57 protein-coding genes are annotated in these 57,671 nt (G+C 37.5%); 20 read left to right on the top strand and 37 right to left on the bottom strand.

What is annotated here, in order from left to right; genetic code table 11:
• The first annotated feature begins 146 nt into the window (after positions 1–146).
• Together H561_RS0100340 and H561_RS0100335 are read left to right on the top strand one after the other, a co-directional pair.
• Positions 147–725: a Crp/Fnr family transcriptional regulator gene (locus H561_RS0100340; protein WP_027385182.1), complete on the top strand. Its 579-nt coding sequence runs from the start codon at positions 147–149 to the stop codon at positions 723–725.
• Positions 726–836: 111 nt separating this feature from the next.
• The gene (locus tag H561_RS0100335) at positions 837–1,904 is read left to right on the top strand and encodes an SDR family oxidoreductase (protein WP_027385181.1); all 1,068 of its coding nucleotides are present in this window, start codon (positions 837–839) and stop codon (positions 1,902–1,904) included.
• Positions 1,905–2,095: 191 nt separating this feature from the next.
• Here H561_RS0100335 and H561_RS0100330 read toward each other — a convergent pair whose 3' ends face one another.
• Positions 2,096–3,808: a helix-turn-helix domain-containing protein gene (locus H561_RS0100330; RefSeq protein WP_081411611.1), complete on the bottom strand. Its 1,713-nt coding sequence runs from the start codon at positions 3,806–3,808 to the stop codon at positions 2,096–2,098.
• A 260-nt stretch (positions 3,809–4,068) separates the two neighbouring features.
• Between H561_RS0100330 and H561_RS0100325 the strand changes: the two genes are divergently transcribed.
• The 3 genes from H561_RS0100325 to H561_RS0100315 all read left to right on the top strand — a co-directional run bounded on the left by H561_RS0100325 (position 4,069) and on the right by H561_RS0100315 (position 6,300).
• Positions 4,069–4,338 (top strand): hypothetical protein, encoded by a 270-nt coding sequence (locus H561_RS0100325; RefSeq protein ID WP_155845706.1) that lies wholly within the window; start codon positions 4,069–4,071, stop codon positions 4,336–4,338.
• 160 nt (positions 4,339–4,498) lie between these two features.
• Positions 4,499–6,013 (top strand): MauE/DoxX family redox-associated membrane protein, encoded by a 1,515-nt coding sequence (locus H561_RS0100320; RefSeq protein WP_027385178.1) that lies wholly within the window; start codon positions 4,499–4,501, stop codon positions 6,011–6,013.
• A gap of 23 nt (positions 6,014–6,036) precedes the next feature.
• Positions 6,037–6,300, top strand: a complete 264-nt coding sequence (locus H561_RS0100315) for a DUF6520 family protein (RefSeq protein WP_027385177.1) — start codon at positions 6,037–6,039, stop codon at positions 6,298–6,300.
• A 122-nt stretch (positions 6,301–6,422) separates the two neighbouring features.
• Here the strand turns inward: H561_RS0100315 and H561_RS0100310 are convergent, their stop codons facing one another.
• From H561_RS0100310 to H561_RS23170, 6 genes are all read right to left on the bottom strand, one after another.
• On the bottom strand, positions 6,423–6,842 hold the full coding sequence (locus tag H561_RS0100310) for a pyridoxamine 5'-phosphate oxidase family protein (RefSeq protein WP_027385176.1): 420 nt from the start codon (positions 6,840–6,842) through the stop codon (positions 6,423–6,425).
• Positions 6,843–7,517: 675 nt separating this feature from the next.
• Positions 7,518–10,028, bottom strand: a complete 2,511-nt coding sequence (locus tag H561_RS0100305; RefSeq protein ID WP_027385175.1) for a S9 family peptidase — start codon at positions 10,026–10,028, stop codon at positions 7,518–7,520.
• Positions 10,028–11,410 (bottom strand): RagB/SusD family nutrient uptake outer membrane protein, encoded by a 1,383-nt coding sequence (locus tag H561_RS0100300; protein ID WP_027385174.1) that lies wholly within the window; start codon positions 11,408–11,410, stop codon positions 10,028–10,030. The genes H561_RS0100305 and H561_RS0100300 overlap by 1 nt, the downstream gene beginning before the upstream one ends.
• Positions 11,411–11,646: 236 nt before the next feature.
• Positions 11,647–14,646, bottom strand: coding sequence for a SusC/RagA family TonB-linked outer membrane protein (locus tag H561_RS0100295; protein WP_027385173.1), 3,000 nt, complete (start codon positions 14,644–14,646; stop codon positions 11,647–11,649).
• A 1,960-nt stretch (positions 14,647–16,606) separates the two neighbouring features.
• Positions 16,607–16,996, bottom strand: coding sequence for a hypothetical protein (locus H561_RS0100265; protein WP_155845705.1), 390 nt, complete (start codon positions 16,994–16,996; stop codon positions 16,607–16,609).
• Positions 16,997–17,251: 255 nt separating this feature from the next.
• A complete protein-coding gene (locus tag H561_RS23170) occupies positions 17,252–17,794 on the bottom strand; it encodes a hypothetical protein (RefSeq protein WP_155845704.1) in 543 nt (180 codons plus the stop codon).
• An 800-nt stretch (positions 17,795–18,594) separates the two neighbouring features.
• Between H561_RS23170 and H561_RS21835 the strand changes: the two genes are divergently transcribed.
• The 8 genes from H561_RS21835 (at position 18,595) to H561_RS21830 (ending at position 27,063) form a co-directional block, all read left to right on the top strand.
• Positions 18,595–18,942 carry a helix-turn-helix domain-containing protein gene (locus H561_RS21835; RefSeq protein WP_034761010.1) on the top strand — a complete coding sequence of 116 codons (348 nt, stop codon included), beginning with the start codon at positions 18,595–18,597 and terminating at the stop codon, positions 18,940–18,942.
• Between the two features lie 168 nt (positions 18,943–19,110).
• The gene (locus H561_RS0100245) at positions 19,111–20,220 is read left to right on the top strand and encodes a cysteine desulfurase family protein (protein ID WP_027385169.1); all 1,110 of its coding nucleotides are present in this window, start codon (positions 19,111–19,113) and stop codon (positions 20,218–20,220) included.
• Entirely contained in the window at positions 20,214–22,469 is a 2,256-nt protein-coding gene (locus tag H561_RS0100240) for a DEAD/DEAH box helicase family protein (RefSeq protein WP_027385168.1), read from the top strand. The genes H561_RS0100245 and H561_RS0100240 overlap by 7 nt, the downstream gene beginning before the upstream one ends.
• A 1-nt stretch (position 22,470) precedes the next feature.
• Entirely contained in the window at positions 22,471–22,686 is a 216-nt protein-coding gene (locus H561_RS0100235; RefSeq protein ID WP_027385167.1) for a hypothetical protein, read from the top strand.
• 3 nt (positions 22,687–22,689) lie between these two features.
• Positions 22,690–24,816: a hypothetical protein gene (locus tag H561_RS0100230; RefSeq protein ID WP_027385166.1), complete on the top strand. Its 2,127-nt coding sequence runs from the start codon at positions 22,690–22,692 to the stop codon at positions 24,814–24,816.
• The gene (locus H561_RS0100225) at positions 24,816–25,274 is read left to right on the top strand and encodes a hypothetical protein (protein ID WP_027385165.1); all 459 of its coding nucleotides are present in this window, start codon (positions 24,816–24,818) and stop codon (positions 25,272–25,274) included. The genes H561_RS0100230 and H561_RS0100225 overlap by 1 nt, the downstream gene beginning before the upstream one ends.
• 2 nt (positions 25,275–25,276) lie before the next feature.
• Positions 25,277–25,801 (top strand): GIY-YIG nuclease family protein, encoded by a 525-nt coding sequence (locus H561_RS0100220; protein WP_027385164.1) that lies wholly within the window; start codon positions 25,277–25,279, stop codon positions 25,799–25,801.
• Positions 25,802–25,803: 2 nt separating this feature from the next.
• A complete protein-coding gene (locus H561_RS21830) occupies positions 25,804–27,063 on the top strand; it encodes a DNA sulfur modification protein DndB (RefSeq protein ID WP_051349260.1) in 1,260 nt (419 codons plus the stop codon).
• A gap of 23 nt (positions 27,064–27,086) precedes the next feature.
• Here the strand turns inward: H561_RS21830 and H561_RS0100210 are convergent, their stop codons facing one another.
• The 11 genes from H561_RS0100210 to H561_RS0100155 all read right to left on the bottom strand — a co-directional run bounded on the left by H561_RS0100210 (position 27,087) and on the right by H561_RS0100155 (position 40,711).
• Entirely contained in the window at positions 27,087–27,620 is a 534-nt protein-coding gene (locus tag H561_RS0100210; RefSeq protein ID WP_027385163.1) for a 3'-5' exonuclease, read from the bottom strand.
• Positions 27,617–28,372, bottom strand: a complete 756-nt coding sequence (locus H561_RS0100205; protein WP_027385162.1) for a hypothetical protein — start codon at positions 28,370–28,372, stop codon at positions 27,617–27,619. The genes H561_RS0100210 and H561_RS0100205 overlap by 4 nt, the downstream gene beginning before the upstream one ends.
• Positions 28,373–28,382: 10 nt before the next feature.
• Positions 28,383–29,501, bottom strand: a complete 1,119-nt coding sequence (locus tag H561_RS0100200; RefSeq protein WP_027385161.1) for a phosphoadenosine phosphosulfate reductase family protein — start codon at positions 29,499–29,501, stop codon at positions 28,383–28,385.
• A 4-nt stretch (positions 29,502–29,505) separates the two neighbouring features.
• Complete coding sequence (locus tag H561_RS0100195) at positions 29,506–32,796, bottom strand: hypothetical protein (RefSeq protein ID WP_034761006.1); 3,291 nt, start codon at positions 32,794–32,796, stop codon at positions 29,506–29,508.
• Complete coding sequence (locus tag H561_RS0100190) at positions 32,711–33,577, bottom strand: DUF4007 family protein (protein ID WP_027385159.1); 867 nt, start codon at positions 33,575–33,577, stop codon at positions 32,711–32,713. Before H561_RS0100190 ends, H561_RS0100195 begins: the two co-directional genes overlap by 86 nt.
• A 1,109-nt stretch (positions 33,578–34,686) precedes the next feature.
• On the bottom strand, positions 34,687–34,959 hold the full coding sequence (locus tag H561_RS0100185; RefSeq protein WP_027385158.1) for a hypothetical protein: 273 nt from the start codon (positions 34,957–34,959) through the stop codon (positions 34,687–34,689).
• Positions 34,960–35,189: 230 nt separating this feature from the next.
• Positions 35,190–35,741 carry a hypothetical protein gene (locus H561_RS0100180; RefSeq protein ID WP_155845703.1) on the bottom strand — a complete coding sequence of 184 codons (552 nt, stop codon included), beginning with the start codon at positions 35,739–35,741 and terminating at the stop codon, positions 35,190–35,192.
• Between the two features lie 7 nt (positions 35,742–35,748).
• Positions 35,749–36,942, bottom strand: coding sequence for an RHS repeat-associated core domain-containing protein (locus tag H561_RS23165; protein WP_027385156.1), 1,194 nt, complete (start codon positions 36,940–36,942; stop codon positions 35,749–35,751).
• Positions 36,943–36,951: 9 nt separating this feature from the next.
• Positions 36,952–38,058, bottom strand: coding sequence for a hypothetical protein (locus H561_RS21820; RefSeq protein ID WP_051349259.1), 1,107 nt, complete (start codon positions 38,056–38,058; stop codon positions 36,952–36,954).
• A complete protein-coding gene (locus tag H561_RS0100165) occupies positions 38,058–39,524 on the bottom strand; it encodes a hypothetical protein (RefSeq protein ID WP_027385155.1) in 1,467 nt (488 codons plus the stop codon). Before H561_RS0100165 ends, H561_RS21820 begins: the two co-directional genes overlap by 1 nt.
• Positions 39,525–40,315: 791 nt before the next feature.
• Positions 40,316–40,711 carry a hypothetical protein gene (locus H561_RS0100155; RefSeq protein WP_027385153.1) on the bottom strand — a complete coding sequence of 132 codons (396 nt, stop codon included), beginning with the start codon at positions 40,709–40,711 and terminating at the stop codon, positions 40,316–40,318.
• A 231-nt stretch (positions 40,712–40,942) separates the two neighbouring features.
• Between H561_RS0100155 and H561_RS23810 the strand changes: the two genes are divergently transcribed.
• The gene (locus tag H561_RS23810) at positions 40,943–41,080 is read left to right on the top strand and encodes a hypothetical protein (protein ID WP_155845702.1); all 138 of its coding nucleotides are present in this window, start codon (positions 40,943–40,945) and stop codon (positions 41,078–41,080) included.
• Between the two features lie 94 nt (positions 41,081–41,174).
• On the opposite strand, the gene H561_RS23805 is transcribed toward H561_RS23810, so the two are convergent.
• On the bottom strand, positions 41,175–41,339 hold the full coding sequence (locus H561_RS23805; RefSeq protein WP_155845701.1) for a bacteriocin-like protein: 165 nt from the start codon (positions 41,337–41,339) through the stop codon (positions 41,175–41,177).
• Positions 41,340–41,506: 167 nt separating this feature from the next.
• The gene (locus H561_RS0100140; protein ID WP_027385152.1) at positions 41,507–41,857 is read right to left on the bottom strand and encodes a winged helix-turn-helix transcriptional regulator; all 351 of its coding nucleotides are present in this window, start codon (positions 41,855–41,857) and stop codon (positions 41,507–41,509) included.
• A 103-nt stretch (positions 41,858–41,960) separates the two neighbouring features.
• Here H561_RS0100140 and H561_RS0100135 point away from each other — a divergent pair, with 103 nt between their 5' ends.
• Complete coding sequence (locus H561_RS0100135) at positions 41,961–42,305, top strand: EthD domain-containing protein (protein WP_027385151.1); 345 nt, start codon at positions 41,961–41,963, stop codon at positions 42,303–42,305.
• A 133-nt stretch (positions 42,306–42,438) separates the two neighbouring features.
• Here the strand turns inward: H561_RS0100135 and H561_RS0100130 are convergent, their stop codons facing one another.
• Positions 42,439–43,254: an SDR family oxidoreductase gene (locus H561_RS0100130; protein WP_228372197.1), complete on the bottom strand. Its 816-nt coding sequence runs from the start codon at positions 43,252–43,254 to the stop codon at positions 42,439–42,441.
• Positions 43,255–43,330: 76 nt separating this feature from the next.
• Between H561_RS0100130 and H561_RS0100125 the strand changes: the two genes are divergently transcribed.
• Positions 43,331–43,666, top strand: a complete 336-nt coding sequence (locus H561_RS0100125) for a winged helix-turn-helix transcriptional regulator (protein ID WP_027385149.1) — start codon at positions 43,331–43,333, stop codon at positions 43,664–43,666.
• A gap of 586 nt (positions 43,667–44,252) precedes the next feature.
• Here H561_RS0100125 and H561_RS0100115 read toward each other — a convergent pair.
• The 9 genes from H561_RS0100115 to H561_RS0100075 all read right to left on the bottom strand — a co-directional run bounded on the left by H561_RS0100115 (position 44,253) and on the right by H561_RS0100075 (position 51,331).
• Entirely contained in the window at positions 44,253–44,519 is a 267-nt protein-coding gene (locus H561_RS0100115) for a hypothetical protein (protein WP_027385148.1), read from the bottom strand.
• Positions 44,520–44,750: 231 nt separating this feature from the next.
• Entirely contained in the window at positions 44,751–45,542 is a 792-nt protein-coding gene (locus tag H561_RS0100110; RefSeq protein WP_027385147.1) for a GLPGLI family protein, read from the bottom strand.
• A 245-nt stretch (positions 45,543–45,787) separates the two neighbouring features.
• Positions 45,788–46,666: a hypothetical protein gene (locus H561_RS0100105; RefSeq protein ID WP_034761001.1), complete on the bottom strand. Its 879-nt coding sequence runs from the start codon at positions 46,664–46,666 to the stop codon at positions 45,788–45,790.
• A gap of 191 nt (positions 46,667–46,857) precedes the next feature.
• Complete coding sequence (locus H561_RS0100100) at positions 46,858–47,682, bottom strand: GLPGLI family protein (protein WP_027385145.1); 825 nt, start codon at positions 47,680–47,682, stop codon at positions 46,858–46,860.
• A gap of 96 nt (positions 47,683–47,778) precedes the next feature.
• Positions 47,779–48,879, bottom strand: a complete 1,101-nt coding sequence (gene gwsS / locus H561_RS23160) for a grasp-with-spasm system SPASM domain peptide maturase (RefSeq protein ID WP_027385144.1) — start codon at positions 48,877–48,879, stop codon at positions 47,779–47,781.
• 4 nt (positions 48,880–48,883) lie between these two features.
• Positions 48,884–49,042: a hypothetical protein gene (locus H561_RS23800; protein ID WP_155845700.1), complete on the bottom strand. Its 159-nt coding sequence runs from the start codon at positions 49,040–49,042 to the stop codon at positions 48,884–48,886.
• Positions 49,039–49,965, bottom strand: a complete 927-nt coding sequence (locus H561_RS0100085; protein WP_027385143.1) for an ATP-grasp domain-containing protein — start codon at positions 49,963–49,965, stop codon at positions 49,039–49,041. The genes H561_RS23800 and H561_RS0100085 overlap by 4 nt, the downstream gene beginning before the upstream one ends.
• Positions 49,962–51,035, bottom strand: coding sequence for a hypothetical protein (locus tag H561_RS0100080; RefSeq protein ID WP_027385142.1), 1,074 nt, complete (start codon positions 51,033–51,035; stop codon positions 49,962–49,964). The genes H561_RS0100085 and H561_RS0100080 overlap by 4 nt, the downstream gene beginning before the upstream one ends.
• A 53-nt stretch (positions 51,036–51,088) precedes the next feature.
• Positions 51,089–51,331, bottom strand: a complete 243-nt coding sequence (locus H561_RS0100075; protein ID WP_027385141.1) for a hypothetical protein — start codon at positions 51,329–51,331, stop codon at positions 51,089–51,091.
• Positions 51,332–51,961: 630 nt separating this feature from the next.
• Here H561_RS0100075 and H561_RS24455 point away from each other — a divergent pair.
• Positions 51,962–52,255, top strand: a complete 294-nt coding sequence (locus H561_RS24455) for a DUF2726 domain-containing protein (RefSeq protein WP_081411609.1) — start codon at positions 51,962–51,964, stop codon at positions 52,253–52,255.
• Positions 52,256–52,416: 161 nt separating this feature from the next.
• Here the strand turns inward: H561_RS24455 and H561_RS0100065 are convergent, their stop codons facing one another.
• Positions 52,417–52,584, bottom strand: coding sequence for a hypothetical protein (locus H561_RS0100065; RefSeq protein ID WP_155845699.1), 168 nt, complete (start codon positions 52,582–52,584; stop codon positions 52,417–52,419).
• Between the two features lie 73 nt (positions 52,585–52,657).
• On the opposite strand from H561_RS0100065, the gene H561_RS21810 reads away from it, so the two are divergent.
• Positions 52,658–53,083 carry a DUF6266 family protein gene (locus H561_RS21810; protein WP_051349258.1) on the top strand — a complete coding sequence of 142 codons (426 nt, stop codon included), beginning with the start codon at positions 52,658–52,660 and terminating at the stop codon, positions 53,081–53,083.
• Between the two features lie 95 nt (positions 53,084–53,178).
• Here H561_RS21810 and H561_RS24100 read toward each other — a convergent pair whose 3' ends face one another.
• A complete protein-coding gene (locus H561_RS24100; protein WP_027385139.1) occupies positions 53,179–53,388 on the bottom strand; it encodes a hypothetical protein in 210 nt (69 codons plus the stop codon).
• Positions 53,389–54,106: 718 nt separating this feature from the next.
• On the opposite strand from H561_RS24100, the gene H561_RS24450 reads away from it, so the two are divergent.
• Positions 54,107–54,220, top strand: coding sequence for a transposase (locus H561_RS24450; RefSeq protein ID WP_162143016.1), 114 nt, complete (start codon positions 54,107–54,109; stop codon positions 54,218–54,220).
• A gap of 84 nt (positions 54,221–54,304) precedes the next feature.
• Positions 54,305–54,442, top strand: a complete 138-nt coding sequence (locus H561_RS23795) for a hypothetical protein (RefSeq protein ID WP_155845698.1) — start codon at positions 54,305–54,307, stop codon at positions 54,440–54,442.
• A 198-nt stretch (positions 54,443–54,640) separates the two neighbouring features.
• Here H561_RS23795 and H561_RS21805 read toward each other — a convergent pair whose 3' ends face one another.
• The 5 genes from H561_RS21805 to H561_RS21800 all read right to left on the bottom strand — a co-directional run.
• A complete protein-coding gene (locus H561_RS21805; RefSeq protein WP_051349257.1) occupies positions 54,641–55,108 on the bottom strand; it encodes a hypothetical protein in 468 nt (155 codons plus the stop codon).
• A 5-nt stretch (positions 55,109–55,113) separates the two neighbouring features.
• Entirely contained in the window at positions 55,114–55,950 is an 837-nt protein-coding gene (locus H561_RS24445; RefSeq protein WP_394330835.1) for an RHS repeat-associated core domain-containing protein, read from the bottom strand.
• 385 nt (positions 55,951–56,335) lie between these two features.
• Positions 56,336–56,740: a hypothetical protein gene (locus H561_RS0100020; protein ID WP_027385136.1), complete on the bottom strand. Its 405-nt coding sequence runs from the start codon at positions 56,738–56,740 to the stop codon at positions 56,336–56,338.
• A complete protein-coding gene (locus H561_RS0100015) occupies positions 56,737–57,093 on the bottom strand; it encodes a hypothetical protein (RefSeq protein WP_027385135.1) in 357 nt (118 codons plus the stop codon). Before H561_RS0100015 ends, H561_RS0100020 begins: the two co-directional genes overlap by 4 nt.
• Positions 57,094–57,364: 271 nt before the next feature.
• Positions 57,365–57,671 (bottom strand): integrase core domain-containing protein (locus H561_RS21800; RefSeq protein ID WP_034760997.1); only part of this gene is annotated, 307 nt, incomplete at its 5' end.

Below are 57,671 nucleotides of genomic sequence, written 5' to 3'. Positions count from 1 at the left end.
AAAAATAATCAATTCAATCGGGAATTCATGGGTAAATAATTAATCATACCAACTGTACCATCTAAAGACCCGTGTTAATGAAGTTGACTGTTATAATTAATATCGGTACATTAGCATTCTGCTGAATTTCAGTATTAAATTACTCTATGTTTGATGTCTTAATTTCCCATATCAAGGAAAAAGTTGATCTGAATAATGATCAAATAGAATTGTTAAAATCGTTTTTTATCGAGAAAAAGCTCCGTAAAAAACAGTTTTTATTGCGGCAGGATGAGCTGTGCAGGTATCTGTCATTTGTAAGCAAAGGCATTCTGAAATCCTATGTCCTGGATGAAAAAGGCCAGCAGCGGATCAGTTTATTTGCTTTTGAAGGCTGGTGGATCTCGGATTTCAACAGCTTTATCAATCAGGAAAAAGCAGTATTGAATATTGATGCCATTGAAGATTCAGACCTGTTACTGATCAGCTATGAGGATTATGAAAAACTGACCTTGCAGATTCCCGTGATGGACCGTTATTTCAGGATCCTGTACCAAAACAGCCTGGTGACGAAGGATCAGAGACTGATGGTTTCCAACAGCTTTACGGCCGAGGAAAAATACCTTCAGCTGGTAAAAAAGAATCCTGAAATGATGCAGAAAATTTCCCACCGCTTCATTGCTTCCTATCTTGGGTTGAGCCCTGAAACCGTCAGCAGGATCCGGAAAAAAATACGGCTCCGCTGATCTGCTTGGAAAACTCATGATCTACATCAAGTGTTTTTATCCTGAACCGCCTCTATCTTTGTTCTCTGGTCTTAAGAAGATCAGGTAATCAACTCATTAATAATTTATAGTATGGAAAATATTGCGTTAGTAGTCGGTTCTACCGGAATCACAGGCAGCAACCTTGCTCAGGAACTGATATCACAGGGCTGGACCACATATGGTCTGGCAAGAAACCCCAACCGCTCGGTTTCAGGACTGAATCCTGTAAAAGCTGACCTTTTGGATGAACACAGTCTGGCAGATGCTTTGGAAGGAATCTTCCCCACTCATATTTTCTTCACTACCTGGATGCGGAATGATACGGAAGAAGAGAATATCCGGATCAACAGTGCCCTGGTAAGAAATCTTCTCCAGGTCCTGTCTCCCAAAAAATCAGTGAAGCACGTGGCGCTGGTAACCGGTTTAAAACACTATTTAGGCCCGTTTGATGCGTATGCCAATTCCGGAACATTACCCGAGACGCCTTTGCGGGAAGAGCAGCCGCGCCTGGAACATCCCAATTTTTATTATGCGCAGGAAGATGCAGTGTATGAAGCCGCTGAAAGAGACGGTTTCACCTGGAGCATCCACAGGCCTCATACGGTTATCGGATATGCAATCGGCAATCTGATGAACATGGGGATTACATTAGCCGTGTATGCCAGTATCTGTAAAGAAACCGGGACAAAATTCATCTGGCCGGGATCAGCAGCCCAGTGGAACGGACTGTCTGATGTAACGGATGCCCGGGTTTTGGCTAAACAACTGGTCTGGGCCTCTGTTACCGAAGCCGCGAAAGACCAGGCCTTCAATGTGACCAACGGGGATGTATTCCGGTGGAAGTGGCTATGGAGCAGAATTGCAGATTATTTTAGGATAGAAGCCGAAGGCTTTGATGAATCTGTCAAACCTCTCGAAAAAGAGCTGGAAGGTAAGCAGGAAATCTGGAAACAGATTGCCGGACGTTATAATTTAAAAGAAAATGACCTCTCGAAATTAACTTCTGCCTGGCATACCGATCTTGACCTGGGAAGGCCTATCGAGGTCATGACCGACGTATCGAAAAGCAGAAAAGCAGGATTTGCCGTTTTTCAAAGCACGGAGGATTCTTTTCTTGATCTGTTTAAAAAATTGAAAGAAGAGAAAATCATTCCCTGAAACCTAAGGAACCGGCTAATAATAAATTCCAAACGGTTAAGCTTCACCTTAGCCGTTTTTTTATTTTTTTTAAAGGTGAATTATATTTTAAAACATCAATCCCCGTTTTAAATAATCAGTTATCAGGCAATCAAGTCTATCAAAGCATTTATTGACTTGTATGATGTAAAAGCCCGATTGAATATATGGCTCTAATTTTTTTCCAGCTGTTCCAGTCTTTTACGGATAAAATCAATGGGCCTCATTCCGGTTATTTCAAGAAAATGGGTTGAAAAAACCTGCCTGTTGGACATCCCGCATTTTTCCGCCAGGCCATCCATGGTAAAGTTCAGGTATTTTTTATCTTTCAGCATCAGTCCGGTTATATAGTTAATCCTTAACCTTTTCAGGTAGTCCGGAAAGGTAATCCCGAGATGGTCATTCAGGACGTATGATAATGTCGTACGGTTAGTCCCGATTAAAGCGGCCACATCCGGTAATTTCAGATTTTTCTTAAGGAATTGTTTCTTTTCTTCAAAAACTTTCAGCTTATTCTTAACTTCTTCAATCTGTTCCATGCTGTATGAACTCCTGGTAAAATCCCTGGCAGGTTTTATAGGTTCAGGAGTATCCTCCCCTTTCTTCTTATGCATGTTTTTGATCAGCTGGTCATACCGGGCCGTAAGCCGTTTTTCTTTCCGTCGGAACCGGCAGATTAAAAAAAAGATTAAACCTGCTGTCGAAAACAAAGACACAATCCACAGTACGTCTGATCGTTTCTGTTTTCTGACCAGCAGTTCTTTTTCATCAGTCAGCCGGTCGGTATCGTATTCATGCTTTATCTTTGAAGAAAGCCCGGCAAAATCAGCAGTGATAACCGAATCTGCCCGAAGTAACTGATTGGTATAGTACAGCTGGCCGGAATCGTTGTGATTTTGCTTGGCATCATTGATGAGGTATTCATAAGTGGATCTGATCTCAGGCGTGATCAACCGGTATTTGTTCGCTATAGAATCTACCTTTTTCAGATAGAACAGGGACCGCCTGCGGTTTCCGCTATGCCAATACAGCTTCCCTACATAAAAATCAACACTGGCCAGTGATGCAAAATCCTGTTTATGAATTAAAATATCCCTCGAAAGCATGAAATGCTTTAATGCTTCACTGGGCTGTTCCTGCCTGAGAAGCTGTATTCCCCTTCCCCTCTGGAAATACGCATATTCAATCGGGTGTTTATTGTCATTTACGATGAGGTTCAGTCCCAGGTCAATTAAAGAATCTTCCTTTTTATACATGCCCATATTGGAATAGGATGTACTGAGACGGTATATACTGTTAAAATAGCCTGATTCATGGTTTAGCCTGATGTTATCGTGGATACCCGGTGCCTTCATGTTTTTTTCAAAGAAGCCGGCAGTTTCAGTGAAATGCTGTACAGACTCGCTGTAATATCCCAGATAACATTTAACGATACCCAGATGGTAGACAATCTTGTTTCTTAAATAACCATCTTCGGAATGTTTGGAGTATCTGAAGGCAATCAGGTATTCTCCAAGTGCTTTTTTAATGTTTCCGGTATTGTAATAATAGATAATTCCCTTTCCCAGATAGGCTCTCGAAATCTGGTCCGGGTTTTTAGAGTGCAGGGCCACACGGATGGCACTGTCAGCATACAACAGTTTCCGCTGAGGATTGCTGCTGTAATAGATCGCTTCTTCATAGCCTGCAATTAATTTCAGAACATTCTTTTCTGATTTAGCTTTCCCGATATATTTATTCACGAATACCAATGCCCGCTCATCATTCTCATCATAAGAATTGAAAAGTGAAGAAAGTTTCCTGTAGGAGTTTTGCTTTTGCTGGCCTTGAGTGACGCTCAAAGGCAAAACAAACATAAGCAATAAAAGTGTAGTAATCGTTCGCATGTTATTAGGGTTATATCAAAATTAATTAAAATATGGCATCAAAACAGGCATATGGGAATCCGTCAGCCTAAAACAATATAAATTAATAATAATCAATACCATACACCGCAATTTAACAGGAACAAAAGATCAATTATTCCCACTAAATGGATATATCCATCCCGTATTTTCTTTCTTTAGGCTATGGAACATCCTAATTTCGGATCAGAATTCCAGTCAATCCGGCCGGCTTAACTTTTAATCAATACTAAAAACACATCATGAAAAAGTACATCTCAATTTGCGGCTTATTATCTGTATTTATAATAGGGTCATGCGAAAGACCCCACGATGAAATGATATCCGGACAGCAGGAAGAATTAAAAATGAAACCGATGAAAAACCCTGATCAGAACAACGGAACTTCTGCAAAAAATGAAGATCCGGTAATGTATGAAAGCCCGGATCCGAAAACTTCCGATACCGGTGACGACGATGAACCCAGAAGAGACAAACAGCATTGGAAGCCCGCTAAAGACAGCGTCTGGTAAAGTATCAAATGTATACACTGAAGATAGTCCATAGAAGGTCAGCGGATCATATAAAACGGCAGGTTTTATTTTTGCAGCAGTATGAGTATTTGCTCCGACGCAAGAAAAATTCCTTAATATCATAGTAAGAGACCTATGGCTTTCGTAAAAAACCGTAACCATGAAGACATTTAGATTAAGAATTATAAAGTGGGCAAGCTACTTTTTTATTTTACTGTTCTGCTATGCAGCCATCAGTAAGGCACTGGATTTCGAAAATTTCCAGGTTCAGATTGGTCAGTCCCCCTTATTGAGTGCGTATGCTTTTTATATATCCTATGCGGTCATTATTACTGAACTGATGATTGTCTTTCTTTTGGCATGGGTACGCACGCGGTTATTAGGTCTGTATGCATCAACCGCCATCATGTCAGCATTCACCGTTTATATTTATCTGATATTACATTACAGTGATTTTGTCCCCTGCTCCTGTGGTGGCATTCTTGAAAAGCTCGGATGGACCGAGCATTTAATTTTCAACTTGATCGGTGTCCTGCTGGGAATGACAGCGGTGGCAGCCGGTAGCAAAGCACAAAGGTACTCCACTAAAAGAATGATGATTACATTAATAGCGAGCAATGTATTGAGCTGCCTTTTCATTATTGCTCTGTTCTTCTCTTCAGAATATATCATCAAAAAAGATAATAATTTTACGCGCAGGTTCTTAATTCATCCTGTCATTCAGGATAAGATCTATGATCTGAAAGTGAACTCATTCTACTTTTCAGGTATGGATGATCAGAAAATTTACTTAGGAAATTACACTGCGCCTCTTGTACTTTCAGATATAGAATTTGACCTCACAGCGTTTAAGCAGAATAAAATAAAGCTCAGCGACAAGGATTATCCCTTCCGCAACCTTCAGGTCCGGATACTGAATAAAAACTTCTACCTCTATGACGGAACGGTACCGGTAATCTACCGGGGAAGCCTAAACGATTTCCGGGGCCGCCTCATCAGCCGTGGCGATGCGTATTTCAATCAGCTGGTCCCCTTAGATACCGCAAGGTTTGCCCTACGGACCCAAAACCGGGTCACCCGGTATTATACATTGGCTGATCTTGACCTGCACAGGATTCCAAAGATCAAACTCTCCGAAGGCATCCTGCAAAAGCAGATTGACGGGGTCTTTGATTCAGACGGCTTTCTCGTTAAGAAACAAAATAGCAAAGAGCTTATCTATGCCTACAGTTACCGTAATGAGTTTATGCTGATGGATGACCGTGTGCATTTAAAAGACCGTTTCCGTACCATCGATACCGTAACCACTGCACAGGTTAAGGTGACTGTTTTAAGTGACGGCAGGCGAAAGATGAGTGCACCGCCGGTTAAGATCAATAAGGCATGCACCGCCAACAGCAACCTAGTCTTTATCTCCTCTGCTTCAAAGGCGAGAAATGAGTCTGCCGAATCAGGGCAGGGAGTTTCCGTGGTGGATATGTATTTTACGGATAAACACGAATATGCAGGGAGCTTTTATATCAAAAACAGAAACGGAAACAAAATTTCTAAGATGACAGCCAATGATCATTACCTGTTTATTATAATGGGAAATGAATTGATCCGCTATCGTTTTACTAAACCTATTAAAGATTTATACCGGTCAGGGGAAGCCGAAAACCTGAACAAAGAGTAGGCACCAATTTACATATTTTTACTATGAAAAAACTTATGATTCCTGTGGTCCTGATTTTGATGGGCACAGGCGCAGCTTTTGCAACGAAAGCGAACAGCGATTCAAAAAAAGCCCTGCAGCCGGGCTATAGGATCGACATCGAAAGCGGTGAATGTATTGCAGCCAATCAGCAGTGCGAAACGGTAGGTGACCAACCCTGTGAATGGTCAGTGGATACCGATGTCCACCTGGTACAGGGATTTTCTGCAAATCCGACGATGTGCGGAGAAGAATTGTTTAAACCTTAATAAGAGGGGCGCCTGTCGGCGCCCTTTTCAATCTTAAATGTCATTTAGGAATCCTGAAGATAAAAGGAATTAATATGAAACACCTTATCCGCTGCATCCATATATTTTCAGAATCCTTATTTTCAGGATGGGGTATATTCGCCTTCCTCTTCCTTATGCCAGAAGGTTACCCGCTTTGCAGTAACTTTCAACAGGCAAATTCCGGGCGTATCAATGCCTTCGGGAAACCATTGTTCCAGCCCTTCAACCCATTTTTCTTTTAATATTTCTTTGTCGGTAACAATTGCTGCCGTACCGTGACAATCGATGAATAACATATCATCAGTCTGGTATATAAGGCTTATCCGGTGATCTGTCTGAATTTGTCGGACTTTATTGCTGTCCTCATAGGTGAAAAACCATGAGTCGCCGTCATATTCTACCTTGCCGTTATTGCTCATGGGCCTTGAGTAGGTAGCATGCCTTCCGTCATGAGTAATCATCATACAGAAGTCTAAATTTTTCATTTTTTGTGCAATTGTTTTCAGTGAAGCTTTTTTCATTGTAATGGTATTTTGATTGGGTGATGGATTACTTCTCATGGTTATAAGATCAGAGGTATTAATCTGATGCAAATTAACCTGTTGGTACCTGTGAGGTAATTCACTGATCTGTAACCAAAATGCATACCGTTTCAGCTTTGAAAACTTCGTTTGTATTTAAATTAAGACATCAATACACTCTTTATCTTTAGATTAGAACAATTTGAATTTTACCAGGAAATCGTATTGATAAAAGATACTTCAAAAGCCGACATCTTTTCCTTATTTTTTAGGCTTCACAATCAGGTATTACTTTCAAATACAGAAATGCGCTGCAGAATTTTTTACATTGATCGTATATGAATAAAACACTCCTGGATTATAATTATAAAAAAATACCACACAAATCACCATTCAATGATTTAAATACCTGTTTGGTATCAATTTTGAAATCAGTAATAGACAAGTAAATATTCTCATTTTCAAATCAATACAATACCTCTCATTGCTCCGGGAGGTATTGTTGGGTAATTATCGTGTCATTAAAACAGGCCCTGACGTAGATTATCTAAAAACACCCTGGATGAAACGGTAACATCATATCAGCTTCCTGTACTTTTACCATGTATTTTTTGTTCAATGCATTTAAAAAGGTTTTAAGATAATAGGGTATTCTATACATACGAACAAATGACGCTACAAAGCGTCCTTTTTCATCTGTCGGTCAATCCATGGGATATTCTTTTTATCTTTCAGGAAATAATCCCACCAGTCCAGCGCCTTGTAATAGAGATCATTTTTTTCAGGGCTTGACAGTCCGAGGGCATGCCCCTGGTCCGGGTAGAATAAGGCAACAACGTCTTTCTGATGCCGCTTCAGTCCTATATAGAATTCCATTACCTGGTCCCATGCAATGTTCTTGTCTTTTTTTCCTGCCCAAAGCAATATGGGAGCGTTGACCTTTTCGGAATAATGGATGGGATTATTCCTGAAATATAATTCTTTATCGGACGCAAAAGGCAGAGGCATCTCATACTGTCCGTCTTCAAACTGCCAGTAAAAAGGGCTGTGGAAATTGTAATTGTAAGAAAAATATGACCTTACGATATCGCTGTTTCCTGCTCCTGACAGGTAAGTCGCAAACCGATCGGAATGGGTAGCAATAAAATTGGTCTCATACCCTCCGTGTGAATGGCCGGTCAATCCTATTTTGGCGGGATTGATATAAGGCCTGTCCTGGATGGCATCCAATCCCCGGTGCACGCAATCCAGTGCAGAAAGCCCGGTCCCCTGCGGTCCGAAAACAATATCGGGAAGATAGACAAAATATCCATTCTCGACCAGGGCACGGAGATCGAAAGCAACCGGGTTATAATATCCCAGCACATGGTAATGATTCGAGGTATCACTCTGGACCTGGTAAATCCTTACCACCATCGGGTATTGCTTAGACGCATCAAAACCGGCGGGATAATACAAAATCCCTTTCAAAGGCCTGCCTTCCGAATTGGAATAGCGGATGATTTCCTGCTTAAAAGATTTTACTTTCACATCCCCGGTATAGCTCTGCAGGACAACAGGCAACTTCCCGGGACTGCTTTTCCGGAAGACCAGTTTTGGAGGCACCGTATAGTTCTCTTCCACAAAAACAGAAGCTGATGCATCTTCCGTTAATTCGATAGAGGAAATAAAGTTCGGATTGGCCGGAATCATTGTCCTGACTTTCCCTTTCTGCAGGGTATAATAAGCGGTCGTATTCTGATCTTCATCCCTTGACTCGAAAACCACGGGGCTTCCTTTCTTCAAGGTGATCCGGTACAGGTGTGAATTACCGGCAGGAAATCCTGTACGGTCCCTGTTGACCAGTTTCACCTTTTGGTTTTTGGTTTCGGGAATTATCTGCAAAGACTGTTTTCGCACTGAATAAACATACAGCCCCTGATCGCTTTCAAAATAGATTTCACCATCATCATCAGAAAATGCAGGATTCCGGAGTTTCTCCCTGCTTAGGGCTGTTTTATCCTTTCGGGTAAGGTCCGAGATGATCCATTGATTGTCCATGGACCGGTAGGCCAGCAGGCTCCCTTGGGACGAGAGATACAGGTCTCCGTTTTTAATCGTGTCCAGCTTCCTGAATGACCGGGTTTCCAAATCATAGAGGCTCATGTCGATATGCTCATTCAGCGTCCGGTAATCCTGGACGGCTCCGGCCCTGAAGGCCAGGAAATGCCGGTGGTCCCCGGTGGGAAGCATCTGCATTCCTTCTGACGGCAGCCTCTCAATTTTTCCAGACTTCATGTTCATGATCCAATAGGCAGAGACCATATCAGAACCGATTTCGTTCTTCTGGAGATTGCCGTCGTTCCCGTACCAGATCTCCACCATTTTATTTCGGGGGATGTGGTGCACCCCATGGATAAACAGGGAAGTTCCGTTTCCAAATTCGGTAAATGACGGAGCATCATCCTGGTGCATCCCGGGAATGATGGCCTGCATAAGTTGTCCTGTCGCAGTCCGGATGGCAATCAACTTCCTCGTCCCGGAAACAGGATCGTTCTCAACAGCCAGAAGGTAGGATTTTGAACGGCTCATCATGACGTGCTGCAGCGGATAAACTGAGGTGTATAATTTCTGAGGCATTGTTCCTGAAATATCATAAAGCTCATGCGCCGCCCCTACCCTTCTGTTCACGTACGTCCTGGCGGTTTCGTCCGTTATCTCGAAGCCTTCGATATCATTAATGCTGTATAACCGCTTGCCTGACAGATCATATACCGATATTTTGTTTTCCTGGTCCAGTACAGAATACATTCCCGTCGCAGGCAGGCCGGTCGCTCTTTTGATGTTATGGTAGGCCGTCTTACTTCCTGTTTTCAAATTCCGGTATTCTGCCTTGCCGCCGCCGGAAGACAGCACCGCTTCTTCTTTTAAAAAAACACGCGAGCCTTTCATCCTGATGATCGTTCCCGCTTCACTGCCCTTTCCGTGGGTACTGAATATAAACGTACTGTCGCTGCTGTGCCCGTATCTCTTTTCTGCCATCACCCAGCTGCCTTTGTTGGAAAAGCCCAGGATCTGCAGCTTATAATTTTTGCCCATCAGCCGTTCCAGGCTGTCTTTTTTCTGGGCAGAGAGCTCTGGGTGTGGAACAAGCAGCAGGAGCAGGCTTAGGAAGGCGGTGCATGTAATATTAAATCGTCTGTTCATCAGTATCCTGTATTTTGAGGCAGCAAATGAGGGTTTAACAAAAGTTCCTGCTGCGGCACCGGCCACAGCTGGTGCTCGGCTTTCCAGTTGGGTTTTACTGCCGTCAGCTGGCTGAGCTGCCCCGTTCTTTTAAGGTCAAAGAAACGCTTGCCCATTTCTGCAAAAAATTCTTTCCGGTCCTCATCCAGGATGGCCTCCAACAGGACGGGCTGTGAGAGGGGCGCAGGTACTGCCGCCAGTCCTGCACGAAGCCTTGTGGCGTTCAGAAAGGGCAGCGCTTCGGTCAGCTTGTTCTGCCTGGCCAGGCTTTCCGCCAGCAGCAGATAGGCTTCTTCCAGCCTGAAGACAATGGAGTATTCCGTGCTGTTGTTGGACCGGAGTTTATACTTGTCGGCTTTGTACCAGGTATTTGCGCCGACGGTGGTCGCGAGGATCCATTTCTGTCTGCGCTGGTCACCGGCGGCAAAGGACTGGTACAGCGCCGGGCTGAGTGAATAATTGGTCGGCGCGGCATTTCCGAAGAAATACACATTGGCCTCTATCGTAGGGTTTCCTGCCTGGGAAGGCTTCAGCTGCCAGAGGATATGTTTTCCCGATTTCAGGAATACCTTGGTCAGGTCCGTTTCCCAGGCATACTGTGAATCCTGGATAATGCCTTTCAAAACCGTTTCCGATTCTGCCCAACGGCCCTGGTCCATCAGCACTTTGGCCAGGAGCATTTCAGCGGTCTTCCTGTTGGCATAGATTCTCTCCGGGTTGGTATAGGGATCGCTTAACAATCCTGCTGATTCCCGGAGGTCCGATTCCAGCTTTTGCAGCACTTCCGCAGACGGTGTCCTGGCAATGGACTGATTGGTCTGGTAGCTGGTGGTCACCGGATAGGCGATACCGCCGAAGATCTGCTGGAGGTGGTAGAACATCAGTGACCGGAGAAACAGGGCTTCCCCTTTGATCCGGTTTTTATCTGCCGGAGGGAGCGATTCCGAAGAGTCAATGCCTTCGAGAATGGCATTCGCGGTATACACCTGTTTGTAATTGTACGACCATAGGGTATAAATAACAGAATTGCTCTCAATAAGCTGGTTGCGGTAGATATCGATAATCCCGTTGGCCGAAGTCAGCACATGGTTATCGAGATCATCGGTATAGGTTCCCATAATGGGCCCCAGCTGGTCACCGGAAACCGAAGACTGGTCACGGATGCCGGAATACAGTCCTGCCAGCGCGGCATTGGCGGTCTGTACATCGTTGAAGACCATTTCACGGTCGATCTGGTTTTCAGGCGTATCCACTTCGAGCATCTTTTCACAGGAGAAGCAGACGGTCATGGTCAGAACACTAAGCATCCCTGTCAGGGTTAATTTTTGTATCGTTGTTTTCATTTTTTTTTGTTTTATTGTTTTATTGTTTCAGGATTGAGATGGCGGATCAAGATGCGGATAAGGGTATGCTTAAAAAAGACGTATTGATACCGGCGGCGGCTTTACCCCTGCTTATCATCATAAAATCACGCAACCCTCAACCCCACCCGCCTCTTTCCACTCACCCCTTTACTTATTACTTTGTACATTTTACATTTTACTTTATACATTTTACCTTTTACTTCATCCATTTCACTTCACAGGCTCAGCTGCATCCCGAATGAATACGTTTTCAGCGGCGGCAAAAAGCCCATTCCCGTAAACTCGGGATCGATCCCGAAATATTTGGTAAAGGTCAGCAGGTTCTGTCCCTGGAAATAAATCCTGACGTTCCGGAATGCCGATTCTTTTAGGGGAATGCTGTAGGACAGCTGCACGTTTTTCAGCCTGATGTAGGAGGCGTCCGATACCGCAGCCGTTGAATTCTGGAATAACGAATGCAGCGGGCTGCTCTGCGTGGTGTAGGGCATATACGTTCCGGAAGGGTTCTGGGGGCTCCAGACATCCAGCACCTCGAGAGGCTGGTTGTTCAGGCTGCCGGGAACCGGCAGGGAGCTGTTAAAGTTTTTAGCCCGTTGCTTTACAAACTGGAACAGGAATGACAGGCTGAAATTCTGATAGGTCAGATTATTGTTCCAGCCACCGAAATACCTGACGCTGAGGTCTTCCGCCACCCGGTTGTCCTGGGGAGAAGAGATCTTACCGTCACCGTTATAATCTGTGAAGGCATAGGCACCGGTCTGCGGGTTGAGCCCTTCAAGCTGGTAGAGCTTGATCAGGGAGGTAGAATACCCGATCATAAAGTCATTGGCATAAGTGGAGCCTTCAAGCCCGGGAAACGAAATCAGCCGGTTCTCCGGAAACGTGACATTGATTCCGGTCTCCCATTGGAATTTGCCTTTCAGGGGCTTTCCGCTGAGCTCAAATTCCCAGCCCCGGTTTTCCACCTCCGCATTCAGGTTGGCGAGTACCGACGGGAAACCTGTGACGGACGGAAGCTGGTAGCCGATGAGCTGATTGGCAGACCGGTTCCGGTACCAGGCGGCCGTAAGGTTCAGGCGGTTTCCGAAGAATCCCGTCTCCAGGGCCGCTTCGAGCTTGGTGGTTTTTTCCCAGCTGTAATCGGGATTGTAGAGCCTCGAGGGAAGCAGCCCGTTGATGTTGTTGTAAGGGTTGGCGGATGAGACCGTATAGGTATCGATGTACTGGTAGTCCCCGATATTGTCGCTTCCCGCCGTTCCGAAACTGCTTCTCAGTTTCCCGAAGCTCAGCCACCGGGAATCCTTTAGGAAAGCTTCCTCGCTGAACAGCCATGCTGCTCCCACGGCACCGAAGTTCGCAAACTTTTTATTGGTCCCGAAACGGCTGCTGCCGTCCCGCCTCCCCGTTACATTCAGCAGGTAGCGCTTTTTATACTGGTAGTTCACCCTTCCGAATACGGCGCCGTAGCGGTATTCGGTATGCAGCTGGTCGCTGATTACTTTGGTCTTGGCAGCCCCGAGGTTTTCAATAAACAGGTTGCTCTCGAAACCGACTCCGATCATCGAGCCCTGTTCATTGGTTTCCCGCTGGAAGGTTCCGCCTGCCAGGACATCGAGGGTATGGTTTCCGCTTTCATAAGTCCAGTTGAGCTGGGGCTCCAGGATAAATGAGAACCGGTCCTGGTTGTTTTTGGATGCCCTGGAGGTGGCGCTGGACTGCCCGTTGGCCGTGGCTGGATTGTACATCGTATTGGGCTGCAGGGACAGCTCTTCAAACGTCTGGTAGTTGAGCCCTCCGTTCAGCTTGAGGCTGAAATCTTTAAACAGGCCGTACTGGAGGTTGATGCTGTTCAGTAACTGCCTGTTCTCATTGCTGTAGGTAGAACGGTAGGCCGCCACAGGATTGTTGAAGGTATTGTTCTGCCAGTTCAGGCTTCCGTCCTGCTGGTACAGGGCCGGGGCATTGGGGGCCAGGGTAAAGGCCTGCCGGGTCAGGTCAGATCGCAGGACGTTGTTCTTTTGGATCGAAAACGTATTCGAGAGGTTCAGCTGGAATTTCCGGTCCTTGGAACGGTGGGAAATTTGGCTGGACAGGTTGCTGTTCCGGTATCTGAAGTCCTTGTCAAATACCGTCGTCTGTTCCTGGTGCCCCATGCTCAGGAGAAAAGAGGTGGTTTCACTGCCGCCGTTCAGGGAAAGCTGGGTATTGGAAGAGGCGGCCAGGTTTCCGAGCAGGGTTTTCGGCCAGTCGGTATAGCGGTCCTGGTCCCAGGTTCCGTTGACATCGTAAGCGGTGGCAGGGTATGCACTGATGCTGTTATTGGCAAACGCCTGTTTCCGCATGCTGAGGTACTGGCCGGTATCCATCATTTTAAGGTTGGAAATAATGGAGCTGAGCCCGTAGGAGGTATTGAAGCTGAGCCCTGCCTTTCCGGATCTGCCTTTTTTGGTGGTGATGAGCACAACCCCGTTCGCCCCTCTGGACCCGTAAATGGCCGTAGCATCGGCATCTTTCAGGATCTCCATTTTCTCAATGTCATTGGGGTTGATGCTGTTGAGCGGGTTGATGCTTCTTGAAGAAAATACCGACGTGGAATACAGCGAAGTCATTTCCGACCCGAACGGTATCCCGTCGACCACGTACAGCGGCTGGTTGCCGTCAAATTCCGAATTGCTTTTGGTCCTCAGGCTGTTCCTTCCCCGGATCTGGATGTCATATCCTCCTCCGGGAACGCCTGAACTCTGGGTAATGCTCACGCCGGCCATCCTTCCCTGCGCGGCACTTAACACATTCGTCACCGGCTGGTTTTCAATCTCCTTCGCGGAAATCTTCGCGATGCTTCCTGTCCTTTCCTTGTCTTTCACTTTGTAGTAGCCGGCATTCACCACCACCTCTTCAATGCCTTTCACTTTGTGTTCCAGCTCGGTATTGATGACGGCCTGGCCCCTGGCATGGATCCGTTCTTCGGCATACTCCGGATGCCTGAATACCAGGATGGGGTTTTCTGCAGTCACCTCCAGGCGGTAGGTGCCGTTGTCACGGGTCACAGCCGCCTGGTCGCTGCCCTCCTGGGAGACCGTTACGCCCGGAAGGGGTTTTCCGGATGCCGTGACAGTACCGGAAATCGTCCGGGTCTGGGCTTTTGCCGTGATGCTTACCGCCGTAAACACCAGGCCAAAGAAAATGCCTCCTATGTTGGAATAGGATTTTTTCATAGATTTGTATGGGTTTTTAATTAAACTTTTTTTAAATCATGCTCTTTCCCGGGTCGCCAAACTTTAGGGAAAGGGCTTTTTTTTTAGTTCTTTTGCCTTCAAGCAAAAGAACCAAATCACTTACAATGGTTTATTTTGCTTTTGTCATGTTTATTTTCAATCCGTTTATTTTGCCTTGATACCAAACGGACCAAAAGATCAGGATCTGGATTCTTCTACTAAAAACGAATCCTTTTCACTAAAAATTCTAAACCTGTGTGATCATAATGGATAATCTTATATCTGATTCATTCAATCCTTCTTTTGCTTCTGTTATTTTTATTTTCTATCCGTTCATTTTGCCTTGATGCAAAACGAACCAAAAGATCAAGACTTGGATTCTTCCGCTAAAAATGAATCCTGTTCACTAAAAATTCTAAAACTTGTGCGAATTCATTTTTTGGGTGAATACATCACTATTGGTCTCGCACTTCGGACAGTAGAATTTTCTTAACGCTCACAGGCCTCATTTTCTTAACGCTCCAGACTCCTAGGTCGTTTTTACTTCCGGTCAGTATTGTCATTGGTTGTGGCCAGCAGTGGGAACGGTCGGCTTTGTAAAGGGGTCTTTTCATAAATTGGTATGGGTTTTTTAATTAAACTTTTTTAAATCATGCTCTTTCCCGGGTCGCCAGACTTTAGGAAAGGGCTTTTTTATTTTTATGTTGCTTCGTTCATTTTGCCTTGATACAAACGAACTAAAAAATCAGGACCTGGATTCTTCCGCTGAAATTGATAATCTTATATCTGATTCACTCAATCCTTCTTTTGCTTTCGTTATGTTTATTTTCATCCGTTCATTTTGTCTTGATACAAAACGAACCAAAAAATCAAGACTTAAAACTTTTTTACGCTACAAATTGAGCCCGCGCTGAAAAGTTTAAACTTGCGCGGATTGGCTATTGGTTTTTCAGTTCAATATTCTAGCCGCGCTTCGGACACAAAACTTTTTTTAGTGGCCCTTGCTTTTCAATTTGCTTAACGCTAAAAGTTTAAGGTCATGGGTGTTTTATCGATGAAAGTCATTACTATAATGGCAGGGATTTTTTCATAGATTGGTATGGGTTTTTAATTAAACTTTTTTAAATCATGCTCTTTCCCGGGTCGCCAAACTTTAGGGAAAGGGCTTTTTTATTTTTTATGTTGATTCGTTCATTTTGCCTTGATGCAAAACGAACCAAAAGATCAAGACCTGGATTCTTCCGCTAAAAATGAATCCTGTTCACTAAAAATTCTAAAACTTGTGCGAAATCATTTTTTTGGTGAATACATCGCTATTGGTCTCGCACTTCGGACACTAGAATTTTTTTAACGCTCACAGGCCTCATTTGCCTCTGATTGTTTATAATAATTAACGAATCGGCGAACCTCTCTGAGGTTTTCTTAACGCTCCAGACTCCTAGGTCGTTTTTATTTACGGTCGGTATTGTCATTGGTTGTGGTCAGCAGTGGGAACGGTAAGCTTTGTAAAGGGGTTTTTTCATAGATTGGTATGGGTTTTTAATTAAACTTTTTTAAATCATGCTCTTTCCCGGGTCGCCAAACTTTAGGGAAAGGGCTTTTTAATTTTTTATGTTGATTCGTTCATTTTGCCTTGATATAAAACGAACCAAAAGATAAAGACCTGGATTCTTCCGCTGAAATTGATAATCTTATATCTGATTCACTCAATCCTTCTTTTGCTTCTATTTTATTTATTTTCTATCCGTTCATTTTGCCTTGATGCAAAACGAACCAAAAAATCAAGACTTAAAACTTTTTTACGCTACAAATTGAGCCCGCGCTGAAAAGTTTAAACTTGCGCGGATTGACTATTGGTTTTTCAGTTGAATATTCTAGCCGCGCTTCGAACACAAAACTTTTTTAGTGGCCCCTGCTTTTCAATTTGCTTAACGCTAAAAGTTTAAGGTCATGGGTATCTTTACTGATGAAAACCATTACTATAACTGCAGGGTTCTTTTATCATTTTAAATGGGATTTTTATTAAACTTTTTAAGCCATGCTCTTCCCTGGGGTCGCCGGATTTTTGGGGAAGGGCTTTTTGTATGTTCCGGTGGTTCTGTCCGGTAACGGTAAACGTTACGGTAATAGGTCGCGGGGGATGATGGGCGGGCGGGCCGGTGGGGGCACCGGGTGGCACCGTTCCCATGAGGGCAACGGGCGGAAAGGCTGTTGGGACGGGGGGTGTTCTCATATCTATGGTTATTGTCTGCCGGGTATCGTCTCCTACCCTACGTCCGGTCCCGGTTCCTGTAAACCCGGTTCCGGCCACTGGCGTAAGCATCCTGATGCTCCGGCGGTTGAAAGACAAAAATACAAATTTATCTGTACTCACCAATAATTCATTGCTAATATTTCAATATTTTATTGCTTTTTTATAGGTGGAGCAACCCATATCCTTCTGAAACAACACGCCGTAAAACATGCCCCATACCGCCATGGAAAGGGAATCTTTCCTATGGTAGCGGAACGGTACAACGCGAATCAGACCGGCAGACCTGCCACCGCTCCGGCAATGCCCGATCCATCCCACTTACCTGCCTGTTCTATAATAACCCACATCCCTTTACGGTCCGGTGGCCGGGCCTGCCGGAGCCCTTCCTTCCAGCATCAGCCACGCCGCATCCAGCATTTTGACCAGGTGGAGGTACGGGCCGATGATATCACGCTCCGGTACATGGTTAAAGGTCCCGAGCGAGAAATACACCACGTCCGACAGGAACTCTTCGAACTCCTCAAGGCGGTACTCCTTAAAAGCGTTGCGGAAGACCCGCCCCGGGTCCCGGTATTCTTCCTCCGACAGTGAGCCCTGCACCAGCGGGCTGCCGGGTTCCGGAAGTACATCGACCGCCCATTTCCCGGGTTTCTTTCGGAGGCACCATCCTGCCCGGAGAAACGACCGCAGCGATTGGTGGAAGTGAAAGACCACCGAAGGGTCTTCCCCGATCCGGGTTTTCCCCTGGACCGCGTACTGCATGATCCGGTTGAGCCGCTCCTTCGCCGTCACCGGGTCATGGAACCGGAAAAATACCTCCATCAGCGGGAGGGGCGAATGCTTCTTCCGGCCGGACCAAAACCGGGATTCCAGGTCTATTTTGTTCTTTTTCATAGGTTCTGTTTTTTGATTAATGGTGTTCCTAACTAGGCAGAAAACTTCCTGAATTGTCACCATAGTAGATGTAAGCAAAATTAATTTCCAAGCCTCAATAGGTTATACCCTATTGTATCGTGTCTTTATGACATAATATCAACTGAATTTAAAAACAGCTCTAACCATCTGCATTATGCAGACCGTTCACTTTTTTTAAATTCCTTTCGTGCTGAAAAATAATTTGGAAAATTGAAAGAAAGCCAGTACTTTTAAGGAGTGAGTTTAATGTGTACTTTGTCTTTCCCTTACTCTTAAAGGAATTTCGGAGTGTGGCGGCTATTAGTGAGGCTATACCTCGACTTCCTGCATTTTGTGGGCCGTTTTGGTATAGAGCTGTAAAGTTTTCATCTGCATGTCTCTGGCTATTACGGTGGGAAACGTGGCAGAATGGTTGAAAATGTCGTTCTCATCATATATGTTTTTATTATATGGAACGATGCTTTTGAAGTATGAGAAGGTGATATGCAAAATAGCATGGAGCGGTCTCACACTCTAGAACCAGGGACGACCAAGACCCATGCATTAAAAATAATGCTTCACCTAAAGTGTACGTGAGAACCGCCCACATGCCGTATGCAAAAGTAAGAAACTTTTCGACATGGAGCGATTTCACGATAATCTCGGTGAATATTGGTCGTATTTGGTTCGAGATACATCGTTTCAATTATGCCTATATCAGGCTAATTATTGATTCGCTTTTACAAATATAAGAATATATTTTAATACACCAATATATAGGTGTGATATTTTGAAGAAATATGAACAAAACTTTCGTGTTTGAAACAACTCAATTTGATTATGATCTGATGAATCATATTAAGAAGTTAAGAGTGAAAAAAGGATTATCTCAAGAAAAATTAAGTTTAAAAATGGGTTTAACAAAAAGCTTTGTTGGTAATGTTGAGAATATAAAAGAAAATCATAAATACTCCACTCGCCATATTTCATTGTTAGCCAAGGCTTTTGGTTATAAAAATGTTTCTGAGCTGATGAATTTCCCTACTCCAGAATATGATCGGATAAAGGTTACAGTGAAGCAGATTTATAATGAAAGTGGGACAAAGATTATGGATAGCGTGGTTGTTAATATTGAGCCTGTTTTGTAAACTTTTTCTTTAGAAAAAAAAATTCGAATATTCCCAATATATTTAAATTATAAGACAAGGATAACTTAGATCAGAATAGAATATAGAGCAACTAACAAATTTGAGGATTCCCGTATTTTTTCTATCTCCCATTGATTATCTTTATATATTAATATTATTTAACTTCAAATGATTTACTTAGATAATGCTTCAACGACAATTGTCGACCCATCTGTTTTTAAAGAGATGGTACCCTATTTTACAATGATGTATCATAACGCTTCAAGCAATTATTTAAACGCAAAAACCGTCAAATTAAAGATTGAAGAAAGCAGGAGCAGTTGTGCACAATTAATTAATTGTGCTCCTGACGAAATAATATTTACTTCAGGAGCAACAGAGTCTATAAATATGGCACTTAAAGGTTATATGGAAGAGAATTTCGATAAAGGTAATCATATAATAACTTGCAAAACCGAACACAAAGCTGTCCTAAAAACTTGTGAATATCTAGAAACAAAGGGTATTGATGTGACTTATCTAGATGTTAGTATTGACGGTACTATTGATATTGCTGACTTAGAAGCCTCAATTACTTCTGATACCGCATTGATTTCTTTAATGTTAGTTAATAATGAGACAGGTGTAATTCATAATCTTAAAAAGATCTCTGAAATATCTCAAAAACATAATATTAAAGTCTTTTGTGACGCAACCCAGGCCATTGGAAAAATAAATGTGGATGTAGAGGAACTAGGAATAGACATGTTAAGTATGAGTGCTCATAAAATCAACGGACCAAAAGGAATTGGTTTTTTGTACTGCAAAAAAAATATTAAAATAACACCTCTATTACACGGAGGCTCTCAAGAGAATAATATGAGAGGAGGTACCTACAATACACCTCTAATTGTTGGTCTTGGAAAAGCATGTGATTTAGCATATTCTAATTTGGAAATAAATCAAAAACATTCAAAGGAATTATTTGAAATTATAATTGAAAAATTAGCTATTCTGAAAAATATAAAAATTATAGCTTTAAATTCTAACAGGGTATTTAATATTATTAATATCAGGATTACAGGTTTAGACGCATCCTTTTTTGTTGAATCCAATAAAGAAATTAGTGTTAGTAATGGATCGGCATGTACATCTAGAATTGTACAGGGGTCTCATGTTTTAAAAGCTATGGGCTTTTCTGATAGTGAGGCAAACGAATGTATTAGAATATCTTTCGATAAAAATACGACAAGAGAAGAATTAAATATTTTATTTCAACAATTAAAAAATGTATGCTAAAAGATTTACAACTTCCTAAATCATTATCATATTCTTCTGGCGATGAATACGATCCAATGAAGTTTCATTTGGAATGCTTAATGAACTCGAATAAGTTAGATTTACTATTAGGATATTTTAGTTCAAGTGCAATAAATCTACTTTCTGTTGGTTTTGCTTCTTTTATTCATCGTGGTGGAAAAATTTGGCTTGCTATAAATAATATACTTTCAGAAAAAGACAAAGAAGCAATAGAAAAAGGAATAAACAGCAATGTTGTTAGTGATTTGATTGACATTAATAATCTTTCCCAAATTTATAATCTCCTTTCTGAATATAACAAACATTTTTTTGAATGTCTTGCTTGGTTGATTGCTTATGATAAAATAGAGTTTGTAGTAATTACACCCAAAAGAGGAAAAGGTATTGCACACTATAAGGAGGGTATATATTACGATAATGAAAACGCTATTGCCTTCTCAGGTTCTCCCAACTTTACCGCTTATGGACTTACTGAAAATTTAGAGACTATTGACTGTTTTCCGAATTGGATTAATGGTAATTCAGATAAAGTTGAAGATAAAATCAGTAGAATAAGTAATATAATTGAATACAGAGACGAAGACAAAATTACCTATCTAAATATCGATAACATAAAAACTGAAATTTCACAGAAATTTGGAAATAAAGAGATAGATGAGCTTTTAATCGAAGAAAAGAAACTATTTGAGAAACAAAATAGCTATTTTGAAAAACCTTATTTTGAAGATGCATTAAATTATCTAAATGAACAAATAGATATTTTAGCATTTACTCCAAAATTTCCGTACGGAGGAGCTCCTCATAAATATCAAGTTGAGGCATACGATTCTTGGTTGGATAATAATAGACGGGGATTGTTTGCAATGGCTACAGGAACTGGTAAAACTATTACTTCCCTTAACTGTATACTAAATGATTACAATATTTTTAAGTACTATAAATTTATTGTTTTAGTTCCAACAACTGCTTTAGTAAAACAGTGGCAAGACGAAGTAAACGTAAAGTTTAATTTTCAAAATACCTATGTATGCTGTAGCCTGAATTCATCTTGGAGAGAAGAGTTAAACGAGTTAGGAAAAAATATAGTATTCGGAAGAGAAGCAAACTATGGCATTATTACTACATATGCTACTTTCAAGGGCAAAAACTTTCAAGGAATTTTCAGAGATCTTTTTCAAACAGAATTTAATAAAATTACCATAATTGCAGATGAAGCACACACTTTAGGTTCGTCTGGTTTTCTCAAAGTATTACCTACTTATATAGATAAAAGAATAGGTCTATCAGCAACGCCAGAGCGCCAATTTGATGATGATGGTAATGCAAAGCTGATAGAGTTTTTTGACACTACCGCAGAAGGTTACACATATGTATACAATATGAAAACCGCAATAGAAAATAATGTTTTATGTAGATATTATTATCATCCAATTATTGTTAATTTGGAACAGGAAGAACAGGAAGAATATTTAAAAATAACAAATGAGCTTGCAAAGCACTTTGATCAGGAAGCGGGAAGATATAAAGAATCTGACTACGTTAATATGCTTTTAATCAAAAGAAAAAATGTAATTCATAAGGCAAATCGCAAGGTTACAGCAATAATAAATATCGTTGCAGAAATCGGAGCAAAAAATTTTAAAAAAGCATTTATTTATGTTCCTGAAGGAATAACTGTCGATTATACTGAGAATGATAATTTTGATGCAACTCAAGCAAATGAAAATGAGAAATTAATCGATATCTACTTAAATAAATTGTTTAATAATTATTCATTACGGATGGCAAAATTCACCGGTGAAACAAGGAATAGGGACCAAATTCTTGAGCAATTTAAAGATGGAAAACTAGATGCTTTATTAGCAATGAAGTGTCTTGATGAGGGCGTTGATGTACCTCAGACAAAATATGCTATTTTTTGTTCTTCTACTGGTAATCCAAGACAATATGTACAGCGTAGAGGAAGGGTTTTAAGAAAACACAAGGAAAAGGATTTTGCAATTATTTATGACTTAATTGTTAAACCTACTATTAACCATACTGATACAAATGGAAAATTATCATCTATTGAAAAAAATATATTTCTTTCAGAACTTCGCAGATTAGTAAATTTTGCAGTTCTAAGCGAAAATAAAGATAATTGTCTAGCAGAATTGGAAACATTGTGCTATGATTTAGATATTGATATATATGATTTAGCAAACAAGGAACTAGATAACTATAAATAACATGAAAACACTTAACGATTCATTACGAGATGAATTTTTGGAAATACTAAATAATAATTTCCAAAGTAAAATTGAAGAAGACTCATTAGATATTGAAATTTTAAAGAAGGCTTTTGATGTTCTACTTCAATTTAAACTTGATTCAGATTTAACAGATAAAGGTCGTGGAGAGTTTGAAAACTTTCTTATTAACTACCTCAAAACAATTAAAAATTAAAACATGATTATCAATAAAGTACAAATTGAAAACTTCTTTTGTTACGTAGATAAAAATGAGTTTCTCTTTGAGGAGGGTTTAAATATTGTATCTGCTAAAAACTCTGGTGGTAAGTCTCATCTATTCAATGCATTTCATTGGACTTTTTTTAACAATATATATGTTGATAAAGAGGATGACACATCAAAAAAAGAATGGAAAAATGCCAACAAAGTTGTCACATTGCCGGATAGCATAATTGCAAATTCGGATGATGGTAGTGTTTTAAAAACATCTGTTATGATAACACTTACCGCAGAGTATCATGACAATAATGAAATAAAAGATGATTTAGTTGAGTATCATTTTGAAAAAGAAATGATATATCGTAAATCAGGAAATGATATAATTCATACTGGATATCCCGAATTACAAATATGGTATGTAAAGGATGGTGAGACAAAATATTTAAACAAGGGGGAATTTATATGGTTTTTGGATAAGCTCTTTCCTGTAAGCCTAAGGAAATTTATGTGGTTTCAAGGAGAAACTGTTGATGAATTATATGATTTTGGGAAACCTGCTACATTAAAGAATGCGATAAACGAAATATCTTACTTTCCAATTTACGAAAATCTTGTTGCTATAACTAAAGCCTCTGAAACAAGTATTAGTAAAAAGATCGATAACGAATTGAAGAAAGTCAAGAAGTTTTCTGCCGAACAAGAAAAAATTATTGCAGACATTGACTATTCAAAGAACAGAATCTCTGGAATGGATGGGAAAATTATTGATGCAACAAATGAAATTCATAATCTTGAAGATAGTATACTTAAAGAGGAAGACAAGCTAAAGGGCTTTGATAAATATTCGGAATTGAAAACAAAACTAAACAAGTTTGAATATGAAATTAAAAGCACTAACGATAAAATAGATTTCCTTTCTGCACAAGGAAAAGAAAAATTCATTTCAAAATGGATGCTTAATAAATGTGATGAATTAATTAAAGCATCCTCTAAAAATCTAAATCTACTTAGCAAAGAAGTTAAAGACTTTCAAAAATCAGATAACCCAGTTCCTATCACCTTACCTGGTCCTGAATACGTTCAAAAAATGTTAGAAGATCACATGTGTTATATATGTGAACGTCCGGTTGAAGATGATAGTGCGGCATATAAAGCTCTTCAATCACGAATGGAAGATTTTAGGAATAATCAGATTCAGAAAATGATGGCCGACAATTTAACAGAATTAAATAGGTTTAAAAGAAACTTATTATCTGAGTTGCCAGAAATTTCTGAAGAAGTCAATAAGAATGATGAAGAAATCCAAAAGCTTATATTAAGTAGAAGAAAGAGCATTACTCAACGTGACAATTTGTTTTCAGATTCCGGTATTGAAAAAGCATCAGAGATTACTATTGGTTCTACAAATGCTGAGCAGATACTGAGTAAAATTAAGAGTCTTAATAATAGTAAATCGAGCGCTGAGAGAAGATTGAATGGCTATGAAAATGACAAGAATAATGAAGAACAAAATTTACAGAACCTACTTGATAAAAAAGCTAAAATAATTCAGATAGATGATGATTTTGAAATAACTGAGCTTAAAGCTAAAAAGTACATTGATGTAATCAACAAGGCTTTAATAGGGCTAAAAAGTCAAGCTTATGAAACCTTAATTAATGAAATCGTGACTGAAAGTAATATTCTTTATTCTAAATATTTAGGAGGTAAAACACAAGGTGAAATTGAAATTGACAAGGGAGTTAAGATTGTTGATAAACTTACGAAAAGACAACTATCAAATCTTAATACAGCAGAGTTGACTGCTCAGAAATTAGCAGTAACTAATGCATTTTTATCATTAAGTGAAAAAAAGATGAATAGATCATTCCCTTTGTTAGCAGATGCACCTACTTCTCAATTTGATGATGATAATACTCTTTTCCTTACTGAGAATTTATCCGGATCATTTAATCAGATAATCATCATGTCAAAAGACTACAATAAACTAAAAGGTAATGAACGTCTTGATTTTATTACGAGAGCAAACATCAGCAGATATTATGAGCTAACAAATGATTTAATTGATAAAGATGGTGTCGAATCAAGAACTAATAAAAAAACTTACCTTAAAATGATTAAGTAATGGAGAAGTTATTTATAGAAATTAATAAACGTGACGTTCACTACGGATCTAACGTAGAACAAATTAGAGATATGTTTGCTAGAAAACAAGAATCAATCGTGAAAAAAGACGATAAATTTTTCTCTAAGTATTGGCAGGTGTACGCTTGGTCTGCAATAATTGGATTCATTAACAATAAGCGTGAGATTGGAACTGATTTACCTAATAAATCTTCATTTCAGTATCAAATGATCACTAATGGGTCTGAATCGATAGCTCACGCATTACTCCTCATGGCAATTGGAAAAATAGATGCAAAAGAATCGAGTGATTTTTTAAATTCTAGAAAATTGCTAACAACTATTAGTGAATTTGCAGAAGGTGGAGCTAAGCACATCTTAGAAATCAGACAAACTCCTGGATGGGAACGTAAGTTTGATAGTCCTGATGATTATTTAATTGAAATTGTGAGACGATAATTATGTTAGATTCAGCATTTGATTTAGGAGAGCATTTAGAATTACGTAAATTATCATATAATTTATCAAACTTCTTATGGAGCAAATGGGATATTAACGAATTTGATCTAAGCTTTGGCAATTGGCAAAAGACTAAATATCTGAATGATACAAACGATGGTTTAAATAGTAATATAAGTACAATCCCTTCAGATCATGGTGGTTTATATTTATTTTATTTAAACTGTAAGACAATCATTGGTATAACTGAAATGCCTCTATATATTGGTAGAGCACAATTTTCTGAGCATCAAAATTTAAGAAAAAGAGTTAAAGAATATTTTTTTAAATATTCAAAGAATAATGAACGTCCAAAAATAACAAAAATGTTCAAATATTGGTCTGCTGACCTATATCTAGCATATTATGTTTTAAATCAAAATGAAGATGTAGTAAGCATTGAAAAAAAACTAATTAATTCTCTGTTATTACCAATGAATGATGAAATACCTGATCAAGAGACTAGACAAGCAATAAAAGCTTTTTAATTATGAAAATACCCGCTATTAGAGGATTTGTAGGCGATTGGGTTTATTACACAACAAATTTGACATTTGAGCAAATAAGCAATAATGTCTCAAGAATTGATAATGAACTTCATAAAGCAAAATCTTTAAACGAATTAATTCAAAGAAGTATTACGAACAATTATAAAGGAATTCGGGACTATATACTTAACCAGCCTGAAGTTTTTTTTAATGCTTTAGTACTAGCCGCTTACGATTCTTATCCAGATTGGATTGAGGTAGAGCTAAAATATGATAATGAAGAAACTTTTAAAGTTGGATTATTAGATTTTCCCGATAAGCATAAGATTTTTCCGATAGACGGACAACATCGTGTAGAAGGTATTAAAGCAGCCTTATTGGAAAATCCGGAATTGAAAAACATGCAAATTCCAGCTATTTTTGTAGGACACAAAAATGATGAAGCTGGACTAAAGCGAACTCGCAGACTTTTTTCTACGTTAAACAGATATGCAAAACCTGTGACAATGGATGATATTATTGCATTGGATGAAGATGATTCAATTGCTATTATAACTCGTGATTTAATTGAAACTCACATTCTGTTTGCTGGAGATCGTATAAGTAAAACACATAATAAAGCAATTCCAACTGAAGACAAACAAGCTTTCACATCAATTATAACTCTCTACGAATGCAATAGAGAACTTCTTAGATTTTTCAGGGCGGAACAAAAAAGCACTAATCCAAATCCCGAGAAAGATAATGTTAAATTTCAAGATTACCTGAAGTATAGACCTTCTGACGAAGAATTAGAATCGTTTAGAACATTCTCTTTCGACTTCTGGAATGCCCTAGTAGATAACTATAGTATTGTGTCAGATTTTGTAAGAAAAGAAATCTCCGATGATCAATCAGCAATACAATATAGGAACTCCGATAATGGAGGTAATTTATTGTTTAGACCGATTGGCTTATTACCTTTTGTTAAAGCAGTTTATCGAATAAAGCAAACATCACAAAAATCTATTCCACAAATAATAAAAGATTTCGAAAGTCAGAATCTAATTTTAAACGTTATACCTTGGAAAAATCTTATTTGGGACGGCATTAGTAAAACAATGATTATGGCTAATAAAACAATTATAGAATTAGTTTTATTATTTAAATATGATAGTGCTTTACTAAAGGATAGTGAAATTCAAAAAATTAAGAATAAATACATAACTATCCTTAATCTTGAAGGAGAGGAAATTGAAAAAGTGCTAGATTATATTATTTAAATTAAGCTGCCCTATTGGGCAGCTTAATTTTTGTATAAATACTTATATAGTTCAAGTAGATGTTTAGAATCTTCTAATGCTGTGTGCTTTTTTGACCTTTTAATATTAAGTATGTTCAAGTTATTATCTAAGGAGTTACTACCAATTGAAACCTTATTCATGTCATTATAGTATTTCATAATCGACTGTAAATCTAAATGGCGATAGTTGATTTTATTAAAGTCTTTCATTCTGCTGTTTCTATGGCACATTCTTCTAAAAAAAGTTACATCAAAGGAGATATTCCAACTACAAAAACAATAATCTGTTCCAAAATTATTGAAGAAAAGATCAACAACATCTTTTTCTAAAGGTTGTTGTTTTAATTGCTCGGAACTTTCTATTCCATGCGTTTTAATAGCGCTAGCTTTAAATTTTCTTTTGAAATCAGGATTAATATACGAATGGTATTCATTCACAATTTGTAAATTTTCATTTACTAATATTGCACCAATTTCGATTGCTCTATCCTTAAATACATCTATTCCAGTTGTCTCAAAATCAATAAAACAAATCATAAAATCTCTTTTTCAAGTTCCCCAGTATTTATCATTTCATCAATTTCTTTAATTATTGAATTATAAAAATTTGACTGATCTTGTGTTTTCTCGTATAATATTACTGGATGCTTTGTAAGCTTCGACGCACTTATTTTCGATGGTACATAATACAATTTATCATCAAATCTGTAAAATGAATATGATATGGGAGCATCTTTAATTTTATATATTTCAAAATCAGCGCGATTATTAGAATCTATTCCATTATAAATTTGCTTTAACAAAACTTCTGTATTCAAGATTAAACTTTTTATACCGTCCCTATTATACTTTACATTATCACTTCCCCATTGATTTCCATAACTATCTATAAAATTATTATGCTGAGAATAAATAAAAATTCGACATTTGGCACTTTTATTTGATAGAAATTTTTTAAGAGTTAGTTCATTTGTTCCAAAAAAAGATGAACCAAACATTAAAAATATTTCGACACTTCTACTCTTACTTAAGTCATTTTTTATGTCACTATGTGCAGCTTCAAAATCGCTGTACACCTTTTTTATTCCACATTTTTCGTAGAACTGAAAACTCTTGTGCAACTCATTTTGATAGATAATTGATATAATAATACTAGCAATTACAGACCCTAAAACAGATGTTATTACAGTTATGAGAAGGTTATTGGGAATCCATATATTTATTAAAACAAATAGGACAATCGAAATAAATGCAAATAGAAAAATTTTTAAATATGATATTCTTAACATAAATTTTCAATTATATAAAACAACTAGCACAACCCTCACCTTCAGCTTGCAAGATCTGATCTTGCCATGACAAACTAGCCTTATCATTTTTACGGTGCGTTTTTAAATAGTGATCTTTCTTTATCGCGTTAACACGCTCCGGAAGCTTTAAATCCTCAAGATTTTCTTCCATCCATGAATAACCTTCCTTTTCATAAGAAATAGCTTCTTCAAATAATGTGGGATGCTGCTCTAATAACCAGACCCATTCAATTTTTTGCTGATAAAAACAAAAAAAACATCCAGATCTACTACGAGCATAAGTTCCTGTTTTTATCTCTCCGTCAATCTCTACATTATATTCGATAGGCTTATAATATCCTGGAATACCTACTCCTGAATCTTCTAATATTTGAAAGATATCATCAATAACTAGATTTTCATCATTATCAATTAATGAAAATGAATCTAATTTTCCTACGGGATAATCTGTTCCTTTCAACCATTCAAAAACCACACGGTTAAAAAGCTTAACATTAGTGTCTAAAAGAGCATTTAACTTTTGTTTCTGTGTAAAACGCATTGAAATTGGCTGTTCAACATAGCTTATTATTAAATCGACATTATCAGGTTGCAATAACTTATAATGCTCCGTTATATAAGAAATATTAGAGTTATTTAAAAATTTTTTAATTACATCTTCACTCCAAATATTTTTACGGAAGGGAAATATCGTTTGTATGTTTTCTCTTTTAGAAATATATCCGTCTCTGTTCTCGTCCCCTCTGATTCCTACATAGGATATAGTTGGTTCGTTTCCTATATGCTGTTCAAAGGGCTCTAACTTCATTTTGTTTGTACACCATCTTGCTGTTGCTGAAGGAAGGTATCCCCCATAGATTGCTAGGAAATGATCAAAGGGATTTCTCATTGGTGAATTTGCTTCATCAATTGATTTATATAGACTTATTTCTTTACCTAAGACTGAATTCAGCTTGCTTATTAAATCGTAAGTCTCTTTTAATTCCTTTCCAGTATCACATGTATAATAATCAACATCTATTTCGGGATGCTTCTGGCTCATATATATAGCAAGTGCTGCACTATCTTTGCCGCCTGAAATACCTAATACGTGTTTAACTTCCGACATTTTTTTATTTGTTTGTTAGTTCTTCATTTAATAATTGAAATAACAATTGCTTACGTTGTTTTTCACCCAAGCATCCTATGATATTTAAAACTTCTGTTCTCTGACTAGCAATTTCATTCTCGAAGTCTTCATCTAAAATAAGCTTATTTTCCAACTGATTACCATCTACATTTAAAAATGTTAAAGAAATCATCTTTCTATTTCGTTCAGACCTAAATTCGTGCAAAGTCGAAACTTCAAAAAGCCTTCTTGAATAACTAGATACGTTATTCATTAAAATAATTTCCTCACTATCTAACATCTTATCAATGGGTTTTCCCAATGCTATATCTGCAACTGATTTTAACCACGACTCTCGATCGTCAATATGAGAAACAAGTCTTCTATAAAACACTCCGTTTTCTCTAGCCAATAATTCAGGCTTTATGGAACTTAAACGTTCTGCCAATTCAATTTTATATTTTTTAAATTCAAAATTCTCGCATTCTAGATTGTTTAAAATCTGTTCTTCAATCCTATTTAGCAGTTGATCATAAGCTGTTCGAATCTCTCTAATAGCATCTTTAATGTGAAAAATATAAGTATTGAAATCGTCTTCATTATCTTCAAAATTTATATTGCTAAATCCTAAGGCTTCAGGAAATAGATTAAATAAGGCATCTTCTGGATCTTTTGCATTATGAATAGCCTCTCTAAAATTAATGGATTTAGCACTAATTGATTTAGTTTTTTTACTATAATCGTTAAGTGAATTATAAAACCGAAGAAAATTTCCGTAAACAGTAAGGAATGATGATTTGGCACCACTCGACTCATTTTGGGATTGGACCAATTCTTTGTAACTTTCTAATAAGTTAAGTTTTAATCCTTCTACTTTATAGCTTTTTAAAGAATATAAGGCTGGATTTTTATAAACTAAATCTAATACACCTTCATCGATATAAGGTATAAAACCATTTTGATCATGAAATAATGCATAATCTTCTTTCTTTATAATTAAATATGAGAGAATCCACAAATCAAGAATTCCTTTTTTTAATTTATATGGTGCTTCACTTAAAATATTGAAAAGCTCACCAAGATTTCTTCTAGAGGATGCTGAGCTATTCAAAAATGATTCACATTCTTCCCATAGAGACATCCAAGATTCATCCTGTGGTGCTCTGAATTGAAAATATCCTAGTTCTTCATTTTTGTAATGAATTCCTTTATCTTCAAATAATGAAACATATATTGATTTTTCTGGTGGAAATTTATCCTCCTCAAATCCAATACCTTCTTCAGAACTATAATTTAACATTTGAAGAAGCAACTTCTTACGAGCAGTCGAAATTTGAGAACTTATAAACTCTCTATTGATAAGTTCATTTTTATAAGTAGGCTCCTTAAAATATATATATTCACAAACCTTTGAAAGTTCTATATTTAATTCTTTTTTACTCTGTATATTAATATCTTTTCCATCAAAAATCCATTGATTATCATTCTCTATAATAAATAAATCAGTTAAGATTATCTGTTCTAATTGCTTAGTATAATAGTCTATTTCTTTAATGAGGATTTTCTTAGCTATAATATCTTCTTCCCGGGACTTTAATATATAGTTTAATTTATGAATATTGAAAATGGTCTCATGAATATTTTTAGTATTTTTATATAATACAAACAAATTTGCACCCGAACCTTTTGATATACTTTTTATTTTTGTTGATGTTAAATTTTCGTCAAAAATTAAATTAATATAGCCATCAATTGAACCTTTAGGTAATATAACACTATCGATATTTTCTAAAATTCTAAACTCAAAATATCGAGGAGTTCCTTTTTCATAGGAATATCTTTTTGCAGATAAAATTGGAAATTTTAGTAAGGATTTAATCTCTTCTTCAATTTTGAAATCTAAATTTATTTCTTTAGAGACATTCGCCAATTCCTGATCAATGTCCAAATCTGTTCCTTCAAGAAAATTAAGTTTTTTACTATGTCTGTAAAATCGAATAATACCAGAACTTATAAGCTGATCTACAATATTAGAAACTTTTTTCGTGGAATAATGGTATACTAATCCTAAATATTCACTCAATGTTTTTTGATCTAAGAGTGAATCAGTTTTAGCAAAAATATTAATTAAACAAATACATTTTATGATTTGATTTGCAATTGTATAATCAACTTTATTTTCGAATATTAATTCAGCTCTATCAAATGCTCTAAAAGCTATTTGCCATTGAACACGATGGGGATTTCTGTAATTATTTATTTCACTGGATAAGTTTCTTACTATGTAATCAAACACTTTATCAACAGAATAATTATACTCTTCTTTTAGTCCATTATTTTCTAAGTCAGTTAAAAAAGTGAATAAAGATCTTTCGTTCTGCCCATATCGTTGAAAACTATTAACCAGAATATTTATAGATATCCAATCCAATGGATATATGGATTTAACCAAGTCATTATACGACTCATTATTAACATTGAAAAACTCCGTAGTAGCAATAAAATCATTAAGTTTCTCAAACTCTTGCTTATCACTTTTAGGCGGATAAAAATTTTCAAGTGTTTTACTAGCGAAAAAAATAAGTTGCTCAATGGGTTCATTAAATAATAATTCTTTAAATCTACCTTTGACTTTTTCCCATTCACGTTTTTCTAAGTTACTCAAATTATTACTATACTCAGAAAAATCCTGATGAAGTGTAATTATGAAATTCACATTTTTATGCTCATCATTTGCCCATTCGGAAATTTGCTGAATTAAATAAAGATCATCTGAATTACCTGTTTTATTAATGTATTCCAGGAATTTACCAAATTCATCTACTATTATTACTAAATCTTTACCTTTACTTTCTAAAATTTTATACTTTGAATTTAGATTATCTAGAATGGAACTATGTTCAGTATTTTCACATTTTAGTACATTAGCGAAGGCTTTACTAATTGAAGTATTTTCACCAATGATTTTTAAAAATTCATACCCTTTCTTATTATCTATTTCAGATACAAAGTATGGTATCTTTTCCTTTAAATTTTTCTCAGAAGCCCATAAAAATGTTGATTTTCCCGTACCATAGTTACCTATTATAGTGTAAGATTTAACTGCTTTATTCTTATTACTAAAAATACTAGTGAATATTTCCACAGTATTTTTGGTTACTATATAATTCAGAGTCTTATTTTCATCTCTAATAATATTGGTCGAAATGTTATTGTACTGCATAGTGTTGCTCAAGAATATTTGCTCTTTCTTGTTTAGTATTATTTTTAATCTGAACGTTTGCTGTTCCTCCATCTTCATTATATACAAAATTTACAGATGTTTCTCTAAGCTTGTGGATCTGTTCTTCTAAACTGTCATTTGTAAGACAGAAATAGTTACCAACCGTTTCTTGTAAGACTTTATAACTCAAATTACTTTTATTCAATTTATAAGCGATCTCCAAAATCAAAAACGCAAAAATATACGGAGGTATCTGTCTATCTGTTTTATTTATCTTAAAGACATCTTTTTCCGGAGACTCGATTAAATTAAGTTCAAGGAGAGGAGAATTAAAGTCATCTTCTAGTGTTCGGTTTTCTTTTGACAAAGACACATAAGACCTTATAAATACTTTAAAATCTGTAGATAATGTATTCGGACTAATTGTTTTAAAATCATTTTCTTCTATCAGTTTTTTTAAGAAGTTTAAAACTCGTTCCTCTGTAAACTCATAGGATACTTTATCTTTAAAATATTCCGTAAATAAAATGTTAAATATACTAGCATACTTTGTTTGACATAGATAATACTGTAGTAGCCAGAGAGTTCCTTCATCTTCTAAATAAGGATCATATCCTTGCCTACCTAATAATAAATTTCCTATTTCTGTTATATTATGAGAAGACGTGATATGAAAAGATTCTAACCAATACTTGACCGATGAAACCATATTTTTTCCAACACCTAAGAATTTTATTGCTTTAGATGTGTTATTAAATGCTAAATTCTCATGTTCTTCTATTAGCCTAATTCCTTTTAATAACCACTGTTGTTTGCAGTGAAAAGTATCATGTCCGGAAAATCTTAAGTTCATTTATGATAAAATATTATTATATTAGTAAATGGAGAAACTTCTCCATTGATTATAAACTGCTAAGATATTAAAAATAATGGATGAATTTCTCCATTTAACTTTCTTATTTTAATTCCAATTATAGTGTTATTTAGCTTAAATAATTATATTCCTTTTATAGTTAATTAATATAAAACAGCTTTGCATATTCTAACATATTATATTTATTTTTTTGTAACACTATGTAAAATTTTAAAAAAACATAATAATATATTGATTATCAATATATTATTATACTTTTCGAGTTAGTAATTTCCTTAAAATAACTCATTATAAATTATTCATCTCTAAAGATTCTTTCTATTTTAGTAAAATTCAAACTTAATTTCCATTCCAAGGTATTAATCTATTTTCTCTTTTCTTTTTTCTAAGAATAAAACTACATTTCACTTAAAAATGTTACTTTTTAGAATTCTCTAAAAATTCTACAATAATGCTTTTGATATTACCTCCATTTATTTGCATTCGTTGTTTTGAGTTTTTATTAATCATTTTTTCCAAAGCTATTACAGTAATACGACAAAACGTGTCGTGTTTTATTCTTTTAGTTTCCGTACTTATAAAGAGGACTTGAAAATTGCTATCCAGAAAGAACTCATTGTTCTGGAAAATCCAATTCTTTCCAATTTAACTTAATCAAACAACTAGAGAAAAGCAGACACTCCTCCCCTGTTGAGATTTTCCCGTTTAGTTTTAACCTTAGTTAAAAAGATGGCGTGAGCAAAGCATTTTCAAGTCCGTTAAGTGTTATTGAAGGTCCTCCTAGAACAGGGAAAACACAGACTATTCTTAGGTATCATTGCCAAGGATTGGACAGCTAAAAATTCTTATTAAAACCTAAACCGACATGAAGCGGCATCAATTTCTAGGTATATAAAATTTCGATGATGTTGGCAATCGAGTATCTGGTAATACTATCTGAATTTAATGGATTATTTCCCTGTAGGTAAATATTGGTATCGTAGTTCTTAGCGTGGAATTTATCCTAATCTTCAAAAACTGCGCTTTTTTCTGAGCTATATTTCCAAATATATAGTATTCTAAAGATGATTAGATTTTAAATACAGGATTTATTTTACGCCAAGGATTGTGCTGTGTTCCCAAGCCTGGTCGCAGACCAGATGGGTAAAATAGGATTTCTCCCCTGTTTTTGCTTCCGTGAAAATTTCAGATTCAAACCGGATCTTCAAGTCCCAGGCATCCCATTTTCTCATCTTCTTCTGGTAAGGGCTGAAACTGCATTTCACTTCAAAGTGCTGCTTTTTAGGATCCTCTGAAAATTCTACAATAATGCTTTTGGCATTGACCTGTACTTCTTCCCGTATGATTGCTTTGAGTTTCATAGACTATTTTTTACAAAGCTGTTGCGGTAATGCGACAAAAGGTGTCGTGTTTTATTCTTTTTAGTTTTCGTACTTATAAAGAAGACTTAAAAATTTGAAGACATATGAGTTTCATATTTTATATATTAAACACAGAAAACCAACAGCTTTGTAATATAAATAGCAGATTGAATTTACATCCATTTTCATCTAAGTTTTCAAACTTAAAAAATGAAAGAAAAGAATTAATTTTAAAAGCAATTACAATCTATTGTCTTAAAGTTTAGACTAATATGAATATCATTTTTTATATCATTGAAGATTTTATCAGCAGATTCTTTTTCTTCAGGTATATAAAAATTGATTAACTCTTTTTTTGTATCAAAGAATGTACTCCAAACATAATCTTCATCATAAAAGGATGTATTATTTTTAGATTTATCTTTATTTAAAAACACTCTATTGGATTTCCCGATTGATTTTTTTAAAAACTTCAGATCTTCATCAGTTTTCCCTACTAACAAGATTGTAATGTTACCATATGCTTTTTTTGCTTCTTTCGGTGATACAACCTTAAAGGTTTTAATATCGCCAGATGTCAACTCTAAATCAATGTTATAGTTTCCTTCTTTATCCTTCAAACTTATTAAGGTTAAATAATTTTTATCGAGATTAACCTCTTTGCTGATAAGGTTTTCAATAAAAACGTTTATAAAAGGATTTAGAGAAAAGCAATCTCCTTTTTTTGTTTGCGATATAGCATTATTAAAAAATAAAATAAATGCTATGATATAAATTTTCATATTATTTTTAATTTGCACCATTTGAATCATAATTAAAGTATTTTCCTTTTGAGAATAGTCTAAATTTCACACCATTAAAAGCACTATCAGTAGTATTATGATAGTCTACATGCCCCCTGGAACCATCCATATATGACGATCTCGGAAGTAGTTTACCATCCTTTAACAAATACCCACTTGGAAGAGTATTACCTGGATGATTATGGTCATTTGCTGTCAATGTACTTTGCATAAAATAATCACCACCTACATTAAAGTTTTTCATAAAAGTTTTTGGGTCTACCAATGTTGATGCAGTCAAATGTAATGTTGAAATCACAGAAAAAACACCTCCTTTATTACCATTATAGCTTGAATTAGAGAATTCAACACCTGTATTTTTATACATATATTCTGCAACTTCTTGTGCTTTTCCAGTGTTATTGTAAAAACTAAGAGTTGAAAGTTTTGATGAGGACTCTGTTGTTTTTTGAGCTGATGTCATAGGAGAATCCATTGTTATTTCTTGTAAATTCTTAGCTATATATCCTTGTTCACCAACCTCAACACCTCCATCATTATTAGCTTTTAAATTACCACTATTATCAAAGTTGTTTTCAGCATAAATAACATCTGTTTTAGATTCAGCCATCCAAGTCAGATTACCTATTTTGTCCAATTTATAAATATCTGTAGCTTCTCTACCATCAGGATCAATAAACCTCAGAGGATTATTTACTGCATAATTATATGGAGACCATGCTCTAAACTCTTCACTCAACGGATCAGGAGAAAACCATCTCCCTGCGGTATCCATGTAAGGCTGGGCATCCGGGTCACTCAAATCGATCTCCCTGAACCCAACAATTTCTTTGGTCTTTCTGTTGAACCTTACTGAACCGATGCTTACAATAGAATCCTTGTCATGGAACTCTAAATACTTTCCTTTGCTGAGGGTCGCTACCTTGGGGTAATATCCATATTTCTTAAAAGGGTTTCCGGCTTCAATGTTTTTTCTCCTCCTTTCTGCTTCCTCCGGAGTTAACGGGTCTCTTGATTTCAAAACCTCATCCATGTAGGGCCTGTTCCTTTCTTCTTTGGTAAGCTTTACAGGATTGAGGTAGGGCTTCTCGGCTTTGGCCTTTGCCTGGGGTTTACTTTTTTCCTGTGCCTGTGTAAATCCTGCCATAAGCACAAAGCCAGTCAATACAATTCTTTTCATGGTCATCTGTTATTGCGTAAAGTTATTTAATAATTTTTTATCCTCGTATTTTTCTCTTTCTGTTTTTAGTGATACCAACCAGTCCAGATACATCTCCTCCGGCATCTGCCGGTAACCAAGCTCATAGAGGTGGGTATATTCCTGAGTCATCAGCTCCATGAGTTCTTTGGCTTTCGGGTCCTGCTGGGCCTTTTTTATGTTTTCAGGACCGGTGGAACTTAAATTCTGTTGATCCATCAGCTTTTCAAACTGTGCTTTGTGGGTTTCAGCCTTTAGGATTAAGGCCCTGGCAAAGTTGGGGTAAATCTCTATGGCCCTGTTTACAGCCTTTAATACAAACGCCCCGTCGTTATCAGGAAAATTCCTGTTGTATGCCTGTGCCAGATCAAACAGGCATAAAGCAAGGCTTTCTTTATTGTTCAGGGCTTTCATAAACACCCCGTTTTTGATGGCATCCAGGTGAATGTAGCCGGAAGCCATCAGCCACGAATCCTGTGGAAATATGCCACTGGTAAGCTCGGTATTGTACCAGCCATCGGATTTGATCTGATGCTTGATATAAAAATGGTTCGGTGCTAATGCCAGATTTGCCTCCACTCCCAATTCCTCTGCTAAAATTTTGTAGAGATAAGGCATGGAATTACAGTTCCCCTTTTTGGTCATTAACAATTTTGACACAAAAAGGCTGGTGATGTCATGATGCCCGAAAACATCCTTAAAATCATAGCTAAAGGGCTTATACTGAACGACGGTATCTTTAACGGCAATGGGTAAAGACCGGCACATGATGGAATACACTGCGGCATACTTGCTCACTTTATCTTTATCGGACTGCTTATAGGTCAGCTCCCTGTTTGCCATGATGGCCTTTGCAAACCTCGTTAAAAACCTGACCTGGTTATTGAGCTGCACCGTGTCTAATTTCCCCTGATAATAGGCATTCTCTACACTGAATACCGCGTCTTTGAAGCTGTATTCCTGCTTATCATCCAGCATGTTGTCGATGGTCTGGTACGCATCATTGTAAAACTGGTTGTTTTGGGCTTTTAAGATTCCGGTACCCAGCCATATAAAGGTGAAGGATAACAGGAATGTATAGGGTAAATTTCTTTTCATTATAGTTTGCTTGGGTCTATAGGGGTATATCGGGCTTTCTCTGTTGAAGGTTCGGATTCTCTTTTCTTTTGTTCCCGGGCTTTTCTTAAAGCTTCCTGCTGTTTCTGCTTTTGTTTTCCGGCATTCACCTGTCTCATTCTTTCAGCCAATTCTTCACTTTTCTGCCTGTTGGACTCGCCTTTCACATTGCCCAGCCACTGCGCATAAGCGCCTTCGGGCATCATTACAAATCCCAGATTGTCAATATGGTTAAACTGGGCTTTGGTTTCCTGTAACAAAGCGACTGCCTGAGGGTAAAACCTTATTTTTTTTAGGTCTTCCGGGTCCTCTACATCCGTCACCCCTAACTGGCCTGCCACATACGCTAACCTTGCCTGTTGGTACATGGATTTAAGCTGGTTGGCATAGATATTATTGGGGGCGTATTCCAATGCCTTATCTAAAGTATGGCCTACAAACTCATCCATTCCGTATTTGTGGATGTACCCGTTGGCCAAATCAGCATAGAACTGCGCTAACAATTCCTTTTTGCTCAGGCTTTTCATATAAATGTCATTCTGCAAAGCCTCGGATTTAATGTATCCGGATTCCAGGATTAAAGAATTGGCCGTAAAAATGCCATTGGTAAGCTCTGCATTCTGCCACTCCCCTTCGCCATCCCTAAATTTGACATAGGTATGGTTTGGGGCATACGCTAAATAGGCTTCCGTATTCATTTCTTCTGCCAACATCAGATACAGCAAAGGCATCGAATGGCATTGTCCTGAGCCTGTCTTTAAAAGTTTGGAAACAAACATTTTGCTCCAATCCTTTATGCCCATGTAATCCTCAAAATCGTATTTGACGGCTTTGTGCTGTACGCCTCCCAGCTTCATGCCTTTGGAGAACAACTCAAATATCATCAGGTTTTTGTCTGTATTGCTTTCCGTATCCTGTTTTCTTTCCTTCATTTTCTGCATGAGCTGTTTTGCCGTTTTCCGGATACCGGATCTGAACTGGCTAAAATCCTGTTTGCCCCCGTAGTAAGCATTTTCCACGATGAAATTGGCTTCACTGACAGGGTAGTTTTCAGGATTGAGTGATGCCAGTTGAGTGTAAGCATCGTAATAAGCTTGTGTCCCTGCTTTTCCTGACAAAGAAGGAAGGTTATAAAATGAATGCTCCAAGGCCTGTTGCCTGTTGTATTCTTCTTTGTTGTTTGTGAGTTCCTGTTCCTGGGCCATCCTTTTAAAATCATCCTGAACCATTCTTCGGTTTTGCTGTTCTATCTGGGCGCTCCTTTGGTTAGGTAAACCGCCATGAGGGACAGAGGGAACGGCAGGCTTTGCAGAACTTCCATAGTCAGAATTTGAAAAGTTCCCCAGATTGCTTGTGTCAGGAGCTGGGGAAGCGGGAAAATCAGGAATCTGCCCAAATCCATAAATACCTACACACAGCAAAGGCAGAATCTGTAATTTTTTCATCATAAACGATTAATTGTTGTTTTCATGAGATCTGCAATTTTACGAAAATTCATTGAGCTGTGAAAATAAAAATACTCCATAAACAACTATCCCATTATAATTTACGCAAATATAGACACAGGCGACGACAAAACGTGTCACATTATAATTAATTTTTATAGAGTATTTTATTCCATTATAACAATTAATTATTGTAAATAAAGATTTCCCCACTCCACTTCTAAAATCACAAAACAACGATAGGAAAGACAGAACCGGGAAAGAGAATCGCTTTCATTCGTAAATAGTAAATGTGTTGTGATTGATAAGAACAACGGTCAATCCAAAGCAAAATCCAGATTGTAAAATCTGTTCTGCAAACTCAAAAAGCAGAACGTATTTTTATTATTTAAAGGAAATTGCAGAAACTATTGACTTGAAAACAGAGGAAGGAAATAACATTCTGGCCGATAGCTATAGCAGAATTTCTTTCATTTCCGAAACTTCCATTCTTTCCAGTTACCTTAATTAAAAACAACCGGAGAAAAATGGATACCCCCTCTCCTGTTGAGATTTTCCCGTTTGGTTTTAATATCAAAAGGATGGGCTTATATATCGTATTTTGAATCTCTTATATTGCTACTACCTTTCCTGCTGATTTCTTCAAATAGACTTAATTGAAACAAAGCCATACTCCTGAAAAAGGAACCTGTTGTCCCAATTTCCTAATATTTATCAAAAGCTTTCGATAAAATCAGCTCATCAATGATTCTGGATGATCGATGTTAATCCGTTTACCGTCTCAATGAATTCTTTTATTTCTTTCCTTCCATTTTCGGAGTGCTGAAAAACAGGAGCAGGTATACCACAAGAAAAATAATATATCCAATGAGGACCGCCACTAAAATGCCGGAGGGGAATCCGTTCCTGAAATTCCACTTCAGCAATGCCAGAGCCCCGACCAGAAATTGGGAAAGGTTTCCCATATATATGGCTTTGCCATAGATTCCGCCCATGGCCACGGTCCTGGACATCCAGTTGGTCATGGCGAATCCGAACCCGAATCCTCCTAATATCTGGATGAACAGCGGGACACAGGCATCTTGAGTGATGATAAAGGTATTTGCGATTTCATCCGGAATAAAGAGGCAGGGTAAAGCGATGAATGCTAAAAACAGGCTGCTTGCGGATTGTATTAATTTACTGTTCATTCTTTGACGGTATTTTTTTAGTTAGATGAATTGTATACTTAGTACCGTTAATCTGTTTTTATTACAGCATATTAATGAATACTTCAAACATTCAGTCAACTGCTTTCATACAATGGCAGGCAGGTATTCATCATTTTTTAAGGCTGCGAATAGGTTGCCCATGTAAAATGAATAAAATCCCTTCCCTGCGCACCAGATCAATAAGAGGGTTCCCCTGAAATCGGGTCATTGATGGGAACCTGGAGGAAATCAAAGCGGGAATTTTCCCGGGAATTTGGAAATGCCCATGCAAGACGGGTTGGAGGAGTTTCGTTGGGAAGCCCGGAACAGACCAGTTTTCGGATGCTGCTTCAGAAGATGAGGCAATAGAAGTGCTCAGGAAAATTAAAGAATGACTGACCGGTACTTAAATTAAAAGTTCTTCCTGAGGAAGAACTTTTTTTAAATGGATGTAATGAGAAGCTTATACGCCTACCGGTTCCGGTACGATAATATAGCATTCTGCATTCAGCGCCACACATACGTCAGCGTCAGGGCAATAATACTTCCCGGGAGGGCATTTCGAAACAGAGGCTGCTCCTTTAATGGTTTTCAATTCTTTCCTTGAAAGGCTTTTTAAATTTTTCATAATAATAGAATGGGTTTTAAGGATATCATTTTATAATTTCTGTCATCTGAAATACCATCTTCTTTAAGAGAATATTCAAGGATATAGACAGAAGGAATGAAATTTCACGTATTTTTTTGAATACGGATACTAATATACTTAAATTATGCCATCTTCTGATGATTTTATCATAATTTTTTACGAAGCGCTGCTTCTAATGCCGCTCTGTTGTTTTCGCCCCATCCCTCTATGCTCATGATCAGGGGTAAAAGGCTGTTTCCAAGAGCGGTCAACCGGTATTCAACTTTAGGAATTTTGGTTTCATAAGAACATTTGGTGATGAATCCGTCCTGCACCAGCTCATCCAGCTGCCTGGTCATCACCCGCCGGTCTGCGGCTGTTTTCCTCTGCAGGGCGCCGGGCCTGATGATGCCGTCTGAAATATAGTAGACCAGCATGAGTTTCCATTTTCCGCTCAAAAGTTCTTTAAACAGATGCAGCCCGCATTCGGTCCTGACAGGAATCTTTTTTTTGTACATACATGGGTTGATAAATAATAAAATGATACCGCACAAATTTGTGCGTAATTGACTCGAAGTACCTGATATCCTAATTTTGCATCAGATGATAAATAAAGAAACAATGATCAAATTTACGTTTTTAATACACAAGCTGCCCGGCCTGAGCCGTGAAGAATTTATCGATTATCACAAAAACCGGCATGCTCCTTTATTCTGTTCCATCCCTGAGACAGAACTTTACGTGAGGAAGTATGTCGTTAACCACCCTGTGGCAGCAGAAGGCTTTCCTGAGCCTGCCTATGATGCGGTGGTAGAAATCTCGTTTGACTCGTTTGAGGATTTCAACACCTTCTTCCATTCAGAAAATTATTTAACGAAGGTTCATCCCGATGAACCCAGGTTTTTTGATACGGCCACCTATATCGCCATGGCCACCCATGAAACCGTCGTTAAAGCGGGTGCCTGATTAAAAACCTTATCAAAGGCACATCTGGCCCCATTAGTCAGATGTGCCTTATGTAACGAATCATTAATCAATGCTTCAATAATTTGAAATGATACATACCGTCCTTTATCGTTAATACTATACAATAATCAAATTAAACAGTTGGTGATGACCCGCCGTCTACAGAAATGTTGGCTCCTGTGATATACTGGGATTCAGATGATGCCAGAAAAGCGACGATGTTGGCGACTTCCTCCGGTTCCCCCATTCTTCCTGCCGGCACGCCGACTGTATGAATAATATTTTGAAAGGCTTCCCCGAAGCTCACGCCTGACTGCTGTGCAATATTTTCAACGAACTCATTCATTAACGGGGTCTCCACAATGCCGGGAGAAACAACATTTACCCTTACCCCTTTTGATCCCACTTCATTCGCCAGTGCTTTGCTGTACGCATTCAGTGCTGCCTTGGCTGATGAATAGGACATGGTCATTTCCCATATCGGCTGCTTTGCAGCTCCTGTGGATATATTGATGATCGTGCCGTGTTTCTGTTCAAGCATAGCAGGAAGCAGCGCTTTATTGATCCTGACCGCTGACATGAAATTAAGTTCCCAGTCTTTGAACCAATCTTCATCTTCCAATGTACTAAAACCTCCTCCCGGGCTTAAATTGGCGCCGGCATTATTAACAATGATATCTATCTTGCCGTACTTCCCTAATATCTCTCTGGCAATTTGTTCCGCACTGTCTGCAAGGGTAAGGTCAGCGGCAATAAAATAAGCGCCGTTGGAATGGTCTTTTGGCTCCGTGCGGGCCGTTATGACAACCAATGCTCCGCTGGCACTGAGCTTATCGGAAATTGATTTCCCTATGCCTTTTGTACCCCCTGTCACCAGGGCTACTTTTCCTTTTAATGAATCATACATCATTGAATATTTTTTTAAATTAAGTTGTAAATCTACTTCCATTACTTTACTTTTGCAAGTAGTTACACCAATGTATACTAATGACCCCGATGTAACTTTTATTGTATACCAGCTGTTTATGGAAAAAGAAAAAATTAAAAACCCCGGAAATAAATGTGAGCTTCAGAAGATCTTGGACATCATCGGAGGAAAATGGTCCATGTCGATCATTTATGCGCTGATTTCTGAAAAGAAACGTTTCAAAGAACTGGAAAGAATGATCCCGGGAATCAGCACGAGGATGCTCGTAAAAGAATTAAAGAATATGGAAGAAAACGATATTGTCAATCGGAATGCTTTTGCCACGGTACCGCCGACCGTTGAATACTCTTTGACACCGAAGGGCAGGAAATTAGAGCCCATCATCAATGAGCTGTATAAATGGGGCCTGGAATATGAAATAACTGAACATTGACAGGGCGCATTACAATATTTTTAAATACCGCTACTCTATCTGAACATAATGATAACCGGCTGCCCTATTCCGGATGGATCAGTTTCGCAGTGATCCTGCCATGCAAAATCCATTCCCGGAGTGGAAAGAGGGTTCAACAAGTCCTTATCCACTCAATACAGAAACAATAAATCCGTGGAATGAAATAATTTGTAATCAGACGAAGCGGAGTTGATTAAAGCAGAGGTGAAACTAACAGGAGAAAAGCGGTCTCAGGACTGAAGATTACCTAAACGGGGCAAAATGATTGCCGGGAGAAGGAAGTCATACCGCTGATGCCATGAATGATTTCAGGCCAGGATGTATTTACATAAAAAATCCCCGGGATGTCCCGAGGATAAAAACTAATAACCATGAAAACTCAATTAAACATGAGAATTGGATGCAAATATAAAACAAATAGTCTACAAATCCAATAGACCATTAAAATTATTCTCCATGCATGGCAATTGATTTATGCATGGCATATTAATTGCATACGATATTATACCAATCACATTCATATTATGAAAATAAAATCCTTGGCTTTTCGTTGAGGATTTTTATTTTACATTAAGATTGAACTGTGTTTCCGGGCCTGGTCGCAGATCAAATGGGTAAAATAAGATTTCTCCCCGGTTTTTGCTTCGGTAAATATCTCCGATTCAAACCGGATCTTCAGTTCCCACGTATCCCACTTTCTCATTCCTTCCTGATAGGGAATGAAACTGCACTTGACTTCAAAGTGCTGCTTTTTAGGATCCCCTGAAAATTCCACAACAATGCTTTTGGCATTGACCTGTACTTCTTCCCTTATCGTTGCTTTCAGTTTCATTGACTGTTTTTTACAAAGCTATTGCGGTAATGCGACAAAAGATGTCGTGTAGTAATTATATTCTTACGGAAGATTTGATCAGCACCGTTAAACCTTAGCTATCCCGTCAACTGAAATTTTATATTCCTGAAACGGCTTTACAGATTCTCGTAAGGAAGATCCACTCCGCAAGTATATTTTTTTAAAACCAATCACCATGAATACCTGCTGTCAGGCAGGCATTCAATATCTTTAATCTAAATGATTATTTTTACTTTTATGAAGTTTTGTAACTCTTTCAATCTGGTCTTTTGGAACCTGTCTGCCTGTTTGCATGACATAGGGTCCTATAGGGTCGTTTTGGAAATCACTTCTTTTTTTTGAAAATCTTTGATAATCCGTACTGATTGTATTTCGGATAGGAGCAATAAGCTCGTTGCTATTTTTTAGCCTTACCAGGGTGAAATGGAAGAAATTCTTATCATCATACGCTTCTATCACCAGTCCCGGTAACCCTTTAAAAGCATAAGGGCCTTCTGAAACAGGAACTTCTTCGGTATACCATGCCGTTATATTCTTATTGCGGTATTTTCCAACCGCTTTTCTGCATTGATAGGTACTTATGGTTTTGGTTTCGTCTATTAAAGTCCAGTTTATGTTCTGATCGGATTCGTATTCGTAATAGGTTCCCAATATTTTATCAAATATCTTTACTGAGTTTCCCACCTTATAAACTTCAGGATTAAAATAGGCTTTTGGGATATTAGAGAAATCAAGAACAATCTTTCCTCCTATGGGGTTCAGCATACTTTTTTTTGTCGATTCCCTGGTTAAGGAATCATATTTTGCTTTCTGATCGCTTTTGAAAATTGAAGTGTTTTTCCCTATCCATAAACCCGTTAATTCCTCTTTTCTTGTATTAACATCAGTGGTATCAATTAAAAATGCAGTAAGGTAATTACACTTTATATTGGAGTTTTCCATTTCCTGGGAAAAAACAAACCCGGATAAAATTAAACAGATTAGTAAAATAGATTTTCTCATGATTTAAATTTAGGAGTATTTGAAAAGCCCGGTATTAAAACGAGACTTTTTTGCTGTCAGATTACTAGTGAAAAAAGAAATCAATCGCATTCGCTCCGTTTTGGTTTATACAGATCCAAGCGTCTTCCCATGTTGCAGTGCCCGGGCCTGGGCCCCAACATTGTGTGTCGTTGATAATTGCCTGCGTACATGGAAGATTCATTTGTTGTTTCCTTATTATTTTTCAGAAATTATGAGTATCATATTTACTTTTTTAAGTAATCCGTATTGATTTTTTTGCTATGATTTAATGCAGGCATCCCTATTCCTTTACGGTTTTTATTGATTATTGTGCTGTCGGAGATACGGGAATTACTTACCGTACAATAGATACAGTCTTTTCCTTCCATATAGGCTCTCTTATCAATCATCTCCGCATAATCATCAGGTGTACATTCCCCCGTTTTTACATATTCCAGGATTTTTTCTTTAAAATAAGGGTAATCTTTGTTGTCCAGCCCTGCCATATGATTTAAGATATTTCCCATAGGCATAAAAGTATTGTTATTTCCCCAAAGCCCTATTTTTTGTGTAGACGGAAACCCATAGTTGTTGAAAGTCCATATAAATAATTGAGCATTCTTTCTGTCATTCAGGCTTTGCCGTTTCTCAATATATTTAGGCATCCTGAATTCCTGATTTCTGAAAAAGGCAATAGAAAAAGAATCTACCAGTATTTTGTTAAGTCCTTTTTTCCAATCAGCTATTTTATCCTCTATTTCCAGACTGTCTATTCCATACTTTTTATACAAGCCAACGAGGTCTTTATCCTGACGGTTATATTTCCAGTTAGGGGCAACCAGGGGAATGAGTTTGTACAGGCTTTCTTTACCTCCGAAGTCAAGATGATATTGATCTGAGAGCATAATATAAGTCCGGTACTCATCAATAAGATGTGAGTGGTAAGGGGGATGCTTTTTAAACAGCTTCTGGTACCTTTTAAGAGTAGTAAATGTATCTTTTTTAATACGGTAAACGTAGTCGATTTCGTTCACTTTATTCAGGTAGGCAATATGGTCAGATTTTCTGATCTGGCAGGAAAAGAAAATAAGTGATACAGCAAGGATAAAAAGATTTTTATTCATTTTTAAAAATAAATTAACCGATAAAATTCTAAATAAGGAGATAATCTTTGAGATGCCTCATATTACCAGTGAATATTGATTTATTTTAGGGAGAAATATCTTCAGACCTTTTAATTTTTTCATAAATGAATTTTAATGGTTGATAGTTATTATATTTATTCCCTGTTCTATAAAGGATTTTCGGGTCTCTCTTATTTTATGATATCCCATCTTAACAGGTTGTTACTTTTCTTTAAGGCATTTTTATTATTTTGCTCTACCATCCTGTTGAATTCAGAACTTGAGATTTCTTTTCCGTTGCCGTCATAAAAAACCTGTTTTACATCCCCATATTCGTTATTCCTTTGCGGAGTTGGTTTATCAAAATAATTTTTCAAGACTTTCTTCAGATCGTTTTCACCGATTTTAACGGTATTCAGCCTGAAGTAATAGGGAATTTCGCTGATATTAAAATGAGCCAATGATTTTATCCCTGCCAGCGTGAAAGATGTACTTTTGCTTTCATCTTCTGCTTTTATAATCAGGCCCGGCAAGCCTTGAAACAGGTACGGGCCGTCCTGTACCGGGATATTGGTGGTAAACCAGACGGTCCATTTTCTTTTATATAAAGTGGTGGTCGCTTTCTGAGCAGAATACCCTAAAATTCTTTCTTTTTCCGGTAAAACTTTCCATTCTAATTTTTTACTGAGGCTTACTTGGTAGTAAGTAAGGCAGCTGGTATAGAAGTTCATTTCAAAATCCGGATATTTTTTTATGATGACATCTAAAAATTTTATTCCCTGGTAGGGATATTGGCCTGCAGGCCGTTCTTTAATCTTGACCAGTGAATCCTGTTCCAAAATTTCCGATGCATAAAATGCAGAGCCCTCCCTGCCGATATCAAGATTTAACAATTCCTTGCTTTGATTCTCAAGGTGGGCAGAATCCTGTGCAAAACGATATTCGTATACAAAACGTTTATTCTGAGCTTTAATCAAAAAGATGCTGAATATAAAAAAAAAGACGGTTTTAAGCATTGGCGAGTTCATTATTGACAAGGGTTTTCAATGATAATTATTTTAGTGGTTTGCGGTCATGAATAACGGAATTATTTCCTGATAATGTAAAAAGCTTTAAAGAGCATCACCGTGGCGAAGATCACCGGATTTCATTGTGCTGACCGCTGCAGTGTGTTTCAGCACATGAGTGCTCCCCTCCTGCCATTGCGCAGTATACGGATCATATCCGCATTTAAGGGGTTTGGACAGATCAATGCCGTCTGAATCGATATTGCTTCTTTCCGTATAGGCCCTGCAATCGGTACAGATATACCTGAATTCACAGTCTTTACAGGTTTTTATCCGGTCTTTGGTAACGCTCCAGTATTCTTTGAAACCGGCGTTTCGGAAAGCAGCCTGCAACGTGGTGTTTTTAATATTGCCGAAGGCTTTGGGCATAGACGGGCAGTTCCGGATATTCCCATCCTTGTCGATGGCCATTTTCTTATGCAGACAGGAATTATGGTGAAGGGCTTCGGTATAGAACAAGCGTGAACGGTTCATGGTATTGACATTCACGCACCCGCAACCCTCCGGAATCCTGACGGCTTTTGTCATTTTTGAAACTTCGATATTCCCATAGGTTTTCCTTTCTTCATGTTCGCTTGAATGAAACAGGAACTGCAAGTATCTATTGGAGGTAATGACTTCTCCGGCAACAATGCAGTCTTCGAGATCCGTATGGTGGGCAAGTACAATCGAGACCTCATTAACGGAGGTATCATTGAACAGGCTGAGTCTGGAAAACAGGTCCATAATGTCTTTGCTGTGAGAACCGTTCAGGATTCTTAACTGGACGAATTTAATTCCCATCTGATCAATCTGTTCGGCAATACCGGATGTCAGGCCGGATGGGTGGAGATCAAAAATAAAATAATCGACCTCAGAGGTGCTCAATGCCGTTTCATCGGATGTACGGAAATGGGCCAGCTCATCCTTATGCTCCACAAAAATTCCTAACCGGTGGTGCTGTATAAATTCGAGGTACTGGTCTAAAGCTTCTTTTGACTCATCATCCGATTCCTGCCTTAGTAACGCATAATCCCGGTTTCGATCCGATAATAAAGCTGAAAAGCTTTTCGGAATGAAACTGATAAAGCCCGTGGCGGTATCAAAAATAAGGGCTCTTTTGGCACCTTCGGTAATGCGGACAGAATCAAATAACTGCAAATACATAGGATCAGAATAAGGTTGAATATGTTTTCGGTGCTCTTGTAATCAGGACCCTGCTGCTCTTAACCTTTTCATTGCTGACAAATTTTACCGGGGATACGGCATTGCACTTCACCCAGGCCTGCAGGCAGTATTCTGTACCTGCCAGATTCAGTTTTTCTTTCATAACAGTTCTGCTATATATTGATCGATTTTATAATTCCCCCGGTAGTTGACCTCCTGAAATTGTCCCAGCGGATTGATTTCGAGAAAATACAGGTCGCTGCCGGACTTCAGTAAATCGATGGTGCCGCATTTTAGCCCTAAGACCTGGGCAAGAGCCAATATATTTTCGCATAGGTCCCTTGGTATTTCATACGGAATATACTTTTTAGAAGTTTCATTCCGGAGATCGACCTGGCCACTGAAAGAGAACACGGCAATCGCCCATATCTTTTTTTCAAAGAAAAAGACCCTGATCTCATATTCGGCATCAATTTTATCCTGAAGCAAAGAGGGAATAAGTGCATGATTTTTACTGATGATTTCATCAATAGAGATTTCCCTGGTATAATTCAGGTAAAGGCCGTTTTCATGAAAGACAGGCATCATTTCAGAGATGGACTTGGTAATAAAGCTTCCTGCCTTTTGTTTCAGCTGATCCAGGTTTTCAGGGTTGGAAAAGATATAGGTCCCGGGGATTTTAAACCCCAAAGCCTGCGCGGTATGCAAAACCTCTAATTTATTTACCCTGGGTGTGGCCAGGTTCCCAAAAAGCCTGGCGCAATATTTATCCAAATAGTAATATATAAAATCGGTAACCGAATTGAGTTCTGAATGATAAAACTGCCTGATCCTCGGATCAGCTTCAGTGGGAAAATCCCTGAATGTTATACTGCCGTCCCGGTAGAAAACAGAAGCAATATCATCCAGGCTGTAACACTGTTCATGATTGATGATAAAATGAAATGTATGGCTGTTGAAATCAAAGTAAAAATCGGTCATACACCGGCTTTCATTGATTCTTACAAAATCTTTTCCCCGGAAGGTAAGCCATGAGCAGATCTCATTTGTCATAGGATCATTTTCCGCACTGATAATAAGGATCATGGTAATTTGATTAAATATTTCTTCACATATTCAACTTGGTTAATATTTTCCAATGCTTCTTTTTTCAATCCTATATTCCCAAATATGTATTCATTATTATTTAATATAAATTTAAGCTTTACCAGTTCGGAATCAAGATCAGACAGACCAATTTGCTTTCTTGATTTATTGAGCTTAGTTACTGTATCTATAGCAACATCACTTCTTTTTTCAGGAAAAAACCATTCGTGTACATAACAACATTCACTTTTAGCAGTTTTGTTCTGCACCTGATCGTAGAACAGCTCTTTTGATCCGTTAGGGGTAAGAAATTCTAAAATATTAAAATGCATAGATGAAAAACTGGCAGAGCCATTATTCAGATCATAAAGAAATGCAGCACTTTGAGGACTTATCTTTCCAACGTTTAAAGCTTTATTGAGCTCTTCCGAAAAATTCACTTTCTGGCTGCTTAGGTTATTCGTTGCTAATTGATGCCAGATAATAAAGTAAAACTTATGTAAAGAAAGATCTGCTTTATCCTCAATACCAATATTATATTCATTGGGAAATCCTTTTTTCTGAATCAGTCTCAATAAGTTTACTGATGCAATGCTGTCACCCTGCGTTATTTCCTTTTGATATTTTTTATAATCACCATGCGATAAGTTTCTAAATTTCTGATCTATATCATGCAATGAATCGAGTGTTTTTTTGTAAGACTGGTCAATCGTGATATTACATTGTTTTTTGGGGAGCTTTTTACTCTTAAAATGATTGGAAAAATATTCTTTCTCAAAAGGGTATCCCATGCACTTCAGCGTAAAATACTGATTATAGGCATTATTCTCATCACCGGCTTTTAAAGCTGCCTGAAGGGAATTATAAATGTCTTTCCCCTGCGGTTGCTCAATAATTGCAAAGGCCTGCTTATACAGGTTATTGGCATCTGTAAAATTATTGTTAACAATATCAATTTCTGCTCTGTTGATGATTTCATAATAAGAAATCAATTCTTTATTTTGAAGTTCAATGGTTTGCGCTGAAAAGTATGCGCAAGAAAAATAGATTAAAAGAAGTAATTTTTTCATATAGGTATATTAATTAAGAGAAGCATAAATACTTCTCTTAATTGTCTTATTTTTTAGTATTGAGTATAAGTTTCTCCGGTATGAACCATTGTTCCAGCATTAAAACCATCCCATGCATCAGCTGTATAATCAACACAAGTGGTTACTCCTTGTGAAGGCCAGTTAGGGATTGTGTATTGACCGGCTCCTGTAGTCTTTCCACCACCAGGTAATTTACCCGATTCATCGCCACCTTTAACATTTTGTAACTGCTCATTGCTTAATTGGAAAGTATCCAATTTTTCTAAATTTTTCATGTAAAATAGATATTAATTTCCCCTACTCTTTAAAGGATTTTCGGGATTCTCCTGTAAATGTTAGTTTATAAACAACGGTTCAAATATATACATTATTTCAAATAAAATAGATTTAAAATCAAAAAAAACAACATTTTTAAATCACTGTAATTAGAATTAATTCATAGCTAAAACACTCATTAACAGCAATTAATTTAAAATCAGTTAAATAAATACTATAAATCCCTATTTAATGATTTAAATTATTTATATCATTAAAAGGTGAAAATTAACCGTTTTACTGAATTATCTTCTGAATTCCCTATTTTCAATTCCTGGATACTGCCCGGAACCTCGAGATTTATTCCGCCGGAGTTTCAGCTGTCCTGTTTTTCCGTCATTTAAATACCCAAAAAGACAGGATTATCGTTCACTGGCCAGATCCGCTGTATTGATTACCCTAACTTCACCATCGTCAACAGTGAGCTCCGCTCTGTTTTTGATTACCTGTACAAAGGGTATGAACAGAAACGGAGAGCACTCCCCCTGTCTAAGCAAAAGAAAAAATCGCTTTTCGACATCGGGAATTTAATGGATGTACTGATCAAAGAGGTTTTATCCCCGGACGAATTTTAAAAATACGATGTCGTCCTGCATTTCCCTTTAAGAAATCTCCTGTGGGATTTTGACAAACTTTCTGAGGAAGAAGAACGTTACGCCAGGCACCATGCCACCTATCTTGATTTTCTGATATATAATAAACTGGGCAAAAATCCTGTGTTAGCGATAGAAGTGGATGGTTATGAGTATCATAAAAGGGAAAGCCGGCAAAGCGGAAGGGAGGCAATGAAAAATGGGATTTTGAAGAAGTACGGAATTCCTTTGCTGAGGTTTTCGACGACGGGAAGTGGGGAGAGGGAGAAGTTAACCCGGGCATTAAGATAGCGCCATATAATGATCAACGATCCGCTACAATACAAATATCTATACAGCAATAATTCCTGCCGCTTCTTATCCGGAAACAGGTAATTCTTCGTTTGCGGAATATTCAAATAAACATATAAAAAAATAACAATATATCAATAACCTGCCGGAAATACCTGGTTTTACAGGATTTCTTCGATACTTCTTCGGGTCTTCTTCGACAATCCTTCGGAAAAAGCCCCTGTTTTCCGAAGCCGACCCGAAAAAGACCCGAAGCGGACCCGAAGAAATGCCGGATGATACCGGTCATTGGCTGCCAAAACCTGCCAAAACCGGACACAAGCTGCCAAAAATCTTCGGAGCCATTGCCAATTCAAAAACCCGTTATACCTTCGTTCCGTTAACCCCAAAAAAAGCAACACCATGGCAAGAATCGCAAAAAGGATCCCGGAAGAATTTTCAGGAAAAGCAGGAACGGCAGCGGATGCCATCTGGAGCGCACAGGACATCATCCTGACCACGCCTAAGCGCCGCTGCCGCAGGGCTCCGGGAAAACAACGGCTCCGGCAGGTGAATTTCAGGCGGGTAACGGGATTTCTCCAGCCGCTCAAAACCATCCGGGCGAAGTATTTCGGTTCGGCTGGCAGTTCGAAATCCCGGGTGAACCTGGCCGTATCGCATACGGTCAGCAAAGCGGTGCAGGTAACGGGCGATGTCCCGGCGCTGGGGTACAGCAAAGTGCTGATGACCAGGGGCGGCCTGGCGGGTTTCCGGAATATGACGGCCACTCCGCAATCAGGAAATGTTATCCGGTATAAGTGCTGTTTCAAACGGTCCTGGGTCTTGTAGTCTATCCAGAGTCGTTTCTTACCAGATAAGGTCATCAAATGTGATATGATCAGGAAGTTTAGGAAAACAGCCTCCCGCTAAGCGGGAGGCTGTTTTTATTTTGGATGAAAAAGTTTTACCGTTTCAGGAGAAGTCTTTTGCTTTTCAGCCTGTACAACTCTTTTTTGTACAACCCATTCGTTGCCTTTACCATCGTTATCAAATTCAACCCTGGAGTTTACGGTTCCGTTTTTATTATAAAATATCCACCAACTGATTCTATACTTAGTTTGGTTTATATAACTGATACTTCCTTCATGCTCCATCTTCCCATCAGGATGGAATCCTGATATCCAAATAGTAATAAGGCGCTGTACCCAATGTAGAAATTGTCTTTACTTTTCCATTTTTATACTATTCAGTTATTTCAGTGACATTCCCGGTTTATTATAAATGCATTCATATTCAGGAATATTTGTTTATTCGTTAATTGATTTTGAACTGGCCATGCTATTATTTTTAAAGTTTTTTTCAATAATAAATCCCTTTATCTGCTCCTTTTCTATGCTGTCTTTTTTCTGCAAGAAAAAGTAATAACAGTGGTATAAATAGTAAGCCTGATTTCTAAATTCCACTGTATGGATTATTTAATTTTATGATCAAAGCTACCTGCTTTTCTACGGATATCACGATTTCCCGAATAACCCCTCGCTGCCGCGAGCGTCACGCCCGTAGTCGCTATTTAATAAATATTTTGCTTATCGCTTTTTAGAGTATGAGTGCACGATTGTGACACTCGCCTTTACTTTACATCGATAAATAAAAAACTTCTTACATTAATTCAAAGGAAAACTTGGATGCTTGCTAAGCTAATGACTTTTCTGGCACATTAGCGCTCTGCTTTCTACTTGAATCTTGTTGAATGGCTTTAGATAGAATAGAACATTCGTGAAATTATGCATCACAATGATAAATTACAGCAACAAAAGAAGCGATTACTATCAGTTCCTGGAATTGGAGAAGTGACTTCACTTTATCTTTTGCTTGCCACCAAAGGTTTTTTTAAGCTTCACAAACTGGAGGGAATTCGCCTGTTATTGTGGAATTGTACCTTTTGAATATTCCTCAGGGACATCGATTAGAGAAAAAGAAGAGTGAGTCATTTTGCTGATAAAAAAATAAAGTCGATCCTTCATCTCTCGGCTCTTTCAGCTATAAAGCATGATGCTGGGATAAGAACTTATGATGAAAGAAAAAAAACAGGAAGGAAAACATTCCCTCCTGGTAATCAATAATGTAAAGTGCAAGATTATAAGCCGTGCTTTTGCTGTTATCGCAAGAAAAGAAGCATTTGTAAATACCCATAAATTTGCATCATAATTTTAACAATCTTTTCTTGTTTTTTATCATAGAATGCACCAGCGGGGGGCAACTGATTCAGCAATTAGATGAAGAAGATAAAATAACCGTCTTCAAAATCGTAGAAACAATGATCACAAAGAAAAAATTTAAAGACTTCTTTAATAAAAATGTAGCTGCTTTATAAACACAAAAACCACCGCTATTGCGGTGGTTTTGTTATCTTTGGGTTTTCCCAGTTTCATCAGAAGCATAACTTTCTAGTATATTTATACTTAATCGGGCAACTCCTTTTTTATAATGAGAATAATGTTCTTTTTTTTCTGTAAATAAACTATCATTTTTTTGTTTGTTATCCAAATAATTGTTTATCGTAAAGTCTGCTTTATTTGCATTATAAATTTTATCTTCAGTATTTCCGTAATATAACAAATGGTTAGATTCATTATTAAACCATAAAAAATCTACATATTCATTTTTATTTCTTGCTTCAATATAACCATCATCAGGTTCTGTTATCCCATAATATTTACCGGGTATTAGATAACAAGTTCCGCCATATCTTTTCCACATTGTAATATATTCCCCATTGGTAGCTTTGAAAAAGGAACGGCTTTGATCATACCATATAAAAAGAACACCTATAATAATGACCAAAAAAAGGAAAAATTTTAATATTTTTTTCATAAAAACTAATATTTAGGACCAAGAAATGGATTTTTTGATCTTTGTATTTCGCGTTGAGTACTACGATTGTTATATTTTTTATAACCTACATTGTGTCCTACTTTTTGTGCTTGCTGAGTAGTTTGTCCTTCAGTAGCTAAAGTCCCCTTTTGGTATGATTCAAGTGCATCCATAGGAATTCTTGAAATACCCCATGGATAACCGCTATTTCCAGCAATATATCCTGCTTCAAAATTCCCGATATCTCTTCCTGAAGCAATTGTACTTACATTATCTGTTTTATTTCCTGTATCCACTGAAAACAATAATCCACGATACATATATTTTTGGGCATTTTCTTCAGACATATTTTTGGTATAATTTAATTCTCCGTTAGGACCCAGTTTTTTAAAATCATATTTTTCACCACCTGTAGCATTTTCCATGTAGTCCAAAATTCCAGGCTCGTTTGTCATTAAATTGGTAAGAAAATCATTACCGCTCATGTTTCCTGGGTTAATAATAGCACCTTGAACAGGTTTGTCATTATCATTTATAAATGAACGAGGGGTCAAAGAATTTGCAATATGATGAGATGTGTCAATATCATAATTGTCATTTTCATCAACTAAATATATTCCGTTGTTTTCATCATCTTTGGCATTAACAACTGTATAAGTCCCATCTTTATTATCTCTCACTCCTGTACTTGTAATTCCTCTTCCATCAGGATCAATAAAACGAATAGGGTTATTTACAGCATAATTATATGAGCTATTACGTCTATAACCTTCCGCCAGCGGATCAACTACGCCCCATCTCCCTATATCCGGCATATAGAACCTTGCGCCGTAATCGTACATTCCGCTTTCCGTTTGGAGTTCCTTCCCATTGTATTTATACTGGTACGAAGGGTTTCCTGCCAGAGGATTGTAGCCTTCATGCTTTAACCCAAAAGGTTAAAATTGTTTTGCCTCTTTATTTTATTTTTTTATGGAATCGGCGAATCTCCTTCGTCGATTTCCTCAAGAACTTCTGTGCTGCTGCCATTTTTGAAATAGCTTAACCGTACTGAACTTTGTTCGTAGCCTACGTAAAAGCTTCTCTTTTACTTGTCTATCCAAATGGTCCATATAGTTTTTAAAATACTCACCCTTTTCAAATTTTGTTATAACCTGCCGCTTTTTTGCAGTGGGTTTGTTTTTATCTACGGACACAAACAAAACGCTCGCGCCAAAGGGGATAAATTTAATCATTTCCTAGGCTAACATAATATTTGAGTATTTTAAAACCTTTGTCTTCTTGTATTAGAGTAAAACTTTCTTTTGTATGGACATTCATATAATCTACCTCGTAACCGAAATGTAATGTATCTGTAGATTTTGTAGATTTAACTATTTTATATTTTGCTAAAGACTTTTTATTTATTTTGCCATACTCTTTGTTCTTCGTGCTTAGCATATGAATGAATTCTTTATACGGAGTATTTTGATAAAATCGAAAACTCATAAGTGTATCAAGATCCTTAAAATTTTCAGATTCCTTATTTTTATAAAATGTATTTACAATTATTTCCCCTTGGCTTAATTCGTGTCTTTTACAACCAAAAAATAAAAAAAAGGAAGTTATACTTATTACAATACAATATTTCATTTCAAAATTTTTATCTGTTTATTATACATATCATAAATTACTTTTCTTTTATCTTTTTTGTAAACTGTAAAAAATGTAACATTTTTGTTTTTTACTATAGAATCGCCTAAATTAATTAATGAAATAATTTTTAAATCTTCTAAATAAATTTTGTTATCATCAGATGATCGAATAATATTAAAATGTGTAGTTTTATCATAGAAATTTGAAATTACAATTCCATTACAGTGCTGATTAAAATATTTATATTTAGGATAATTAGGATCTAATAATTGTCTTACTATTAAAAAGCAAAATATACTACAAAAACAAAATAAAATAATTTTTATAGTGTTATCCTTTAAAAATCCCATACACTAGTTTTAGAACGTTTATAAAATATTCCTGTTCCTATGCCTTTTGTACCAGCACTGATCTCAGTCACTCCCCTTGTCCCTGCTCCTACGTTTAATGGATTCATCATTTCTAAAGGTGTCGACTTAGGATCAAAAGTTCCTCCATAGGTAACTCCAACAGGAGATACAAAAGATTTTGCTTTGACCTCCCCCCGATATATGGAACAGTCTAAATTAGAGAAATTTGATTTTTCTGACTGTTTGACCTCCCCCCGATATATGGAACAGTCTAAATTAGAGAAATTTGATTTTTCTGACTGTTAATGATGAATTCATTTGGTGTTAAATTTCCTAACGAACTATGAGGTCTGTAGCTGTTGTAATCTTCTCTCCAGACATCCAACTTCTGCTGTGCATCTTCTAAGGAGAGAAACCAATTTACATTAAGACACTCATCGCGTAATGATCCGTTAAAACTCTCAATAAATGCATTATCAGTAGGTTTTCCCGGTCTTGAGAACTCCAGTTCTATTTTCTTTTCATAAGCCCATCTGTCTAATGCTTTACTGATAAACTCAGGTCCATTATCAATTTTA

The sequence above is a fragment of the Chryseobacterium gregarium DSM 19109 genome (assembly GCF_000430845.1).
Taxonomy (GTDB): Bacteria; Bacteroidota; Bacteroidia; order Flavobacteriales; family Weeksellaceae; genus Chryseobacterium; species Chryseobacterium gregarium.
This window is presented reverse-complemented; position numbering and strand designations above follow the sequence as displayed.

Excerpts from the sequence above, each read along its gene's own strand:
- H561_RS0100310 (WP_027385176.1), bottom strand. The coding sequence starts at position 6,842 with ATGAAAAAAGCTTCACTGAAAACAATTGCACAAAAAATGAAAAATTTA.
- H561_RS0100210 (WP_027385163.1), bottom strand. The coding sequence starts at position 27,620 with ATGATTTGTTTTATTGATTTTGAGACAACTGGAATAGATGTATTTAAG.
- H561_RS21835 (WP_034761010.1), top strand. The coding sequence starts at position 18,595 with ATGAACAAAACTTTCGTGTTTGAAACAACTCAATTTGATTATGATCTG.
- H561_RS0100140 (WP_027385152.1), bottom strand. The coding sequence starts at position 41,857 with ATGTACAAAAAAAAGATTCCTGTCAGGACCGAATGCGGGCTGCATCTG.
- H561_RS0100080 (WP_027385142.1), bottom strand. The coding sequence starts at position 51,035 with ATGAAAAAATTACTTCTTTTAATCTATTTTTCTTGCGCATACTTTTCA.
- H561_RS0100220 (WP_027385164.1), top strand. The coding sequence starts at position 25,277 with ATGTTAGATTCAGCATTTGATTTAGGAGAGCATTTAGAATTACGTAAA.
- H561_RS0100130 (WP_228372197.1), bottom strand. The coding sequence starts at position 43,254 with ATGGAAGTAGATTTACAACTTAATTTAAAAAAATATTCAATGATGTAT.
- H561_RS0100240 (WP_027385168.1), top strand. The coding sequence starts at position 20,214 with ATGCTAAAAGATTTACAACTTCCTAAATCATTATCATATTCTTCTGGC.
- H561_RS23170 (WP_155845704.1), bottom strand. The coding sequence starts at position 17,794 with ATGAAAAAGAACAAAATAGACCTGGAATCCCGGTTTTGGTCCGGCCGG.
- H561_RS23810 (WP_155845702.1), top strand. The coding sequence starts at position 40,943 with ATGGGAACCTGGAGGAAATCAAAGCGGGAATTTTCCCGGGAATTTGGA.
- H561_RS0100020 (WP_027385136.1), bottom strand. The coding sequence starts at position 56,740 with ATGAAATATTGTATTGTAATAAGTATAACTTCCTTTTTTTTATTTTTT.
- H561_RS21810 (WP_051349258.1), top strand. The coding sequence starts at position 52,658 with ATGGCAAGAATCGCAAAAAGGATCCCGGAAGAATTTTCAGGAAAAGCA.
- H561_RS0100190 (WP_027385159.1), bottom strand. The coding sequence starts at position 33,577 with ATGAACTTAAGATTTTCCGGACATGATACTTTTCACTGCAAACAACAG.
- H561_RS0100165 (WP_027385155.1), bottom strand. The coding sequence starts at position 39,524 with ATGATGAAAAAATTACAGATTCTGCCTTTGCTGTGTGTAGGTATTTAT.
- H561_RS21820 (WP_051349259.1), bottom strand. The coding sequence starts at position 38,058 with ATGAAAAGAAATTTACCCTATACATTCCTGTTATCCTTCACCTTTATA.
- H561_RS0100235 (WP_027385167.1), top strand. The coding sequence starts at position 22,471 with ATGAAAACACTTAACGATTCATTACGAGATGAATTTTTGGAAATACTA.
- H561_RS0100015 (WP_027385135.1), bottom strand. The coding sequence starts at position 57,093 with ATGGGATTTTTAAAGGATAACACTATAAAAATTATTTTATTTTGTTTT.
- H561_RS0100115 (WP_027385148.1), bottom strand. The coding sequence starts at position 44,519 with ATGAAACTGAAAGCAACGATAAGGGAAGAAGTACAGGTCAATGCCAAA.
- H561_RS0100325 (WP_155845706.1), top strand. The coding sequence starts at position 4,069 with ATGAAAAAGTACATCTCAATTTGCGGCTTATTATCTGTATTTATAATA.
- H561_RS0100105 (WP_034761001.1), bottom strand. The coding sequence starts at position 46,666 with ATGAATAAAAATCTTTTTATCCTTGCTGTATCACTTATTTTCTTTTCC.
- H561_RS0100125 (WP_027385149.1), top strand. The coding sequence starts at position 43,331 with ATGGAAAAAGAAAAAATTAAAAACCCCGGAAATAAATGTGAGCTTCAG.
- gwsS (WP_027385144.1), bottom strand. The coding sequence starts at position 48,879 with ATGTATTTGCAGTTATTTGATTCTGTCCGCATTACCGAAGGTGCCAAA.
- H561_RS23805 (WP_155845701.1), bottom strand. The coding sequence starts at position 41,339 with ATGAAAAATTTAAAAAGCCTTTCAAGGAAAGAATTGAAAACCATTAAA.
- H561_RS0100230 (WP_027385166.1), top strand. The coding sequence starts at position 22,690 with ATGATTATCAATAAAGTACAAATTGAAAACTTCTTTTGTTACGTAGAT.
- H561_RS0100225 (WP_027385165.1), top strand. The coding sequence starts at position 24,816 with ATGGAGAAGTTATTTATAGAAATTAATAAACGTGACGTTCACTACGGA.
- H561_RS0100330 (WP_081411611.1), bottom strand. The coding sequence starts at position 3,808 with ATGCGAACGATTACTACACTTTTATTGCTTATGTTTGTTTTGCCTTTG.
- H561_RS0100195 (WP_034761006.1), bottom strand. The coding sequence starts at position 32,796 with ATGGAGGAACAGCAAACGTTCAGATTAAAAATAATACTAAACAAGAAA.
- H561_RS0100135 (WP_027385151.1), top strand. The coding sequence starts at position 41,961 with ATGATCAAATTTACGTTTTTAATACACAAGCTGCCCGGCCTGAGCCGT.
- H561_RS23800 (WP_155845700.1), bottom strand. The coding sequence starts at position 49,042 with ATGAAAGAAAAACTGAATCTGGCAGGTACAGAATACTGCCTGCAGGCC.
- H561_RS0100085 (WP_027385143.1), bottom strand. The coding sequence starts at position 49,965 with ATGATCCTTATTATCAGTGCGGAAAATGATCCTATGACAAATGAGATC.
- H561_RS0100205 (WP_027385162.1), bottom strand. The coding sequence starts at position 28,372 with ATGTTAAGAATATCATATTTAAAAATTTTTCTATTTGCATTTATTTCG.
- H561_RS0100185 (WP_027385158.1), bottom strand. The coding sequence starts at position 34,959 with ATGAAACTCAAAGCAATCATACGGGAAGAAGTACAGGTCAATGCCAAA.
- H561_RS0100200 (WP_027385161.1), bottom strand. The coding sequence starts at position 29,501 with ATGTCGGAAGTTAAACACGTATTAGGTATTTCAGGCGGCAAAGATAGT.
- H561_RS0100320 (WP_027385178.1), top strand. The coding sequence starts at position 4,499 with ATGAAGACATTTAGATTAAGAATTATAAAGTGGGCAAGCTACTTTTTT.
- H561_RS0100155 (WP_027385153.1), bottom strand. The coding sequence starts at position 40,711 with ATGAACAGTAAATTAATACAATCCGCAAGCAGCCTGTTTTTAGCATTC.
- H561_RS0100075 (WP_027385141.1), bottom strand. The coding sequence starts at position 51,331 with ATGAAAAATTTAGAAAAATTGGATACTTTCCAATTAAGCAATGAGCAG.
- H561_RS23165 (WP_027385156.1), bottom strand. The coding sequence starts at position 36,942 with ATGAAAAGAATTGTATTGACTGGCTTTGTGCTTATGGCAGGATTTACA.
- H561_RS21805 (WP_051349257.1), bottom strand. The coding sequence starts at position 55,108 with ATGAAAAAAATATTAAAATTTTTCCTTTTTTTGGTCATTATTATAGGT.
- H561_RS24100 (WP_027385139.1), bottom strand. The coding sequence starts at position 53,388 with ATGGAGCATGAAGGAAGTATCAGTTATATAAACCAAACTAAGTATAGA.
- H561_RS0100180 (WP_155845703.1), bottom strand. The coding sequence starts at position 35,741 with ATGAAAATTTATATCATAGCATTTATTTTATTTTTTAATAATGCTATA.
- H561_RS0100340 (WP_027385182.1), top strand. The coding sequence starts at position 147 with ATGTTTGATGTCTTAATTTCCCATATCAAGGAAAAAGTTGATCTGAAT.
- H561_RS0100335 (WP_027385181.1), top strand. The coding sequence starts at position 837 with ATGGAAAATATTGCGTTAGTAGTCGGTTCTACCGGAATCACAGGCAGC.
- H561_RS21830 (WP_051349260.1), top strand. The coding sequence starts at position 25,804 with ATGAAAATACCCGCTATTAGAGGATTTGTAGGCGATTGGGTTTATTAC.
- H561_RS0100100 (WP_027385145.1), bottom strand. The coding sequence starts at position 47,682 with ATGCTTAAAACCGTCTTTTTTTTTATATTCAGCATCTTTTTGATTAAA.
- H561_RS24445 (WP_394330835.1), bottom strand. The coding sequence starts at position 55,950 with ATGTACGATTACGGCGCAAGGTTCTATATGCCGGATATAGGGAGATGG.
- H561_RS0100305 (WP_027385175.1), bottom strand. The coding sequence starts at position 10,028 with ATGAACAGACGATTTAATATTACATGCACCGCCTTCCTAAGCCTGCTC.
- H561_RS0100315 (WP_027385177.1), top strand. The coding sequence starts at position 6,037 with ATGAAAAAACTTATGATTCCTGTGGTCCTGATTTTGATGGGCACAGGC.
- H561_RS0100295 (WP_027385173.1), bottom strand. The coding sequence starts at position 14,646 with ATGAAAAAATCCTATTCCAACATAGGAGGCATTTTCTTTGGCCTGGTG.
- H561_RS0100300 (WP_027385174.1), bottom strand. The coding sequence starts at position 11,410 with ATGAAAACAACGATACAAAAATTAACCCTGACAGGGATGCTTAGTGTT.
- H561_RS23795 (WP_155845698.1), top strand. The coding sequence starts at position 54,305 with ATGATGAAAGAAAAAAAACAGGAAGGAAAACATTCCCTCCTGGTAATC.
- H561_RS0100110 (WP_027385147.1), bottom strand. The coding sequence starts at position 45,542 with ATGAGAAAATCTATTTTACTAATCTGTTTAATTTTATCCGGGTTTGTT.
- H561_RS0100245 (WP_027385169.1), top strand. The coding sequence starts at position 19,111 with ATGATTTACTTAGATAATGCTTCAACGACAATTGTCGACCCATCTGTT.